Origin of the sequence: Pluralibacter sp., from assembly GCF_019237635.1 — a bacterium.
Taxonomy (GTDB): Bacteria; Pseudomonadota; Gammaproteobacteria; order Enterobacterales; family Enterobacteriaceae; genus Enterobacter_B.
The window spans coordinates 1-49,761 of the sequence record NZ_JAFAGS010000175.1 but is presented as its reverse complement, the minus strand read 5'-3'; the positions used below and the strand labels follow the sequence as shown (position 1 = coordinate 49,761).

General features: G+C 57.2%; 39 protein-coding genes, 1 tRNA gene and 1 other RNA gene. 13 read left to right on the top strand and 28 right to left on the bottom strand.

Translation table 11 applies throughout. The annotated features are described in order from the left end of the window. The coding region (locus tag JO226_RS20515) for an NAD(P)/FAD-dependent oxidoreductase (protein ID WP_296406856.1) at window positions 1-1,134 on the bottom strand (1,134 nt) is incomplete at its 3' end. A gap of 229 nt (window positions 1,135-1,363) precedes the next feature. Here JO226_RS20515 and pitA point away from each other — a divergent pair. Then, window positions 1,364-2,860, top strand: a complete 1,497-nt coding sequence (gene pitA / locus JO226_RS20510) for an inorganic phosphate transporter PitA (RefSeq protein ID WP_296406854.1) — start codon at window positions 1,364-1,366, stop codon at window positions 2,858-2,860. 50 nt (window positions 2,861-2,910) lie between these two features. On the opposite strand, the gene uspB is transcribed toward pitA, so the two are convergent. Continuing rightward, a complete protein-coding gene (gene uspB / locus JO226_RS20505; protein ID WP_013364296.1) occupies window positions 2,911-3,246 on the bottom strand; it encodes a universal stress protein UspB in 336 nt (111 codons plus the stop codon). Between the two features lie 298 nt (window positions 3,247-3,544). Between uspB and uspA the strand changes: the two genes are divergently transcribed. Together uspA and dtpB are read left to right on the top strand one after the other, a co-directional pair. Then, entirely contained in the window at window positions 3,545-3,982 is a 438-nt protein-coding gene (gene uspA / locus JO226_RS20500) for a universal stress protein UspA (protein ID WP_013364295.1), read from the top strand. 252 nt (window positions 3,983-4,234) lie between these two features. Beyond that, window positions 4,235-5,707 carry a dipeptide/tripeptide permease DtpB gene (gene dtpB / locus JO226_RS20495; protein WP_296406850.1) on the top strand — a complete coding sequence of 491 codons (1,473 nt, stop codon included), beginning with the start codon at window positions 4,235-4,237 and terminating at the stop codon, window positions 5,705-5,707. A 50-nt stretch (window positions 5,708-5,757) separates the two neighbouring features. On the opposite strand, the gene rsmJ is transcribed toward dtpB, so the two are convergent. From rsmJ to JO226_RS20480, 3 genes are all read right to left on the bottom strand, one after another. After that, the gene (rsmJ, locus tag JO226_RS20490) at window positions 5,758-6,510 is read right to left on the bottom strand and encodes a 16S rRNA (guanine(1516)-N(2))-methyltransferase RsmJ (RefSeq protein ID WP_296406848.1); all 753 of its coding nucleotides are present in this window, start codon (window positions 6,508-6,510) and stop codon (window positions 5,758-5,760) included. Between the two features lie 8 nt (window positions 6,511-6,518). Further along, window positions 6,519-8,561, bottom strand: a complete 2,043-nt coding sequence (prlC, locus tag JO226_RS20485; protein WP_296406846.1) for an oligopeptidase A — start codon at window positions 8,559-8,561, stop codon at window positions 6,519-6,521. 87 nt (window positions 8,562-8,648) lie between these two features. Beyond that, a complete protein-coding gene (locus tag JO226_RS20480; RefSeq protein WP_296406844.1) occupies window positions 8,649-9,920 on the bottom strand; it encodes a phosphatase PAP2 family protein in 1,272 nt (423 codons plus the stop codon). Window positions 9,921-10,108: 188 nt separating this feature from the next. Between JO226_RS20480 and JO226_RS20475 the strand changes: the two genes are divergently transcribed. The 3 genes from JO226_RS20475 to JO226_RS20465 all read left to right on the top strand — a co-directional run bounded on the left by JO226_RS20475 (window position 10,109) and on the right by JO226_RS20465 (window position 12,832). Next, complete coding sequence (locus JO226_RS20475) at window positions 10,109-10,951, top strand: 23S rRNA (adenine(2030)-N(6))-methyltransferase RlmJ (RefSeq protein WP_296406841.1); 843 nt, start codon at window positions 10,109-10,111, stop codon at window positions 10,949-10,951. 71 nt (window positions 10,952-11,022) lie between these two features. After that, window positions 11,023-12,375, top strand: coding sequence for a glutathione-disulfide reductase (gene gorA, locus JO226_RS20470; protein ID WP_296406839.1), 1,353 nt, complete (start codon window positions 11,023-11,025; stop codon window positions 12,373-12,375). A gap of 211 nt (window positions 12,376-12,586) precedes the next feature. After that, window positions 12,587-12,832, top strand: a complete 246-nt coding sequence (locus JO226_RS20465; RefSeq protein ID WP_296406837.1) for a hypothetical protein — start codon at window positions 12,587-12,589, stop codon at window positions 12,830-12,832. Between the two features lie 6 nt (window positions 12,833-12,838). Here the strand turns inward: JO226_RS20465 and JO226_RS20460 are convergent, their stop codons facing one another. The 3 genes from JO226_RS20460 to JO226_RS20450 all read right to left on the bottom strand — a co-directional run bounded on the left by JO226_RS20460 (window position 12,839) and on the right by JO226_RS20450 (window position 16,709). Next, window positions 12,839-13,930, bottom strand: coding sequence for a serine hydrolase (locus JO226_RS20460; RefSeq protein WP_296406858.1), 1,092 nt, complete (start codon window positions 13,928-13,930; stop codon window positions 12,839-12,841). Window positions 13,931-14,153: 223 nt separating this feature from the next. Then, window positions 14,154-15,740 carry an STY4199 family HEPN domain-containing protein gene (locus tag JO226_RS20455; RefSeq protein ID WP_296406835.1) on the bottom strand — a complete coding sequence of 529 codons (1,587 nt, stop codon included), beginning with the start codon at window positions 15,738-15,740 and terminating at the stop codon, window positions 14,154-14,156. Between the two features lie 210 nt (window positions 15,741-15,950). Then, window positions 15,951-16,709 (bottom strand): SDR family oxidoreductase, encoded by a 759-nt coding sequence (locus JO226_RS20450; protein ID WP_296406834.1) that lies wholly within the window; start codon window positions 16,707-16,709, stop codon window positions 15,951-15,953. A 118-nt stretch (window positions 16,710-16,827) separates the two neighbouring features. Between JO226_RS20450 and JO226_RS20445 the strand changes: the two genes are divergently transcribed. The 3 genes from JO226_RS20445 to JO226_RS20435 all read left to right on the top strand — a co-directional run bounded on the left by JO226_RS20445 (window position 16,828) and on the right by JO226_RS20435 (window position 20,332). Next, window positions 16,828-17,727 (top strand): LysR family transcriptional regulator, encoded by a 900-nt coding sequence (locus JO226_RS20445; protein ID WP_296406832.1) that lies wholly within the window; start codon window positions 16,828-16,830, stop codon window positions 17,725-17,727. Between the two features lie 84 nt (window positions 17,728-17,811). Beyond that, window positions 17,812-18,747, top strand: a complete 936-nt coding sequence (gene yhjD / locus JO226_RS20440; RefSeq protein ID WP_296406830.1) for an inner membrane protein YhjD — start codon at window positions 17,812-17,814, stop codon at window positions 18,745-18,747. Between the two features lie 262 nt (window positions 18,748-19,009). Further along, a complete protein-coding gene (locus tag JO226_RS20435) occupies window positions 19,010-20,332 on the top strand; it encodes an MFS transporter (RefSeq protein WP_296406828.1) in 1,323 nt (440 codons plus the stop codon). Between the two features lie 47 nt (window positions 20,333-20,379). Here the strand turns inward: JO226_RS20435 and pdeH are convergent, their stop codons facing one another. After that, window positions 20,380-21,153 carry a cyclic-guanylate-specific phosphodiesterase gene (gene pdeH / locus JO226_RS20430; RefSeq protein ID WP_296406826.1) on the bottom strand — a complete coding sequence of 258 codons (774 nt, stop codon included), beginning with the start codon at window positions 21,151-21,153 and terminating at the stop codon, window positions 20,380-20,382. Between the two features lie 236 nt (window positions 21,154-21,389). On the opposite strand from pdeH, the gene JO226_RS20425 reads away from it, so the two are divergent. After that, window positions 21,390-22,319, top strand: coding sequence for a sugar kinase (locus JO226_RS20425; RefSeq protein ID WP_296406824.1), 930 nt, complete (start codon window positions 21,390-21,392; stop codon window positions 22,317-22,319). 47 nt (window positions 22,320-22,366) lie between these two features. Here JO226_RS20425 and JO226_RS20420 read toward each other — a convergent pair whose 3' ends face one another. The 9 genes from JO226_RS20420 to bcsR all read right to left on the bottom strand — a co-directional run bounded on the left by JO226_RS20420 (window position 22,367) and on the right by bcsR (window position 38,129). After that, window positions 22,367-23,860 (bottom strand): pitrilysin family protein, encoded by a 1,494-nt coding sequence (locus JO226_RS20420; RefSeq protein ID WP_296406823.1) that lies wholly within the window; start codon window positions 23,858-23,860, stop codon window positions 22,367-22,369. Between the two features lie 186 nt (window positions 23,861-24,046). Then, entirely contained in the window at window positions 24,047-25,333 is a 1,287-nt protein-coding gene (locus JO226_RS20415) for a dicarboxylate/amino acid:cation symporter (protein ID WP_296406821.1), read from the bottom strand. Window positions 25,334-25,475: 142 nt separating this feature from the next. Further along, on the bottom strand, window positions 25,476-27,482 hold the full coding sequence (gene hmsP / locus JO226_RS20410; protein WP_296406818.1) for a biofilm formation regulator HmsP: 2,007 nt from the start codon (window positions 27,480-27,482) through the stop codon (window positions 25,476-25,478). Between the two features lie 169 nt (window positions 27,483-27,651). Beyond that, a complete protein-coding gene (bcsC, locus tag JO226_RS20405) occupies window positions 27,652-31,146 on the bottom strand; it encodes a cellulose synthase complex outer membrane protein BcsC (RefSeq protein ID WP_296406816.1) in 3,495 nt (1,164 codons plus the stop codon). Beyond that, entirely contained in the window at window positions 31,128-32,237 is a 1,110-nt protein-coding gene (gene bcsZ, locus JO226_RS20400) for a cellulose synthase complex periplasmic endoglucanase BcsZ (RefSeq protein ID WP_296406814.1), read from the bottom strand. Before bcsZ ends, bcsC begins: the two co-directional genes overlap by 19 nt. 3 nt (window positions 32,238-32,240) lie before the next feature. After that, a complete protein-coding gene (gene bcsB, locus JO226_RS20395; protein WP_296406812.1) occupies window positions 32,241-34,547 on the bottom strand; it encodes a cellulose biosynthesis cyclic di-GMP-binding regulatory protein BcsB in 2,307 nt (768 codons plus the stop codon). 10 nt (window positions 34,548-34,557) lie between these two features. Then, on the bottom strand, window positions 34,558-37,176 hold the full coding sequence (bcsA, locus tag JO226_RS20390; RefSeq protein WP_296406809.1) for a UDP-forming cellulose synthase catalytic subunit: 2,619 nt from the start codon (window positions 37,174-37,176) through the stop codon (window positions 34,558-34,560). Continuing rightward, window positions 37,173-37,931, bottom strand: a complete 759-nt coding sequence (bcsQ, locus tag JO226_RS20385) for a cellulose biosynthesis protein BcsQ (protein WP_296406807.1) — start codon at window positions 37,929-37,931, stop codon at window positions 37,173-37,175. Before bcsQ ends, bcsA begins: the two co-directional genes overlap by 4 nt. Further along, complete coding sequence (gene bcsR / locus JO226_RS20380) at window positions 37,932-38,129, bottom strand: cellulose biosynthesis protein BcsR (RefSeq protein WP_296406805.1); 198 nt, start codon at window positions 38,127-38,129, stop codon at window positions 37,932-37,934. Between the two features lie 215 nt (window positions 38,130-38,344). Here bcsR and bcsE point away from each other — a divergent pair, with 215 nt between their 5' ends. From bcsE to bcsG, 3 genes are read left to right on the top strand one after another with little or no spacing between them, the layout of a single operon-like run. Further along, window positions 38,345-39,904 carry a cellulose biosynthesis c-di-GMP-binding protein BcsE gene (gene bcsE / locus JO226_RS20375; RefSeq protein WP_296406804.1) on the top strand — a complete coding sequence of 520 codons (1,560 nt, stop codon included), beginning with the start codon at window positions 38,345-38,347 and terminating at the stop codon, window positions 39,902-39,904. Beyond that, window positions 39,901-40,098: a cellulose biosynthesis protein BcsF gene (gene bcsF, locus JO226_RS20370; protein ID WP_296406802.1), complete on the top strand. Its 198-nt coding sequence runs from the start codon at window positions 39,901-39,903 to the stop codon at window positions 40,096-40,098. Before bcsE ends, bcsF begins: the two co-directional genes overlap by 4 nt. Further along, window positions 40,091-41,752, top strand: coding sequence for a cellulose biosynthesis protein BcsG (gene bcsG, locus JO226_RS20365; RefSeq protein ID WP_296406800.1), 1,662 nt, complete (start codon window positions 40,091-40,093; stop codon window positions 41,750-41,752). Before bcsF ends, bcsG begins: the two co-directional genes overlap by 8 nt. Window positions 41,753-41,794: 42 nt before the next feature. Here bcsG and JO226_RS20360 read toward each other — a convergent pair whose 3' ends face one another. The 10 genes from JO226_RS20360 to JO226_RS20315 all read right to left on the bottom strand — a co-directional run. Next, on the bottom strand, window positions 41,795-42,190 hold the full coding sequence (locus JO226_RS20360) for a type II TA system antitoxin MqsA family protein (RefSeq protein WP_296406798.1): 396 nt from the start codon (window positions 42,188-42,190) through the stop codon (window positions 41,795-41,797). Between the two features lie 2 nt (window positions 42,191-42,192). Beyond that, entirely contained in the window at window positions 42,193-42,489 is a 297-nt protein-coding gene (locus JO226_RS20355) for a type II toxin-antitoxin system MqsR family toxin (RefSeq protein ID WP_296406795.1), read from the bottom strand. A 192-nt stretch (window positions 42,490-42,681) separates the two neighbouring features. Then, window positions 42,682-43,695 carry a dipeptide ABC transporter ATP-binding subunit DppF gene (dppF, locus tag JO226_RS20350; protein WP_296406793.1) on the bottom strand — a complete coding sequence of 338 codons (1,014 nt, stop codon included), beginning with the start codon at window positions 43,693-43,695 and terminating at the stop codon, window positions 42,682-42,684. Then, on the bottom strand, window positions 43,692-44,675 hold the full coding sequence (dppD, locus tag JO226_RS20345; RefSeq protein WP_296406791.1) for a dipeptide ABC transporter ATP-binding protein: 984 nt from the start codon (window positions 44,673-44,675) through the stop codon (window positions 43,692-43,694). Before dppD ends, dppF begins: the two co-directional genes overlap by 4 nt. A gap of 10 nt (window positions 44,676-44,685) precedes the next feature. Beyond that, complete coding sequence (gene dppC / locus JO226_RS20340) at window positions 44,686-45,585, bottom strand: dipeptide ABC transporter permease DppC (RefSeq protein ID WP_296406789.1); 900 nt, start codon at window positions 45,583-45,585, stop codon at window positions 44,686-44,688. Window positions 45,586-45,594: 9 nt separating this feature from the next. Further along, window positions 45,595-46,614, bottom strand: coding sequence for a dipeptide ABC transporter permease DppB (dppB, locus tag JO226_RS20335; protein ID WP_296406787.1), 1,020 nt, complete (start codon window positions 46,612-46,614; stop codon window positions 45,595-45,597). Window positions 46,615-46,802: 188 nt separating this feature from the next. After that, the gene (dppA, locus tag JO226_RS20330) at window positions 46,803-48,410 is read right to left on the bottom strand and encodes a dipeptide ABC transporter periplasmic-binding protein DppA (RefSeq protein ID WP_296406785.1); all 1,608 of its coding nucleotides are present in this window, start codon (window positions 48,408-48,410) and stop codon (window positions 46,803-46,805) included. A 550-nt stretch (window positions 48,411-48,960) separates the two neighbouring features. After that, window positions 48,961-49,094, bottom strand: a non-coding RNA gene (locus JO226_RS20325) — RtT sRNA. A gap of 34 nt (window positions 49,095-49,128) precedes the next feature. Continuing rightward, window positions 49,129-49,205: transfer RNA gene (locus tag JO226_RS20320), tRNA-Pro, on the bottom strand. 90 nt (window positions 49,206-49,295) lie between these two features. Further along, window positions 49,296-49,761 (bottom strand): sulfatase-like hydrolase/transferase (locus JO226_RS20315; protein ID WP_296406783.1); only part of this gene is annotated, 466 nt, incomplete at its 5' end.

Sequence of the window (49,761 nt, the reverse complement as noted above, 5' to 3'; positions counted from 1 at the left end):
GTAACCGCCGAGCCAGCCGGTCACGTCCATCACCTCGCCGATAAAGTACAGCCCCGGCGCCTTGCGGGCTTCCATGGTGCGCGACGACAGCTCATTCGTATCCACACCGCCGAGCGTCACTTCGGCGGTGCGATAGCCCTCGGTGCCATTCGGTTGTACACGCCAGCCGGTTAACGTCTCGCACAGTTGCTGCTGTTCTTTGCTGTTCAGCTGTTTGAGCTGCACGTCCGGGATCTGCCCTAGCTGCTGCAAGCACTCTACCAGCCGCTTCGGCAGCTGCATCGACAGGGTGTTTTTCAGACTCTGGTTTGGGTGCGCCGCGCGCTGTTCATCAAGGAAGCCGTCGAGGTCGCAGTCCGGCAGCAGGTTGATAGTGACGAACTCACCGGGCTGCCAGTAGCTGGAGATTTGCAATACCGCCGGGCCGGAAAGACCGCGGTGGGTAAAGAGCAGGTTTTCCCGAAATACGGTGTCATCATGAGCGGTAATGACCGACGGCACGGAGACGCCGGAGAGCACCTGGAGCTGCTCCAGCAGCGGTTTATGCAGGGTAAACGGCACCAGCCCCGCACGGGTCGGAAGCACCTTCAGCCCAAACTGCTCGGCGATTTTATAGCCAAACGGCGACGCGCCCAGCCCTGGCATCGACAGCCCGCCGCTGGCGATAACCAGCCGCGTTGCCGTCACGGTCTCGCCGTTCAGCTGTAGCGTATAGCCGTCGTCATCGCGCGCAACGCTGAGAATTTCGCTGCGCAGACGGGTAGTGACGTTGCCTTTTTCGCATTCGTCCACCAGCATCGACACGATTTGCTCGGCGGAATCATCGCAAAACAGCTGGCCGAGGGTTTTCTCATGCCAGGCGATACCATACTTACCCACCAGGTCAATAAAGTCCCATTGGGTGTAACGCGCCAGCGCCGACTTACAAAAATGCGGGTTCTGACTAAGATATGCGGCGGGTTCGACATAAAGGTTAGTGAAGTTACAACGACCGCCCCCGGACATCAGAATTTTACGCCCCGGTTTTTTGCCGTTATCCAGCAACAACACTCGCGCCCCGGCCTGCCCCGCCTGCGCTGCACAAAACATTCCCGCCGCGCCCGCGCCGACCACAATGGCATCAAACCTTTCCACACACCGTTCCTCTCGTCTTGAATGTCGGGAATTGTAAATTTTCCCAAACGGTACGACTACTGAGAATTTTCCTTTCTCAGGCATTTCATTGATAGATATAGGATAATTCTTGACGTACGTTTTCGGAGTCCGAACAAAAATCAATAAAAGTCTATATTTCTCTTTGCCCGCACCGCATTTGTCCTGGATAATGCGCCGCGTTCATGTCCCCCAAATGGCGTAACGTCCTATGCTACATTTATTTACTGGCCTGGATTTGCATACCGGGCTTTTGTTATTGCTTGCTCTGGGTTTTGTTCTGTTTTATGAGGCCATCAACGGCTTTCATGATACTGCAAACGCAGTCGCAACCGTCATCTACACCCGCGCGATGCGTTCGCAAGTGGCGGTGGTTATGGCGGCGCTGTTCAATTTCTTTGGCGTGCTGTTAGGTGGCCTGAGTGTAGCCTATGCCATCGTGCATATGCTACCAACAGACCTTCTACTGAACATGGGCTCTGCGCATGGTCTCGCCATGGTCTTTTCGATGCTGCTGGCAGCGATTATCTGGAACCTCGGAACCTGGTATTTCGGCCTTCCGGCATCAAGCTCACACACCCTGATCGGCGCTATCATCGGTATTGGTTTAACCAATGCGCTGATGACCGGCACCTCCGTGGTTGATGCGCTGAATATCCCGAAAGTTATCGGTATATTCGCGTCGCTCATCGTCTCTCCTATCGTCGGCCTGGTGGTTGCAGGCGGTCTGATTTTCCTTCTGCGTCGTTACTGGAACGGGACCAAAAAACGTGCCCGCATCCACCTGACGCCAGCAGAACGTGAAAAGCAGGACGGCAAGAGAAAACCGCCGTTCTGGACGCGTATCGCCCTGATCCTGTCCGCCATCGGCGTGGCATTCTCTCATGGCGCTAACGATGGTCAGAAAGGTATCGGCCTGGTCATGCTGGTGCTGATCGGCGTCGCGCCGGCAGGTTTCGTGGTCAATATGAACGCCACCGGTTACGAAATCACCCGTACCCGTGATGCCGTGAATAATGTCGAAACCTATTTCCAGCAGCGCCCGGACCTGCTCAAGCAAGCAACGGGCGTTGAACAGCTCCAACCGTCAGCCACACCAGGCGTTGCGACGCAGACCGAGTTCCACTGCCACCCGTCTAACACCATCAACGCGCTTGAGCGTGCGAAAGGGATGCTGGCGAACGTCGAGAGCTACGACAAGCTGTCCATCGAACAGCGCGGCCAGCTGCGTCGCATCATGCTGTGCATCTCCGATACCACCGACAAAGTGGCGAAGCTGCCTGGCGTAAGCGGCGACGATCAGCGTCTGCTGAAGAAACTTAAAACCGACATGCTGAGCACCATCGAGTATGCGCCGGTCTGGATTATCATGGCCGTAGCGCTGGCGCTGGGTATTGGTACGATGATCGGCTGGCGTCGCGTGGCGACCACCATCGGCGAGAAAATCGGTAAAAAAGGCATGACCTACGCGCAGGGGATGTCCGCACAGATGACCGCTGCGGTATCTATCGGCCTGGCAAGCTATACCGGTATGCCGGTGTCCACCACCCACGTTCTCTCTTCCTCCGTCGCGGGGACGATGCTCGTTGACGGTGGCGGCCTGCAAAGAAGAACCGTGACCAACATTCTGATGGCCTGGGTCTTCACCCTGCCCGCCGCGATTGTCCTTTCAGGCCTCCTGTACTGGTTAGCGCTGAAAGTCATCTAAGCGAGCAACGCGAAAAACGACGGGTCAGGAAACTGGCCCGTTTTTTTTGCTTAATGCCAAATCATTAAGCCTATCAGGCTGACAACGACCAGCCCGCACAGTGCACTCGTCAGGATGAACTGGCGGCGCACACGCTCACAGCGGCGAATAAACTCATCGTCATGATGATCGCGATAACGCTGCGCGTAGATGTACCACACCAGGCGCATCTGTTTACCGGGTTGACCATGGGAAGTAAAAAAACCTCCGCCATCTACGTACTGATAGAGCAAGGGATCGCAACCACGCAGCACGACTAACAGGGCACGCAATGATGAGAAGTAGCGCGCCATATTCACTACACACACGACACACAAAGCCCAAAACAGCGCGACAGTGCTTACCATACCTCCTCCCCGGCGACCCACCCACGGAGACTCCTCCGGGGCTACCGCTCCCCCGATAACCAACAGACAATTCAGTCAAAGAGTGAGAATCCGATCACAATAACGCTTTCGATCGGTTCATTAAATAGTGTAGGAGATCCGTTAATTTTTTTGCTACAAGGTTAACCGTTATCAATAGTCGAAACGGAAAATTTGTTTAACTAATTGGTGATCAAGGTACATTGACGTAGCTTGTAGGTCGTTTTAAGGTTGAATTGTCTACAATTGGTCATTAACCACTTAAGGAAGGAGTAACACTATGGCTTACAAACACATTCTTATCGCGGTAGACCTCTCACCAGAAAGTAAAGTACTGGTAGACAAAGCCGTTTCTATGGCTCGCCCCTATAACGCGAAAGTTTCCCTGATTCATGTCGATGTGAACTACTCCGATCTCTACACCGGTTTAATTGACGTAAATCTGGGCGATATGCAAAAACGCATCTCCGAAGAAACCCACCACGCGCTGACGGAATTGTCCACCAACGCGGGCTATCCAATCACCGAAACCCTGAGCGGTAGCGGCGACCTGGGTCAGGTGCTGGTTGATGCAATTAAAAAATATGACATGGACCTGGTCGTCTGCGGCCATCATCAGGATTTCTGGAGCAAGCTGATGTCCTCTGCCCGCCAGCTTATCAACACCGTTCACGTCGACATGTTGATCGTTCCGCTGCGCGACGAAGAGGAAGATTAATTCTTCTCCCTGTCGGTACAACTTAACGCCCGCTTTTGCGGGCGTTTTTCGTTTTTACAACCTGCTCACAAATACAATATTTTGATAGATTGAAAACAATTAGTGTGATCAGCCAGTTGTTTCACTATCATCCAATCTAATAATCTACACTGGCAATTTATAACAGCATTGTATTTCAACAATGGCATCTTCTTCGCACATTTCTACGCGAATGCGCATACTTTTTTGGGTTGGTAAATAAGGACGAAAAACATGAATACATCCCCCTCCGCGGGCTTACTGCAGCAGCCGCGGCCGTTCTTTATGATTTTCTTTGTCGAACTATGGGAACGGTTCGGCTATTACGGCGTTCAGGGCATCCTGGCCGTCTTTTTCGTCAAACAGCTGGGGTTCTCCCAGGAGCAGGCGTTTATCACCTTCGGCGCCTTTGCCGCGCTGGTCTATGGCCTGATCTCGCTCGGGGGGTTCGTCGGCGACCATCTGCTCGGCACCAAAAGAACGCTGGTGCTCGGCGCCATTGTGCTGGCTATCGGTTATTTCATGACCGGTCTTTCGCTGCTCAAGCCTGAGCTGATTTTCTTTGCGCTCGGCACCATTGCCGTCGGTAACGGGCTGTTTAAAGCCAACCCGGCGAGCCTGCTTTCTAAATGTTATCCGCCGAAGGACCCGCGTCTCGACGGCGCGTTTACCCTGTTTTATATGTCTATCAACATCGGTTCGCTGCTGTCGTTATCACTGGCCCCGGTGATTGCCGAGAAGTTTGGCTATGCGGTGACCTATAACCTGTGCGGCGCCGGGCTTATCGTCGCCCTGCTGGTCTATTTCGCCTGCCGCGGCATGGTAAAGGATATCGGTTCTGACCCGGATCACCGGCCGCTGAACGTCAAAAACCTGCTGATGGTGCTGGCTGGCACGGTCGTCGCGGTGTTTATCTGTGCCTGGCTGATGCATAACGTCAAAGTGGCCAACCTGGTGCTGATCGTCCTCTCCATCGTGGTGACGATTTTCTTCTTCCGTGAAGCGTTCCGTCTCGACAATACCGGCCGCAACAAAATGATCGTCGCGTTTATTCTGATGATTGAAGCGGTGTTGTTTTACATTCTGTACGCACAGATGCCCACCTCGCTGAACTTCTTCGCCATCAACAACGTGCATCATGACATTCTCGGCATCACCATTAACCCGGTCAGCTTCCAGGCGCTGAATCCGTTCTGGGTGGTGGTCGCAAGCCCGGCGCTGGCGGCTATCTACACGCGTCTTGGCAACCATGGTAAAGACCTGTCGATGCCGATGAAATTCACCCTCGGCATGTTTTTGTGCTCCCTCGGCTTCCTGACCGCCGCGGCCGCAGGGCTGTGGTTTGCCGACCCGCAGGGGCTGACGTCGCCGTGGTTTATCGTGCTGGTGTATCTGTTCCAGAGTCTGGGAGAGCTGCTGATTAGCGCCCTGGGGCTGGCAATGGTCGCCGCGCTGGTGCCGCAGCGTCTGATGGGCTTTATTCTCGGGATGTGGTTCCTGACTCAGGCCGCCGCGTTCCTGCTCGGCGGCTATGTCGCTACCTTCACGGCGGTACCGGAAAACGTTACCGACCCACAGCAGACGCTGCCGATTTATACCAACGTCTTCAGCAAAATCGGTCTTGTGACGCTTGCCGTCACTGTGGTGATGGCCATTCTGGTACCGTGGCTCAACCGGATGATTAATACGCCAGCCACCAATCAGTAACGTGGCGCTATCCGCCCCTCTCCTTCGCCAGAGAGGGGCGAAAAAGGGCTTTACTCCGCCGTCCCCGCATAAATATCAAACCGATGTCCTTTGGTCACCACCGCATTAACGGTCGCGACATCCGCCAGCGGCGGCGCATAGTCCGGCCGCTTCACCACCACGCGTTTGGTCGCCAGTCTGCGGGCAGGCTCCAGCAGGCCATCCGCGTCGAGGTCCGGCCCCACCAGCGACTGAAACACCCGCATCTCTTTTTTCACCAGCGCGCTTTTCTGTTTATGGGGAAACATCGGGTCGAGGTACACCACCTGCGGACGCGGGGTAATATCGGTGAGCGCCGTCAGGCTGGAAGCATGGATAAGCTGCAGACGCTCCTGCAGCCATGGACCGATCTCCGGGTCGGCATAGCCGCGACGCAATCCGTCGTCGAGCAGCGCCGCTACCACCGGATTTCGCTCCAGCATGCGCACATGACAGCCGACGGATGCCAGCACAAACGCATCTCGTCCGAGCCCGGCGGTCGCGTCCACCACATCGGGCAGATAACTACCCTTAATGCCGACCGCTTTCGCCACCGCCTCGCCGCGGCCGCCGCCGAATTTACGCCGGTGCGCCATCGCGCCGCCGACGAAATCGACAAAGATGCCGCCAAGTTTGGGTTCGTCGCGCTTACGCAGCTCAAGGTGCTCCGGCGTCATCACCAGCGCCATCAAATTGTCATCGTCCTGCTCTAACCCCCAGCGGGCGGCCAGAACAGAGAAGGCGCCGTCTCCGGCGCCTGTTTCATCTACTAAGCAAATCTTCACGCAGGATCTCAGCCTTTAATTCCGTAGTGCTCAAGCATTGCATCCAGGTGCGGCTCGCGCCCACGGAAGCGCTTGAACAGCGTCATCGGCTCTTCGGAACCGCCGCGGCTCAGAATGTTGTCGAGGAAAGACTGTCCGGTCGTGCGGTTGAAAATCCCTTCCTCTTCGAAACGGGAGAAGGCATCCGCCGCCAGCACGTCGGCCCACAGGTAGCTGTAATAACCCGCCGCATAGCCACCGGCAAAGATGTGGCTGAAGGCATGCGGGAAGCGGCCCCATGACGGCCCCGGCACCACAGCGACCTGCTTTTTAATCTCGGCCAGGGTATCAAGGATTTTCGCCCCCTGCGCCGGGTTGTACTGCGCATGCAGGCGGAAGTCGAACAGGCCGAACTCCAGCTGGCGCAGGATAAACATCGCCGCCTGATAGTTCTTCGCCGCCAGCATTTTATCCAGCAGCGCCTTCGGCAGCGGTTCGCCAGTTTCATAGTGACCGGAGATAAACGCCAGCGCGTCCGGCTCCCAGCACCAGTTTTCCATAAACTGGCTCGGCAGCTCGACGGCATCCCACGGAACCCCGCTGATACCGGAAACACCGGCGGTTTCCACGCGGGTCAGCATGTGGTGCAGACCGTGGCCAAACTCGTGGAACAGGGTGATCACTTCATCATGGGTAAACAGTGCCGGTTTGCCGTTGACCGGGCGGTTAAAGTTACAGGTCAGGTAGGCGACCGGCTTTTGCAGCGTGCCGTTGGCTTTACGCATCTGGCCGACGCAGTCGTCCATCCATGCGCCGCCGCGTTTGTGTTCGCGGGCATACAGGTCGAGATAGAAGCTGCCGCGCAGTTCATTATTTTCGTCGTATAGCTCGAAGAAGCGGACTTCCGGGTGCCAGACGTCAACATCGGTGCGCTCTTTCGCGGTAATTCCATAAATGCGCTTAACGACTTCGAACAGGCCGTTAACGGCTTTGTTCTCCGGGAAATAAGGGCGCAGCTGTTCGTCGCTGATGCTGTACAGATGCTGCTTCTGCTGCTCGCTGTAGTACGCGATGTCCCACGGCTGCAGCTCATCAACGCCAAACCCGGCTTTCGCATACGCGCGCAGTTGAGCCAGCTCTTTTTCGCCCTGCGGACGCGCGCGTTTGGCCAGATCGGTCAGGAAGTCCAGCACCTGCTGGGGGTTCTCCGCCATTTTGGTCGCCAGCGACTTAAAGGCGTAGCTTTCAAAGCCCAGCAGTTGCGCCAGTTCGTGGCGCAGCGCGAGGATCTCTTCCATCACCGGGCTGTTGTCCCATTTCCCGGCGTTCGGCCCTTGGTCGGAAGCGCGGGTGGTGTAGGCGCGGTACATCTCTTCGCGCAGCCGCCCGTTTTCGCAGTAGGTCATGACCGGCAGGTAGCTTGGAATATCGAGCGTCAGCAGCCAGCCTTCCTGCTCTTTCGCTTCGGCCTGCGCTTTGGCGGCCGCCAGCGCGCTTTCCGGTATACCGGCCAGCTCGGATTCGTCGGTAATCAGCTTCGTCCAGCCCATGGTGGCATCGAGGACGTTATTGCTGTACTGGTTGCCCAACTCGGACAAGCGCGCGGCGATTTCGCCATAACGCTTCTGCTTCTCTTTCGGCAGACCAATACCGGACAGTTCAAAATCGCGCAGCGCGTTATCCACGGCTTTCTTCTGCGCCAGGTTCAGCGCGGCGTAGTTGTCCCCGTCGCGCAGATCGCGGTATGCGTTGTACAGCCCTTCGTGCTGCCCCACCCAGGTGCTGTATTCGGACAGCAGCGGTAGCGTCTGCTCATAGGCTTCGCGCAGCTCAGGGCTGTTTTTTACCGAGTTTAGATGGCTGACCGGGGAGAACATTCGACCCAGGACATCGTCAACTTCCGCCAGCGGCTGGCAGAGCGTCTCCCAGCTGTACGGCGCGCCCTGTGCCACGACCTGCTCCACCGCAGTACGGCAGTCATCCAGCGCTTTGGTGACGGCGGGGACGACATGTTCCGGCTTGATGGCGGAGAAAGGCGGCAACTCAAAAGGCGTCAGTAATGGATTGGTCATAAGCGCTGTCCTGTTGAAAAGAGTGAATCAGGCGCGTATTCCGGCGCCTGTCGATGAAATGTAGCATGGGGGTAAGTGTAGAGGATTTCAATGGGCATGCGTCGCCGTAGACCAGGCGGCAGAGAGATCCAGACGCTGCCAGAACTGCTGTTCCGGCGTCGAGCCGGAAAGCGGGTACCCCGCCGGAATCGCGGTTTTCACCATCAGCGCGCGACGCTGGGCGGCGGAAAGCTGCGGCAAGGCGCTCTCCAGCAGCACCTCGGCGCCCTCTGGCGCCACAAGCGCCTCCTTCTCCCCTTGCTGTTGCGGCAACGCGTAGGTCATGGTGAAGCGGTAGAACGTCTGCATCGCCGGGTCACGGTACGGATCGTTTTTGCCGTCAGTTTTTGCACACTGGGTCAGCGGCATGCCGCACTCTTTTTCCAGCGCGCTGCGTAGCTGATCGCGGGCTTCGTTAAACAGCGCGCGGTATTTCGTATCATTCAGATAGTGCGCCACATTGCTTTGCGCCACCATGCGCGACCCTATCACGTCCAGCGGATAGTGTACGCCGAGCACAATACGCGAGTAGCCGTAGCGCGCCCCGCGCGTCACCAGCGCCTCGTAGCGTTCCGGCAGCATCTGCGCCATCAGCAGCGCGTCGGTGTACCCGGTGTTGCTGTGGCCGCTCGGGAACGAACCGCCGTCGGCGGTGTACGGCGCATTGTCTTTCACCACCGTGTCGTCAGGCACCAGGTGAATGGTATTGCCGTTGACGAGGAACGGACGAGGGTTATTGAAATGCTTCTTCGCCGCCCCTGTACTGACTTCGCTGGCTTTAATCAGCGCTGCCGCTTTGCCGATTTCCCCTTTGTCATAGGCGGTGATAAACGCCTTGCCCAGGCGCGGCCCCAATGCATCACTGAGGAAATAGAGGTAGCTTATCCCTTCGGCATCCGCCAGCGCCTGCTGGCGCGTGGCCGCTATCGCGTCACGGTTGATGGCGGTGACGGTCGCCAGGTTTGCCGCCAGCACCGGCGACGGCAGCGTGGTGAACGTCGAAAGGAGGTCAATCCCCGCCTGCTGTCGGGCTTTGGTCTGGAAATCATACCCTCGGGCCTTCAGCCACGCGGTATCCGCAAGCGTCGTGGACTGCGTCGAATGCGCCACCTGGTCGCGGCGCAACGCTGGCGAGTCGCCTTTCAGCGCATTGCGCAGCGCCGCCAGTGACTGACTTTCCAGCGCATTGTATGACGCGCCGGGGGACGCGGGCGTCACGCTATTGGCAATGGCCGCCGCCGCGTTCAGCGGGACTTCTTTTGCCAGCGACGGGAGCGCGAAAAACAGCGACGCCGCCAGCAGCGTAAGACGTATTTTCATTTTTTATTCCTTTTATTCAACCAATTACCTTGCCATTCCTCGACGCTAGCGCCGGTAATTGACCGTTTTATGACACGGTTATGTTTAGACACGCTTTTCTCACGTCGTGGACAGACGCCGCGCATCAGCGGTAATCCATCGCAATCTGCGGTAAACTGTCGGCATCGTTTTTAATTTCGGAACTCCTGATGCTCAGTTATCGCCACAGCTTTCACGCCGGCAACCATGCCGACGTCCTCAAACACACCGTCCAGAGCCTGATCATTGAAGCGCTGAAAGAGAAAGATAAACCGTTTCTCTATCTCGACACCCACGCGGGCGCCGGGCGCTATCAGCTGAGCGGTGAGCACGCGGAGCGTACCGGCGAATATCTGGAAGGCATCGCCCGCGTCTGGCAGCAGGACGACCTGCCTGCCGAGCTTGAGCCTTACATCAGCGTAGTCCAGCATTTCAACCGCAGCGGTCAGTTGCGCTACTACCCGGGTTCGCCGCTGATTGCCCGCCAGTTGCTGCGCGAGCAGGACAGCCTGCAGCTGACCGAGCTGCACCCGAGCGATTTCCCGCTGTTGAAATCCGAATTCCAGAAGGATGAGCGCGCCCGTGTGGAAAAAGCGGACGGCTACCTGCAACTGAAAGCCAAACTGCCGCCGGTCTCGCGTCGCGGACTGATCCTTATCGATCCGCCGTACGAGATAAAGACCGACTACCAGGCCGTCGTCTCCGGCATCAGCGAAGGCTATAAGCGCTTTGCGACCGGCACCTATGCGCTCTGGTACCCGGTAGTGCTGCGCGCGCAGATCAAGCGCATGATCAAGGACCTCGAAGCGACCGGAATTCGTAAAATCCTGCAGATTGAGCTGGCGGTGCGCCCGGACAGCGACCAGCGCGGCATGACCGCATCCGGCATGATTGTCATTAACCCGCCCTGGAAGCTGGAAGCACAGATGAACAACGTGTTGCCGTGGCTGCATAAAACGCTGGTCCCGTCCGGCACAGGCCACACTTCCGTTAGCTGGATCGCACCTGAGTAATCGCAGCCATCGGTGGAACCTTTTAATACCCGGTATACAATCGCGGCAATCAACGATTAAGGATAGAAGCTATGACTAAGCATTATGACTACATCGCAATCGGCGGCGGCAGCGGCGGCATCGCCTCCATCAACCGCGCGGCTATGTACGGCCAGAAGTGTGCGCTGATTGAAGCGAAGGAACTGGGCGGCACCTGCGTCAACGTCGGTTGCGTACCGAAGAAAGTGATGTGGCATGCGGCGCAAATCCGCGAAGCGATTCATCTGTACGGCCCGGACTATGGCTTTGACACCACCATCAATCACTTTGACTGGGATCGCCTGATCGCCAGCCGTAGCGCCTACATTGATCGTATCCATACCTCGTACGACAACGTGCTGGGTAAAAATAAGGTGGATGTGATCCACGGCTTCGCCCGTTTTGTCGATGCGAAAACCGTCGAGGTGAACGGTGAAATGATTACCGCCGACCACATCCTGATCGCCACTGGCGGCCGTCCGAGCCATCCGAATATTCCGGGCGCGGAATACGGTATTGATTCCGATGGCTTCTTCGCGCTGCCAGCGCTGCCAAAGCGCGTGGCAATCGTCGGCGCTGGCTATATCGCGGTTGAGCTGGCAGGCGTCATTAACGGCCTGGGCGCGCAAGCGCATCTGTTCGTGCGTAAACACGCGCCGCTGCGCAGCTTTGACCCGCTCATCATCGAAACGCTGGTTGAAGTGATGAATGCCGAAGGCCCGCAGTTGCACACGCACTCCGTGCCGAAAGCGGTGGTGAAGAACGCCGACGGCAGCCTGACGCTTGAGCTGGAAGATGGCCGCAGCCAGACCGTTGACTGTCTGATCTGGGCCATTGGCCGCGAACCGGCCAACGACAACGTCAACCTGGCGGTAACCGGCGTTAAAACCAACGAAAAAGGCTATATCGTCGTCGATAAGTTCCAGAACACCAACGTTTCGGGGATTTACGCCGTAGGCGATAACACCGGCGCCGTTGAGCTGACCCCGGTTGCCGTGGCGGCAGGTCGTCGCCTGTCCGAGCGCCTGTTTAACAACAAGCCGGAAGAGCATCTGGATTACAGCAATATCCCGACCGTGGTCTTTAGCCACCCGCCTATCGGCACCGTCGGTTTAACCGAGCCGCAGGCGCGCGAACAGTACGGCGACGAGGAGGTGAAAGTCTACAAATCCGCGTTTACCGCCATGTACACCGCCGTAACCTCTCACCGCCAGCCGTGCCGCATGAAGCTGGTCTGCGTGGGCCCGGAAGAGAAAATCGTCGGCATCCACGGCATCGGTTTCGGTATGGATGAAATGCTGCAGGGCTTTGCGGTCGCACTGAAGATGGGCGCCACCAAGAAGGACTTCGACAACACCGTGGCGATTCATCCGACGGCCGCGGAAGAGTTCGTGACCATGCGTTAAGGCCTTCGCCTGTATCTCATCAAGCCCTGTGCCTGCACGGGGCTTTTTTTATTGCTCCCGCCACAGCGGCTTCCGCTATATTTAAAAGTAAACAAAATAACCGGATTTTACACACCAATTGCACCGACGCGTCTTCCTGCGACACGTAACAATACCGTTGGAATCTGACAGGTTCTTACGTTATTTCTTTATCTCTATCAGGTTGTTTATTATGAACAAAATCATTCTTTCTCTGGTCACCGCCGCGCTGTTGATGCCAGCCCTTTCCGCCCATGCGACCTATCAGGGCGAGCAGCGTCAGGACGCGCGTAATGTCCGTCAGGAAACCCGCACGCAGGGACGTGAAGAAAAGCGTGATTGCGTAGCCAGCAACAACAAAAGCAATGCGCAGTGCCGCCACGATAAACGTCAAAATCGCCAGACCGGTCGGCAGAATGCCCGCGATGTGAAGTGGTAGAAGAGGTTATTCGGACGCCTGATGCTGCAAAATCGCATGCCCGATGTAGTTGCTCCAGTTAAAGCTGTTTTGCAGCACCACCACGGCGTTCTGCTGCGCCCTATCAAAGCCGATATAGCTTGAGTAACCGCCGATATATCCCACCTGATACGTAATTTTCTGCGGGCCGTAGGTATCGGTAATCCAGGCGATATTCGCCGCCTCTTTCTGACGGGGATAATAGATCGCGTCAACGTCGGTAAACGCCTTGTCCAGCGCAGCGTTGCCCGTTGACGAGAAGTGCGCACGGGCGTACTCAATCAGATCCCGGGCGTCGCCGTACAGGTTAGCGGCGCCCACCATGTTATTGGTGAAGTGCCAGTCCGGGGTCAGCGCGCCGCGAGGTTTAAATTTCGGCTGATCGCCGGCATGCCCCAGCGCGCGCCGGGGAAATGCGCGCAGCGTCTGCGGTTCAAAGCTGGTATTTTTCATCGCCAGGGGCTGGAAAATCAGGCGCGACGCCAGCGTCTCAACGGACTCGTCGGTCTGGTATTTCAGGATATAACCGAGAATGGCGTAGCCGATGTTGGAGTACTGCGGCTCGCGCGTGACTGGCGCGTTGAAGGTGCTGAGATAGCGCAGCACGCTGTCGTCATCAAGGTCGTGATAGAAGTTTTCGCCATCGCTCAGATAGAACAACAAATGTTCCAGCGACAGCATGTTCATCGGCTGACGCGGCAGGCCCGACGTGTGCGTCACCAGCTGCAACAGCGTTATCCTTTTCGCGTCATCGCTAAGCGGCGTCCCCGGCGGCAACAGCGTTTGCAGGGTGTCATCCCAGCGCAGCTGTCCTTCATTGACCAGCAGCGTGAACACCTCCGCGGTTACGCCTTTGCTTAACGACCCCAGCGCAAACAACGTATCCGGCGTGATGGGATAGCGGTTTTTCGCATCGGTCACGCCGTAGCAGTGAAATTCTGCCGGGCCGTTGTGGCGAATCACCGCCACCACCATGCCGCTGACCTGCTGGCTTTGCATATAGCGGGTGACGAAAGCCTCCACCGGGAGCCGTTTGCCGCTCTGCGCGACCTGGCTTGTCTCACTGGAAGGCGCGCTCATTTGCGAAAGCGTGCCGGCGCATCCGGTAACCAGCGTCGACGCTATCAGGACGGGGAATAACGGCCTGTTCACACTACACCTTCCTGCTGCACGCGACCGAAAATGACGCGATAAAAAAGAGCTAAATCATAGCGATATTCACACGTCGTTGCAAAGTGAAAGCGCCGGGCAAACGAGGCGGAATGTCGCTGCCTGCCTGGCCGGTATGGCGGGCCCTGACCCGTTAGCGGATCACGTCATAAATCGCGGACTGCACTGACAGCGTTTTTTTGTTCTGCGCGTCAGGTTGCGCCTCGAGGCGTTGTTTCGCCTGTGCGACGCTGATGCGCTGGCGCTCAACGACCGCAGGCGTGGTGCAGAACGCTTTCAGGTACGATTTACGCACCGCCGTCATCGTTTCGCCGTTAGTCATGGCGTGGCTCAGGGTGTTGATAAAACGGCGGCACGGTTTCGGTTCATCCATTTGCAACGTGTAGCGCAGCAGCAACTCCAGCACCTCGTCATATTTTGCCGACTGCGCCTGCTCGGTCCAGGCGAGCTGCCAGGTCATACCGCCCTGCATAAACAGCGACGTGACGTTGGTATCGTTGCGATCGATAGCGACGCGCAGACTATTGACGTCCCAGCCAATGCCGAGGTTCGCCAGCTTTTCGCGCGGCGACGGCAGTTCGCGTTCCGGCGCGTCGGACGACTCGCGAAACCCGATGTTTGCGGAATGACCCGCCGGCGGATCGCTAAACAGCCAGATCCCGCCGAACGCCATCGCCAGCACAAACACACCGACGACACCCCATAGCACGCCGGAAATCAGCTGGTCCCGGTCTTCCGGGCTGCGTTTTTCCCGTCGCTGCGGTGGTTCAATGCCTTCGCGCACCGGCAGGTTGTCACCGCCAAGCGCGCTATCTTTTGCCCGCGCCGTCTCCCAGAAGTGGCTGAGTTCGCGGCTGTCGACCGCCATAAACGATGCCGGATTGACCTGGGTACGCCCCTGTTCGAACGCCCGCTGGACGGGCCCGGTTATCTGCTGCTGATAGTCATCCAACAGCGCCATTTCCACGGTGGTCAGCGGACGCCCGGCAATCATGGCGTTACGCATCGCCCGGCAGTCATCAAGGAAAGCATGCAGCGTCACGCGCTGTTCGGCCAGAAACGTCAGCGACGCGGCGGAGTTAAATAACGGCGAGTAGTGGCGGGCAAAGGCCTTTTTATCCACCACCAGTAGCGCCAGGTCGCTAAAACGCATGCCGGATAACACGTCTCCCGCCTCGCTGTTGGCAAGCCAGCGGCGTACGCTGCTGGCGCCGAACTGCAGCTTAAGATCGTTGTGCAGGCGGGTCGTGTCCGGCTCCGCCTGGCTAATCAGGGCCTTTAACGTCAGCGCGATAGCGCGCATCTGCCGCTGAGCCTGCTCCTGGCGGGCATCGCCCTCTTCGCCGAGGATAGAGGGATATTTCAGCAGCGGCTGCCGGTGGCGGACAGACTCCAGCGCGACCACAAAACGCAGGACGGCAATCCGTTGATTGTCGCTTATCGGCTGACCGCGATCGTAAACCGGCACTACCTGCTGGAGGTGACGCAACTGGAGAGTGAAATCGCTGAGTTCGGCGTCATTGAGGTTCAGGCGCCGGGCGACACTCCCCCAGCCGCCCAGATTCAGGCGCGCCTGCTCAAGCTGCTCGAGAAACCAGCGCGGATCTTTTGCCTCTGCGCTATGGATGTTCAGCAGCAGCAAAATCTCCACCGCCGCCTGACGAATAATGCCAAGACAGTGTTCAAACTGTTCAATGGGTTGATGCGACGCAGCATGCATCCCGGGGTTCCTTTCACCAGATAAACCCGCTCACCGGGCAAATTTATGTTTTTTTTCTTTTTTTTAGAGGAGTACCCCCTGAGCTTACCGTAGGGGCAACATGGGTCATCGGAATAAAAGAGAGAGAAAAGCGGGGGATAACAGACGATAGCGATCGTGCGCCCTCACCCGCTGTGCGAAAGCACAGAGCAAGGGCGCCGCACCGTTTTTTTACAGGAACATTCCGCCTGACACTTCAATGCGCTGAGCGTTCATCCAGCCCAGCTCGTCGCTGAGCAGCGCGACGATCGCCCCGCCAATATCGTCCGGCAGCCCGGCGCGCCCCAGCGCGGTTTGCGAGGCGACATAGCGGTTCAGCTCCTCGTTATCACGCAGACGTCCACCGCCAAAATCCGTTTCGATAGCGCCAGGCGCGATGATATTCACCGAAATTCCGCGCGCGCCAAGCTCCTTCGCCTGGTAGCGGGTCAGCACCTCCATCGCCCCTTTCATCGCGGCATAAGCCGCATAGCCCGGTAACGCGAAACGCGCCAGCCCGCTGGAAACGTTGAGGATACGACCGCCATTTTTCATCAGCGGCAGCAGGCGCTGAGTCAGAAAGAACGGGCCTTTGAAGTGGATGTTCAGCAGCTCATCGAACACCGCCTCGCTGGTGTCGGCAAACGCGCCGTACAGCCCCACACCGGCATTGTTTACTAAATAATCAAAGGTATCGCGCTGCCAGAGATCGTGAAGCTGTCGCTGCACCTGAAGTGCAAAGGCTTCAAAGTGGGAAATGTCGGCAATATTCAGCTGTAATGCCGTCGATTTCACGCCAAGTTGCTCAATTTCGCGCACCACGTTTAGCGCATCCTGCTGGTTGCTGTTATAGGTCAGTACACTATGAATTCCCTTTGCCGCCAGCTTCAGCGCCGCATTTTTTCCTAATCCACGGCTACCGCCGGTAATCAAAGCAATACGTTGGGTCATAACTCACCTCATCTCGGGGATGTGAACGTTGAGAAAGAGCTTATTAGGTGATAAATAATCAATAAAGATGGTCAATTACGCTTCACTGTTTCAGCCTGAACAACAAAACGAGCAATCTATGGATAAAATTCACGCAATGCAGTTGTTCATTCGCGTGGCGGAACTGGAAAGTTTTTCACGCGCCGCGGACACACTGGGACTTCCTAAAGGTAGCGTATCGCGCCAGATTCAGGCGCTGGAAAACCACCTTGGCATCCGTCTGCTCCACCGCACCACGCGCCGTGTCCACCTCACCCAGGACGGCATGGTGTACTACGAGCGGGCAAAAGATCTGCTCAGCAACCTCGACGAGCTGGACAGTATGTTTCAGCACGATCCGTCCAGCATCAGCGGTCGGCTGCGGGTGGATATGCCGGTTGGGGTGGCGAAAAATCTGGTTATCCCAAAGCTGCCGTCCTTTTTGCAGCAGTACCCAGGTATTGAGCTGGAGCTGAGCAGCAGCGACCGGCTGGTCGACGTGATCCGCGAGGGGTTTGACTGCGTGGTGCGGATCGGCACGCTTAAGGATTCGGGGCTAATCGCCCGGCAGTTGGGCAAACTGACCATCATTAACTGCGCCAGCCCGGACTATCTGGCGCGTTTTGGCTATCCCGAACACCCGAACGATCTTGCCGGGCACGCGCTGATCCACTATTCGGCCAACATCGGCGTGCGCCCGCAGGGGTTTGAGATGGTGGTGGATAACGCGGCCCGATGGGTCAAAACCGGCGGCGTGCTGACGGTCAACAGCACCGAAACCTATCAGGCCGCCTGCCTGGCGGGGCTGGGGATTATTCAGGCGCCGCGCATCGGCGTACGCGACGCGTTACGCAGCGGTCGGCTGGTTGAAATCCTGCCGCAGTACCGCGCCGAACCGATGCCGGTCTCGCTTATCTATCCGCACCGGCGCAACCTGTCGCGTCGCGTACACCTGTTTATGGAGTGGCTCACCGGGATGTTAAAAGGCTACGTCGACTAAAACATCGCGAGTTTTCGCCGATTATCGACACCTTTAGGCTATAATTTGCAGACATCTCGCTGTAAAAGAAGGAAATCGTCGCTGATGACGCCGAAAGTCAATAATGCGCTAAAGAAAGCCACCGGAACGGCGCAGAAGGTACAGCGCCAGCCCATCATCGCCCACCTGCTACGCGCAACGGAGCGTTTTAACGATCGTCTGGGGAATCAGTTTGGCGCCGCCATTACCTATTTCTCGTTTCTGTCCATGATCCCCATCCTGATGGTCTCCTTCGCCGCCGCCGGTTTTGTGCTGGCGTCGCACCCGACCCTGTTGCAGGACATCTTCGATAAAATCCTGATGAACGTCAGCGATCCGACTCTCGCCGCCACGCTCAAAAGCACCATTAATACCGCAGTGCAGCAGCGTACAACGGTCGGGATCGTGGGGTTGCTTATCGCGCTCTACTCCGGAATCAACTGGATGGGCAACCTGCGGGAAGCCATTCGCGCCCAGTCCCGCGACGTCTGGGAACGTACGCCGCAGGATAAAGAGAAAATCTGGGTCCGCTATTTTCGCGATTTTGTCTCACTTATCGGCCTGCTGATTGCGCTGATCGTCACGCTGTCGATAACGTCCATCTCCGGCGCCGCCCAGCAGACGATTATCTCCGCCCTCTATCTCGACAACATCGAATGGCTGAAACCCGCCTGGCGGTTGATTGGTCTGGCGATTTCGATTTTCGCCAACTATCTGCTGTTTTTCTGGATCTTCTGGCGGCTGCCGCGTCAGCGTCCGCGCAAGAAAGCGCTGATCCGCGGTACTTTTATTGCCGCGATAGGGTTTGAAGCGATCAAAATGATCATGACCTGGACGCTGCCGACGCTGGTAAAATCCCCGTCCGGCGCGGCATTCGGCTCGGTACTGGGGCTAATGGCGTTCTTCTATTTCTTTGCCCGGCTGACGCTGTTTTGCGCCGCGTGGATAGCGACTGCCGACTATAAAGACGACCCGCAAATGCCGGGGGAGTCTCGCCCCTGACCGGACTATCGGGCTGAAATATCAGCCCACGCCATCTATTTAGCAGATAAATCCAGTACGTAACTTTTGTTTAACCAAAAACTGGTTTTATCTGCTATTTATAAATTTATGTGAAGCATTTCATAGAAGCGAAATCGTCAGTCTGAAAATTATCCGCTATTTGGCTGTTATTCACCCATCTCGCCCGCTTGTTACACATTGAAATATCACTTTTGCTGTGCGTAATATGGCCCTTCGTTCGCCTGAAAAATAAGAAAATAATATGCAAGCAACCACTACAACACTCGACAACGAAAGCGCCATCGCCCCGGTCAACTCGCGTAATAAGGTGGTCGTCGCCTCGCTTATCGGCACCGCTATTGAGTTCTTCGATTTCTATATTTACGCCACCGCGGCGGTCATCGTCTTTCCGCATATCTTCTTCCCGCAGGGCGATCCGGCGGCGGCGACGCTACAGTCGCTGGCAACCTTTGCTATCGCCTTCGTCGCGCGCCCGATAGGCTCGGCGCTGTTCGGCCACTTCGGCGATCGCGTGGGGCGCAAGGTGACGCTGGTCGCCTCGCTGCTGACGATGGGGATTTCAACGGTACTTATCGGCCTGTTGCCCGGGTATGAGACCATCGGTATTCTGGCGCCAATGCTGCTGGCGCTGGCGCGCTTTGGTCAGGGTCTGGGCCTTGGCGGCGAATGGGGAGGCGCCGCGCTGCTGGCCACCGAAAATGCGCCCGCGAAGAAGCGCGCGCTGTACGGCTCGTTCCCGCAGTTGGGCGCGCCTATCGGCTTCTTCTTCGCCAACGGCACCTTCCTGCTGCTCTCCTGGCTACTGACCGATGAACAGTTTATGAGCTGGGGCTGGCGCGTGCCGTTTATATTCTCGGCTGTACTGGTGCTTATCGGGCTCTATGTGCGCGTCTCCTTGCACGAAACGCCGGTTTTCGCCAAAGTGGCGGCGGCGAAAAAGCAGGTCAAAATCCCGCTGGGCACCCTGCTGAGCAAACACCTGCGCGTCACCGTCCTCGGCACCTTCATCATGCTGGCGACCTACACGCTGTTTTATATCATGACCGTCTACTCCATGACCTACAGCACCGCGGCGGCGCCGCACGGCCTGGGGCTGCCGCGTAATGAAGTGCTGTGGATGCTGATGATGGCGGTGATTGGTTTTGGCGTGATGGTGCCGATTGCCGGTCTGCTGGCCGACCGTTTCGGCCGTCGCAAGAGCATGATAACGATCACCACGCTCATCATTCTGTTCGGGTTGTTTATTTTCCAGCCGCTGCTGGGCTCCGGTAATCCGGGGCTGATTATGGCGTATCTGCTGATCGGCCTGAGCCTGATGGGACTGACCTTTGGCCCGATGGGCGCGCTGCTGCCGGAGCTGTTTCCGACGGAGGTGCGCTATACCGGCGCGTCATTCTCGTACAACGTCTCGTCGATTCTGGGCGCGTCGGTCGCGCCCTATATTGCGGCATGGCTGCAAGGAAACTGGGGCCTGGCGTATGTCGGCTACTATCTGGCAAGTATGGCGGTGCTGACGCTGATTGCGCTGGTGCTGACCCACGAAACGCGGCATCAGTCGCTGTAAAACACCTGAGCCCCTCACTCTGGCACGGCCGCGCGGCGTGAGGGGGCTCAGACCAGATTCAGCATCGCGTTTTCGAGCGTCGCAAGAGGAACCGGGCGGGACAGGAAATACCCCTGCGCCGCATAAGCCGGAGACTGCTGAACATCGCGCCACTCTTCAAGCGTCTCAATACCCTCCACAATCACGCCCTGACAATAACGGTTCATCAGTTGCAGCAGCAGGATAAAGAGATTGCGCCCTTCCGGGGTTTTCCGCAGCATAATGAACAGATCGCGCGCGACTTTGATGTAGTCGTAATGCACCTCGCTCAGAGCGGAAAAGTTCGCCATGCCGGTACCGAAGTCATCCAGCCACAGCGGGCCAAATTCGCAGATAGAGGCGATGGTGGAGTCCTGCGGCAGGCGGACATGCTCGACCAGCTCAAAGCGCAGCCAGGGCGTCGTCCTGATTTGCGCCAGCAGTTGCGGCTCCTGACGCATCGCCATCAGCGTCGGGCCGTCCACATTCACCGAGGCCAGCACGTCATTGTCTTTGAAGAACCCCTGCTTTTCGTTCAGCGCCGCCATCTGCTCCTTTAACACTTCGATACGCTGGCGAACCGCAACCGCCGAGAAGTAGCGGTCAGGGGCGATCCGCTGGCCTGGGTGATCAGGATGGGTGACCACCGTCAGCACCTCGATGGCCATCAGGCGACCATCGGTTCTGTAGATAGGCTGGTAAGTATAAGCACGCTCACACTCCAGCCAGTAGCGCCGCTCCTGCAGGCTTTCGAGACCTGGGTCGGGAATGCTTATCTGCTGGATAACCTGCTCTAACTTCATCTCAGCTGTCCTGTTGAAAGGGATAAATCCGTCGAAACTCGTCATTGGGTTATCGGCGGTGGCATTGAGAACTTTATGTTCAACGCCGCCATTTTCCGTATCTGTATCAGGAGAAAATAGAAGGAATACGCGCTAGCTCAAAAAAAATAATGGAACACTGTTTTAATATGATTGACCATAAAATTCTCACAGCGCAAACTAGCGCTACTTTTTGCATCAGAACCGGGTTGAAGACTATGTCCAGGAAAATTGCCGTGATCGGCGAATGCATGATTGAGCTGTCTGAAAAAGGGTCAGCGGTAAACCGTGGGTTCGGCGGAGATACACTCAACACCTCCGTGTACATCGCCCGCCAGGTCGACCCTGCTGCGCTGCACGTAGATTACGTGACCGCACTGGGCACCGACAGTTTCAGCCAGCAGATGCTTGAGGCATGGCAGGGCGAGCGTGTCGGCACCGACCTGATTCAGCGTATGGAAAACCGGCTGCCGGGGCTCTACTACATCGAAACTGACGATACCGGCGAGCGAACCTTCTATTACTGGCGCAATGAAGCGGCAGCGAAATTCTGGCTGGAGAGCGAACATTCCGCCGCCATTTGCGAAACGCTGGCGACTTTTGATTACCTGTATCTCAGCGGAATAAGCCTCGCTATCCTTAGCCCAGCCAGCCGCGACAAACTGCTGTCCTTGCTGCGCGAATGCCGCGCCAACGGCGGCAAAGTAATTTTCGATAACAACTATCGCCCGCGCCTGTGGGCCAGCCGAGAAGAGACGCAGCAGGTATACCAGCAGATGCTACAGTGCACCGACATCGCCTTCCTGACGCTGGATGACGAAGATGCCTTGTGGGGAGAAAAACCGGTCGATGACGTCATTGCTCGTACCCAGGCGGCTGGCGTGACGGAAGTGGTGATTAAGCGCGGCGCCGATTCCTGCCTGGTAGCGATTGCCGGCGAAGCGGTCATTGAGGTTCCAGCGGTGAAACTGCCGAAAGAGAAAGTGGTGGATACCACGGCGGCAGGCGACTCCTTCAGCGCGGGTTATCTGGCGGTGCGTCTGACCGGCGGCGATGCCGGGGCAGCTGCCGCGCGCGGCCACCTGACCGCGAGCACGGTCATCCAGTATCGCGGCGCGATTATCCCGCGCGAGGCGATGCCGGTTTAAGCCACGAGGCCCTCTTCCGCTCGGGAGAGGGCCTGAAGCAGTGGGAGTTACTGCGCTGGCGGAATATCTGTGACGTTCTGGCGCGCATCATCACTGACGGCAGGCGTCGCTGACGTGGTGGATTGCACCATCAGCTTGTCCCAAAGCGCCTGGAGATCCTTCATGTTATATTCCGGCTCCCCTTTCGGCTGCTGCAACACCAGCGCCATCTCCTGCGACAGCTGCTGGCGCAGATCCTGGTTGAGCTGCTCAAGGGTCAACGAACTGAGGAACTCCTGGCGCAGTTTCTGGTACTGTTCCGGCGCAATATCCACCACCTGATTTTGCAGCGAACGCATACGCTGGTTGATCAGGATATCGGTATTGGTGCGCGCATAGGTGGCAAACAGCTTCTTTAGCTCCAGATTCTTCTGCGCGATCAGCGCGTTAAACTCTTCTTCCGGCAGGCCCGTATCGCGAACCTTCGCCAGTTCGCGCGTCACCAGTCCCAGGTTGCTTTGGAGTTTCTCGGTCGGAGAGTCGACATTGATGGCGCACTGAGCGCGCAGGTACAGCACGCGGCAGTCAAAGCCGATGCCGATATCCTTCACGTTGTTTTTGCTCAGGTTCTGCTGCACGTGCCAGAACAACGCTTCACGCGCGAGGTCTGCTCGCCAGTAGCGCTGCAGCGCGGCGGAATCACGGATTGGCGTCCACGGGCCATCCCACATAATAGAAAGACGGTCCTGGCGCACGGCATCGGTCATAATACTGACAGCTTGCGGCGGCAGCGGCGCCAGCGCAGGCACTGCGGCAGGTGTTTCACGCTTGCCCTTCAGCTCGCCGAAGATTTTGTTGATTTGCTCAGACACGTTGCGGCTGTCGACGTTACCCACGACGATAAGCGTCATGGCGTCCGGGGTATACCATTTGTGGTAGAACGCTTTCAGTTGTTCCACATCGACCGGCTGCTTCAGCGGTTCCGCCGGGTCGTGCCCCAGCATGGTCGATCCTTTCAGGCGATAGCGCCACCAGCCCTCTTTCGGGTCCAGAGGCCAGGTCGCCACCATATCTTCGCCGCCCAGCGCATGGTTAACCGCTTCCTGGGTGACGTCCAGTTTGCCGTTGGCGTCGGCAAGCCAGGTCAGCGCCTCTTTCAGCAGGTCATTGCGGTTGTTCGGCAGGCTGAGGTTAAACTGGGTGAAATCATAGGAGACAACGGCGGGCGGCATCGGGCGCTGGGGGTCGATCCCCTGCTGCCACAGCGAGCGCGCCTGCATGGTCGGTAAACTGCCGCTCTGCGTTAACGCAAGGCGGGGAATAAAATGGCTGTAGCCGCTCTGGCGCGCGCTTTCACTCAGGGCGCCGATGTTGATTTGAAGGCGGATCTCAACACGATCGCTGGGACGCTGAGGCGTTGACAACACCTGCCACTGGAGACCATTTGCCAGTGTTCCCTGTTGCCATGCCGGGTCTGGCTGGAGCGCTTCTGCCTGCGCGTAGCCAGCCGTTGCCATCATCAGCAAACCGCCAGCAACGAGTCGAATTTTTGTGCCCTGCATGTGAACCCCTGATCAACAATCCTGGTTATAAAAACAACTCATTATCAAAATGATGAGTTAAATACGTCGGTTAGACCGTACAAACGACAAAAAGTCACACGTTTGCCGAAAAATAACGTCAATTATGCGCAGGAGCCCGCAGTCCATCAAGGGACTGCGGGCATATTACAGAGGTAACTAGCGGTATTAAGAGGATAATCCGTGCGGTTTTTCACTCGGTGTACGATTATTCAGCACATCGTCCAGCTTTTTGCTGTCCAGCTCTTTCACCCATTTTGCAACCACCACGGTCGCGACGCCGTTACCCACCAGGTTGGTCAGCGCGCGCGCTTCGGACATAAAGCGGTCGATACCGAGGATCAGCGCAAGGCCAGCCACTGGTAAATGCCCAACAGCGGAAATGGTGGCCGCCAGCACGATGAAGCCGCTACCGGTCACGCCCGCCGCCCCTTTCGAGGAGAGCAGCAGCACCACCAGCAGGGTTATCTGATGGAAAATATCCATATGGCTGTTGGTTGCCTGGGCGATAAACACCGCCGCCATGGTCAGGTATATCGACGTGCCGTCAAGGTTAAACGAGTAGCCGGTCGGAATAACCAGACCGACCACCGACTTACGGCAGCCCAGCTTTTCCATCTTATCGAGCATACGCGGCAGCGCAGACTCGGAAGAGGAAGTCCCCAGCACGATCAGCAGTTCTTCTCTGATGTAGCGGATAAACTTGAAAATGCTGAAACCAGTTACACGGGCGATAGAACCCAGCACCACCACCACAAACAGAATACAGGTGATGTAGAAGCAGATAATCAACTGCCCCAGTTGTACCAGCGTACCCACGCCGTATTTGCCGATGGTGAAGGCCATCGCGCCGAAGGCGCCGATCGGCGCCAGACGCATGATCATGTTGATGATGCCGAAAATCACCTGCGAGAAGCTTTCGATCACGTTGAAAATCAGCTGTCCTTTGTTGCCCAGACGGTGCAGAGCAAAACCGAACAACACAGCAAACATCAGCACCTGCAGAATGTTGCCGCTGGCAAACGCGCCGATCACGCTTGAAGGGATAATATCCAACATGAACGCCACCACGCCCTGGTCTTTCGCCTGCTCGGCATAGACCGCGACGGCATGGGCATCAAGGGTCGCCGGATCAACGTTCATCCCGGCGCCTGGTTGCACCAGGTTGACGATGATAAGACCGATAATCAGCGCCAGCGTACTGACCACTTCGAAATACAACAGCGCAACCGCTCCGGTACGCCCCACGGCCTTCATGCTTTCCATACCCGCGATGCCGGTGACGACGGTACAGAAAATGACCGGTGCAATAATCATTTTAATGAGCTTAACGAAAGCATCGCCAAGCGGTTTCATTTGCGCGCCCAGTTCCGGGTAGAAGTGGCCGAGCAGGATACCGACAGCGATAGCGGTTAAGACCTGGAAATAGAGGCTTTTAAACAGAGAGGTTTTCATAGGATGTCCTTAAGGTAAAACCACAGGCTTTATAGGGTTTATCCGCCTGCGGCTTTAAAATAACATCCGAGAAACACTACAGAAACATTTCTTGACAAAAATGTTAAGAAATTTGAGCTGACTCGCACAAGCGCGTAACGAATTACACGTTTTCATCCCCATCCGACAGGTTGAGGTACTTTTGCTCAAAGGTCTCCAGCGGCACCGCGCGGGTAAACAGGAACCCCTGAACGCAGTCGACGCCCGCCGTTTTCAGCCAGTCATATTGCGATTGCGTCTCCACACCTTCCGCGACGATATTGAGATTGAGGCTACGCGCCAGCTGGATTATCGCGGCCACCATGCTGGCGTCCTCCGGCAGGGATTCAACGAAGACCCGGTCAATCTTCAGGATATCCACCGGCAGCGATTTCATATGCTGCAACTGACGTAATCCTGCATACCCCATACCGAAGTCGTCCAGCGCAATCTGCACTCCGGCGTTACGCAGCGGACGCAAGATGGCAACCGCCGCTTTCGGGTCGTCGATACGGCGGCTCTCGGTCACCTCCAGCACCAGCGTTCCCCGGGCGATACGGTAGCGGTCCATCAGCTCCAGCATGTCCGACACCATATCCTGGTGCAGCAGTTGCAGAGCCGACAGATTAACCGACAGCGGCAGCATAATGCCGCGGCTCTGCCACGCCGCCAGTAAACGGCAGGCTTCTTCCAGCACCCAGTAGCCGACCGTGACCATCAGGCCGCAGCTTTCAATCCGGTCGATAAGGTCGCAGGGCAGCGCCCAGCTTCCGTCCGGCTGCCGCTGGCGCAACAGCACTTCGGCGCCGCACACCTCGCCAGTGGCGATACTGACCTGCGGCTGCAGCCACAGCGCGAACTGGTGGTTATCCAGCGCCAGCAGGATGTCATTCTCCTCCGTCAGTCGACGCTGCGCTTTTTCCATCTCTTCCGGGTCAAAAAACTCTATCTGATTCTTGCCTTTGCGCCGGGCGGTGAATGCCGCTGAAAAAGCCCGGCGATACAGCTGTTCGGCGCTGAGATCACCGTGGAACATGGCGATACCGACGCTGGCGCTGGGGCGAAGCTGAATGCCCTGGAGCGGCAGACGTTCATTAACGATAGTGAGCACTTGCTTACCTAACGTAATCGCCTGCCAGGATTCGCTGACGCCTTTGGCCAGAATCGCGAAATCGTAGCCGCTGACCTGTGCCAGCATCATGTGAGGAGAAATCACCCCGCGCAGCTTCTCCACCAGCGTCAGCAGCAGCATCTCCCGCTGCGTCTCTTTCAGCACGCCCGCCGTGTCCTGCAGCGTCTCGCAGGCGATAACCATCAGCGCCGTCGACTCCTGACGGGCGACAACCTGGTCCAGCATCGCCAGCAGGAAGGCCTTGTTCGGCAGTTCAGACACCGGATAACGGGCAGCATGGCTGCTGATGTCTTCGTGCTGGCGCAAAAGGAACTGCTGATTTCGGTTGTAGCTGCGCACCAGCATGCCAATCTCATCATCATGGTGCAGGCGCGGCAGCGCCAGCTGATGCCCGACGCGATCCAGCGGCGAGACGTCATTAATCTCGTGGGCAATGGTACGTAGCGGGCGCACCATCAGCCGGTTGATGCACCAGGTGAGCGCCACCGTGAGCATCAGCACCAAAAGTAAGTAAGCAGTTACTAACGTTGCGAGCGCGCTCATCACAAACTGATACATGCGATACGAGTCGGACTGCAACAGCAGGTAGGCGATGGGCTGCGGGTTGGCCGGACGCTCCAGCGAATAGATCGGCAGTGAAATCTGCACTGGCAGCTCAAAAATACGGGTCACCATCACCGGAACGGACCGCTCCGGAATGAAGCGAATACGCAGGGCCTGAAACTGGTTCGGCAGCACCACGTCGGCACGGCTCGCCACCCCGGCAGGCTGAATACGACCCAAAATCGCCTCAGCTTCCGGAATATCGCCTTTAAGGATCGCCGCAGACAGCGGCTCGCGCACCGAACGGGCGATGCTTTCCAGTTGCGTCGCCGTGGTAAAGCGGCTCTGCTGCACGAAGTGAAAGAGCAGAATGAAGCAAAAAATAAAGGCAAAGACCATGGTGACGCCTGCCACCATAGCCATCTGTTTAATTGTAAGTGAGCGGCTTACGCGCAATGTAACTCTCCCCAGAGTAAAACCTCGCCCTGTGGCACATCACTGAACGAGCCCAGGTCGCTTTACGCCGCAGTAGCATAGTCCACCACGGCGTAAAGTGATAAGCGACACATTATACGTCAAGAGTTCACATACGGAGACAGGAGATCGCGTATTTAGGGCTATTCTGTTACCAGTCTGCGTAAGGGATGAGCGGACGCGGCGGCATATCCAGATCGCCCTGCCAGCCCGCGGCGGAATAACGGACATAGAGCAGCGCATGGCTCGGGGTGTAATCCTTCGCCTGCTGAATGTCGATAGCCGTTCCGATAAACCAGTTGGAGGTCAGACGGCGCTCTATCACCGCCCGGGCGGTATAGCCAAACCCGCTGCTGCTGCTGGCATCCTCAAACGCGTTACTGGCCTCATCGCGATATTGCGGCGGTACGAGATTGAGCAGCGGATAGGTCGCCTGCTTGCTGGTATGCGACTGCGACCACGAGACCGAACCGCCAAGCTCCCACGACCAGTTTTCCGTACGCTGCCGCCAGTAAACCGGCACGGCGAACGACAGATACTGTTGCGGGCTGTAATAACCGCCCTGGCCAAGGGTGTAGCCGCTCAGGTCCTTATCGTAGTGCCAGATCATATTGTTAAGGCCGATGGTGACGCGGCGGTTATTTTCGTTGATGAGCTTGTAGTAATAACCGGCCATCCAGCGCACGCGCCAGTTGTCCTCAACATTTTGCCCGGTCAGCGAGTCCCCGCTCAGAGACGCCCAGACGCCGTTGGCATACCCTTTGTCATAGCTCAGGCTGATACCGCCGCCGTCGGCCCGCACACCGCCCCAGGTGGTGCCGGAGTGGCCGTTGTTGTCGTTATCCGTCTGCCCGCCAAACGCCAGCAGCGAACTGGAGATGGGCCGACGATGCCCTTCGACGGTGTAACCTAACGAGCCGAGGCTGTCGCTGTAGCTCAGGCCCCCCACCACATCCACCACGTTAAAGCCGATCGGCGTGGTGCCGATATCCATATTCCAGTTATTGTTATACCAACCCACCGCCACGCTCGCGCCGTTATCGCTCTGGTTTTTACTACCGCCAAAGCAGGTCGCCAGATCGCAGGTGCCCCATTTCGGCGAATAGCCGCCATTGCTTTTGGTGGAGAAGCTGCCCGCGTTCATGTTCACGTAGTCGGTACGGAAGAACATCCGCCCGTCCGAGAGCGGTGCGTCCACCTGCAACATGGTGGTACGCGCTTTCAGGTCAGAGTAACCGCCCGTGCCGCTGGAACCCCAATAGTCATGTTCGAGGGTGACGTTGACGTCCTGCTGGCGATACAGGTCAGCAGCATCGCTGCGTACGCCGCGCTTGAGCCAGTCGTCGTTTTCGTCGTTGCGGGTAAGGCGCGTAAAGGTGTCATTATCCTGTGGCCGCGTCGGGGTTATTCCGGTCGCCACCATCGTGTCTTTATAGCTGTCCAGCGCCTGCTGCGGGTTGCCGTTTTTCGCCTGCAGACGGGCATTGTCACGCAGCACCAGCGCACTTTCCATTGATGGCGGCTGCGCTTTGGCCTGCGGCACAATAGCGTTGAAAATCTGCTGCGCCTGCGCGGTATCGCCAAGCGCCGCATACACCAGCGCGATACGCCGCTGCATGTTGATAGAACGCGGCTGGTCAGCCGTCGGCGCTTTCAGCTTCGCCAACTGTTCCCGTGCGGCGGTCTGATTGCCGTCTTCGCTGTAAATCTCCGCAAGCCCAAGATGGGCATCGTCGTTACCCGCGTCTTTCGCCAGCACCGCGTTGTATTCGCTGATGGCGGTTTGCGTATCGCCGCGCTGCTGCGCCCAGTCGGCGAGCGTCAGATCGTAGCGCGTGGACGGCGGCTGCTGTTTGAGCAGCGCGATAGCCTGCGCCTCGTGCCCGCTGTCGTGCAGCAGGTTCGCCTGCTGCATCACCTGGCCTGCCTGCAGACGATCGGCCAGCTCCTGGATATTGCTGTTCCACTGGCTACGCGGCAGCGTGTTGAGGTGCGACAGCGCCGCCAGATCCTGATTATTGCCCGACAGGTAAAGCCCGTACGCGTAGACCTGATCCGGATCGCCGGATTTTTTGCGCGCCAGATTCATCATCAGGTTATCCGCTTGCGTCCGCTGACCCGCGCCCACCAGGTCTTTCGCCAGCCGGTAGGTGACCCACACGCTGTCCGGATCAAGCGCCAGACGACGGCGCTGAACTTCCGCCGCCTGCGCCCAGCGCCCCTGTTCCTCCAGCGCTTGCGCCTGCTGGGACAGGCGTTCGTTGGTCAGACTGCGCTCGATATCATCAATACTGCGCCGCTGACTGGCCGACAGACTGTTGATAAACGCCGTGGCTTTCTCCGGCGACTGCGCCCGGTAGACATTCGCCAGCCCGCGTACCGCGTTGTTGTTGCCGCGATCCATGCGCAGCGCCTGGCTGTAGTAGCGTTCGGCGGCAGCGTAATCTTTGCGCGCGGCGGCCACGTCGCCAAACCCCAGTACGGCATAACTGTCGGTATTGTCCACCCGCTGCGCCTGGCTGTAGTAACGCAGCGCCTGCTCTGGGTTGTTGGCCTTCAGGGCATTGTCGCCCTGCTTGATCAACAGCCAGTAGCGGTTGGTTTTCAGCAGGCTATCCCATTTACTGCGATTGGGGCTTTGGGGGTCCATGGCGATGGCTTTTTCAAACTGCGCGACAGCGCTGGCGCGGTCGCCGCGTTGTGAGTAAGCCTGCCCCAGCGCGCCAACGGCCTCGCTGTCGTTATGGTTGCTGTTGACCGCCTGCTGGAGTTCCGAAACGGCTTTTCCGCCCTGCCCGGCGTTAACGGCGGCCAACCCCTCCGCCTTCGCCCGAAAGGCCGGGTCCGCCAGCTGTTTTTGCTGGCTTGCCAACAGGGTACGGGCATCATTGACCTTCTCACCCTCGGTGAAAACCGTCAAAAAGCGCTGTAACGCTTGCACGCTGTCACGGCTTACCGGCTGGTTTTTTATTTGATCGTACCAGATGTCCGCCGCCGTATTGTGTCCGCTGCTGGAGCGCGACATCTGCTCAAGTAGCGCGAACCCTTCGTCACGTCGGTTATCGGCAAACAACATTCTTGCTAGCGTCGCCTGCAACTGAGTGTTGCCCGGCGTCCGCACGTTAATTTTCATCAGTTGGCTGATAGCCTCATTGCGGCGTGCGGGCAGGCGGGCGACCGCCCTCCAGTACTCGACCGCGAGATCGCCGTCCGGCGGCTGACCGGCAAAAATCTTGTCATACAGCGCAACCCCTTCCGGCACATGCCCCGACGCCACCTGCAAGCGCGCCTGCTGTAACGCCTGACGACCGCTTTCCGTCGTCAGCTGCATTTCGCTTTGCGAGACGCGATAAGCATCGGAATCCGGCGCTATCTGTTTTAAGCGATCCAGTTGCTTTTGCGCCCCGGCGTTGTCGCCCTGGCGCAGCAAATAGCGCAGACGCGCGGCCATCACCTGCGGATCGTTCGGCGCAATAAGCTCCAGACGATACAGCGACTGGCGCACCAGATCGTCGCGCTTGCTGGCTTCGCCGAGCCGAACCTGGTCCAGCAACTGCTGTTGTGCGGAAGGCGTCTCGGCCCAGGCGACTGGCAACATCGCCAGACCGAGCGAGAGGCTGAGTAGACTTACTGTGAACTTGCGCATTCCTGGCCCCAGTCAGGTAGTAATTCACCGTGAACGGTGAAACGAAAACGGTGCTGATCCCATCCTTGCCCGAAAAGGGTCAGAACATAGGTGTAATAGGCGTCCGCGCCGGGGAAGTTATCCACAACCCGCTGTCGCTGAGCAGCCTGTGCATCGCGATCCTGCAAAAAAGGCAGCAGCGAGGCGGAAAATCCCACAGGCCCATCGCCGGTCACTTTTCCGGTCGCGATATCCACTTTTTCCGGCGGCAGCCCCGCGCGTGCCGTCTGCGTGGCCATCGCGTTGAATTTTGCCAGCAGACGGGCCTTTTGCGGGTCGTCGTTATGCAGCATGCCAACCCACAGGTAGACGCGGATAGCGTCGTAGCTGCCCACCAGCCCTTTATCCTGCTTCAGTTGCCAGCCGCCCTTTTTGTCATAGCGAACCCAGTTCGGTGAGAACCCTTTTGGCGCGGTGTCCAGCAACAGGCGTAAATTGGTTTTCTGTATCGCCTGCCACGGCGCGCCGGTACGGGCGAAGTAGCGGGCGAGCTGCGGCGGTAAATAGCTGGGGTTCAAACGCCAGCCTTCATCATCGGCAAAGCCCACTTTTCCCGGCAGCAACATCGCGCCAAGCCCGGGGATCGTGGCAACCTCTTCTTCAGCGATGCGCGCCAGCAGCGCTTTACCCGTATCGCTGTACTGCGGCATCTTCCAGAGCCGTCCGGCCTCCATCAGCGACCAGGCAATCCACAAATCCGCATCGGACGCGGAGTTGCTGTCGATAACCATCCAGCGGTCGGCCTCTTTTTTCCCCCATAGCCATGCGGGGATATGCGCGCGCAAATCGCCTTCGGCGAGGTTATTTTGCGTCCAGTCAAACAGGGTGGCGAACGCGGCGCGGTCATTCGCCACCAGGGCGAAGAACAGCGCATAGCTCTGCCCTTCGGAGGTGGTGATTTTCCGGGCGTCGCTCGGGTCGATAACCCGGCCGCCGTCGCTGATGTAGGTGGTTTTAAACCGTTCCCATGCGGGCCAGTCGCAGGCGGCATTTACCTGCAACGTGACCAGCATCAGTAGCGCCAGACCAGCATGGCGTACAACGTTCATCATGGTTTACTCGTCATCAGGATCCAGACGACGGCGGCTGATGATGCGCAGCAGACGCCACAGAACCCACGCCAGCAGGACCACGCTGATTGCCGCCAGAACCGCAAGCAGGATCGGGTGATTGGAAAGCGTAAACCAGACGCGTTCGAACCAGGGCAAATGGCCCACGTAATACACATCGCCGACACGCAGGCTGTTTACGCCAGACTCACGAATAACCGATACGGAACCGAACATTGCCGCGCGCTTGCCGCTGTCGTTGAGCGCATCATTCAGCAGCTCAGAGCCCCGCTGGCTGTCAGCCATCAGCGCAATAACGCTGCGCTGATCGTTATACGGCGACTGAAAGCCAATCACCGCCGCCATTGGACCGGACGACGAAACGCTGGCTTTGGTGGCGGGCTCACGATCGTTCTCATCGACGTTCACCGTCGGCAGATCGTTGTGGCGCGCCGGGGTTTTCACCCAGCTTTTCGCAGCATCGACCAGCATATCTATCTTTTTGTCGTCCTTCAGCGCAGGCGGGATGGTGCCGATCATCATGATATCGACATCCTTATTCGCCACCTGACCGATGTCGTTAACCAGAGTCATATTCACCGCCGGGAAGCCGGTCTGGCCGCTGATGGTGCCAACCGTCTCCAGCAGCGTTCCCATCTGGTCTTTGGTCGGGGCGTCCGGCATCACGATGGCGGAGTCCGAGAGATCGGCCATCCGGCTGAACGGGAAGCCCGCGTTGGCAAATGCGCGCAGATCCGGCATCGCCAGGAAGTGGTAATAGTTAGAGAAGTCGATCGTCGAATCGTCGCCAATCACCACGTGGTTCTGTATCGGCTGGAAGGTGATACAGTTTTCGATGGTGCCGCCCGGCATTGGGTTCGTGTATAGGAAGTCAAAGCGCAGCTGGTTTGCCGCCCCCAGACGCAGCGCCGGAATCGTAACATCGGTTTTCCCGTCCAGCAGCCCCTGAACCACCGGCAGACGCAGCAGCAGGCTGCTGATCTCCTGGGTGCTGCTGAGGTTGTACGACTGCAGGAACTGGTTGTTGAGGTTGATATCCATGCGCGAGCTGTCCTTCACCGACGGCATGGTGTAACGGTACTTCAGATTCATATCAATGCCGTTGCTGCGCAACAAATACAGATCCGGCGGCAGGTTGATAGTCAAGTTAATCGGGTACGGCTCAAGACCGCTGGACTGCAGTTGCTGCTCATAGGTTTTCAGTTCGCCGAAGGTCACCGGCCTGTCGGTACTCACCCAGTTCGGCGCATCGTAAGGTTTACGCGCCAGCAGAGGTTTAACCTCATCGACGGTCACGCTGCTGCCGCGGAACAGGATGCTACCCTGAGCGATACCCTTCGCCGCCTGCTGCAAATCGTCGTCATTACGACCCAGGACCACCAGCAACTTCACATACGGCTTATCCGGATGATTCATCATGGTGATGGTCGGCGCGTTCACCTGCGGGTAATCACGCAGGAAGTCCGGGCGCTTATCGTTGGTCGCGAAGACGACAGCATTGCGGTCCGGCAGCCCGTTATACAGTACCGGGAAAGACTGGCCGCGCCAGCCCGCGCGGGAGCCGAACCAGGAGGCCACAATCGCCGCCGCCTTCTGCTGTTCAAGATCCGGTGTCCCGGCAAACACCATCGGCAGCGTCAGCGGACGGTTGTCGCGGGAATCAAAAAACGGCACCGGAAAGTAAGACAGATCGTTTTGTACGTCGAGCGTCTGCAATGTCATCGAGAGTGAACTGTCGCGCCCGACGTCCATCCACAGGGTATTACTGGCCGGGTTTTCGCACACATCGCGATAGTGACCGACAAACTCCAGCCGCACGTTGTTCAGATCGCTGATGTACAGCGGGTCAATCGGCATCTGCGCCGCGACCTTTTTCCCCAGTTGCTCTTTGGTGACCGGCAGCACGCCCATCAGTTCATCGTTGAGATAAACCTTCAGCTGCGACTGAACCGGGATAAGCGATGGTGATGGGGTGTACACCAGGTTCAGCACCGCTTTCGACGCCACTTCATCGCTGCGCATGCCGAACTGCGCCACGCCCGTCGGGCTCACCCCACGCAGCGCCATACTGCCCGGCGCTGGCGCAATCTGGGCGAAGCTCAGTTTTACGTCACGCGACGGGGTATTTTCCACGACGGCAGGCATCTTTGTTGCCGTATCGCCGCTTGCCGTATCGGCAACGACGGGCATCGCTGGCGCCGAATCAGACGTGGGTTCGGCATAGGTGCCCAGTGGGAGTAAACATCCCATTCCTACTGCCGCTGCGCAAATCCAGGAAAGTTTTCTTTTCATCGTGTAATCATCATTGTTGAGCGATAGCCGGTTCCGAAAGCATCTCTTTCACCGTCCGTTCCGGGCGGCGGGGAATAAACGACACCACCCAGCTAATCAGCGCGATAAGCGACCGGAAAATGTATTTCACTGAAGGAGGAGCAAACTCGGCAAGGTGACGATATCCCCGGAACCCCAGTTTCAGAATGTCCAGCAAGCTTTCCAGCGGTTTGTCTTCCGGGAAGCTGTCCTGCCACAGCGCCCAGGTATCGGCGCGGGCGAACGTACACTGTACAAAATCGATATGCTGGCGGGGGGAGAGCGGCAGCAGTTGCAGACCTATCTCACTGCCAGACACCCGCACGACCTGCGTCGGGAACGCATACTCCTGCTGCCCGCGTTTGAGCAACAGCTGTACTTTTTGCCCCTCAAGCACCTGCGCCTGACCGTTAATTTTGACGCCCACGCCGCCATCGGAGAAGTCATGCAGCGTACAGGAGAACAGATGGCCGTCCTCACGCGCGATCGCCGCTGGCATCGATATTTCAACACGGTGGGAGCGGCGCACCTGCTTGCTCTCTACCGACACCGCCACGGCCCCGCCGAGAATAATCAGGTTATAGAAGACCCACAGCAGGCTGACCCACACCGTAAGAACCTCATTCTCCGGGCCGTAGAAGTGACGCCAGATACCAACCGCCACTCCCAGCAGATTCAGCAGCACCAGGTAGAGATAGGGCTTAGAGATAACCCAATCCACATACTCTTCTTTGACCAACCCGCCCTTCGCCGTAACGTTAAACTTGCCGATTTTTGGGTTGATCAGCGCCACCATGGTCGGCGGCGCGATATACCAGGCCAGCACGGTTTCGTAGATTTCACTCCAGAAGGAGTGACGGTATTTCCCCTGAATCCTCGAGTTGGTGAGGCTTGCGTGGATCATGTGCGGCAGTACGAACAACGCAATCATCAGCGCCGGCGCGTAGATGATGTACGCGTGCAGCAGCAGGAACGCCAGCGGCGCGGTCAGGAAGATCAGTCGCGGAATCCCGGATAAGAAATGCAGCATGGCATTCGCGTAGCAGAGCCGTTGCGGGAATTTTAACCCTTTACCAAACAGTGGGTTATCGGTACGAAAAATTTGCACCATCCCGCGCGCCCAGCGGATGCGCTGCCCGATGTGCGCCGACAGGCTTTCTGTCGCCAGCCCTGCCGCCTGCGGGATGCGCATATAGGCTGAGGTGTAGCCCAGACGATGCAGGCGTAATGACGTATGGGCGTCTTCAGTGACCGTCTCCACGGCGATCCCGCCAATCTGGTCCAACGGCGCGCGGCGGATAACCGCGCAGGAACCGCAGAAGAAGGTCGCATCCCACATGTCGTTCCCGTCCTGGACCAGACCGTAGAACAGCGTGCCTTCGTTCGGCGTTTTACGAAAACGCCCCAGGTTGCGCTCAAACGGGTCCGGCGAGAAGAAGTGGTGCGGCGTCTGCATCACCGCCAGCTTCTCGTCCTTAAGGAACCAGCCCATGGTCATTTGCAGGAAAGAGCGCGTCGGCACGTGGTCGCAGTCAAAGATGGCGACAAACTCGCCCTTCGCCATCTTCAGCGCGTTGTTGATGTTGCCCGCCTTCGCATGCTCGTGAGAGGTGCGGGCGATATATTCCACCCCGACGTCTTTAGCAAACTGCCGGAACTCTTCACGGCCGCCGTCATCGAGGATCCAGATGGTGAGTTTGTCCTTCGGCCAGTCGATGCCCAGCGAGGCGTAAATGGTGTTTTTCACCACGCTCAAATCTTCGTTATAGGTTGGGACGAAGATATCGACGGTCGGCCAGTCGGACATTTTCTCCGGCAGCGGCACCGGCTGACGGTTCAGCGGCCAGATAATCTGGAAATAACCGAGCACCAGCACAATCCAGGCGTAGGTTTCGGCAAACAGCAGAATCAGGCCAAAAGTAAGGCTCAGCGGATCGTTCCAGTCAAGGGTTGAGGTATAACGCCACCAGATATATCGGCACGAGACCGTCAGCGAGAGCACGATAAGCATCAACGACGGGAAACGTCCCGGGATACGGCGCACCATCAGCGCAACCCCCCAGAGCAGCAGCAGGAAAACGAACTGCGACAGCGGGTTAAACGGTTGAGTAATGCAGACCAGCGCCAGAATCAGCGAAAAGAACACCACGACGCCGAGAACAAGTTTGCGCAGCTTCGGGCTCAGATGCGCCAGCTCTTTTTTGTGGTCGAGATGGCCGGTTTTATGCGTGAACCTGTCCGGCAGCGTTTCCATCCACTGATGGTACCGGCCACGCAGGCCGTCCAACGCCACCAGGGCGCGCCAGTTTGTTTTTTGCTTCTCCACCGGCGGACGGGTCGCCACCAGCCACACACTCTGCAGCAGATAGCGAATCGGGTCGAAGGGACGCGGACGGTGGGGATTGATATGCGGATAATACGTCGCATGGTGGTCGCGAATACGCTGCCAGCGCGGGTTCTCAAGAGGAAGGAAGATCCACGCCAGCGCCGCCCACAGGCAGCCCAGCGCCGCACCGAGACGGGTCGCGCGGTGACGGCGATAATCCTGATAGCGCCAACGCAGGCTGGCTCCGGCCTCCGGGGCCAGCAGCAGGGCGCTAAGGCGAATCATGATGCCATCCCTTCGGACGAACGCGCCTGCGCGTAATTCAGCAGGCACCAGTTCGCCAGAGTGACCATTTCCTCTGCGGACAACGCATCACTGCGGTACTCGCCGACCGGCTGCTTCGCCGCCAGGCACTCCGCCATCGCCTCATCCCGATGAATCACCACCGGCAGAATCTGCGGCTGGCTTTCCAGCCAGACGCGACACAGGTCGTCCTGCACCTGGCTGCCGATGCGCAGGTCGTTTATCAGCACGTGTCCGTTCGCAGGCATCACCTGCTGATGCAGGCGGATATGGCAGTTCGCGTCAGGCTTGACCACCGTCAGCACGTGATGGCAGGCCTCAATCAGCGATTGCGTCCACGGCGAAAACCCGTGCGGAATATCGAGCAGGATCCATTGATAGTGGTTCAGATGCTGCAGGGTCGTCACTATCCCGGTGAGTTTATGCAGTACTGGCGCCATCGCATCAGAATGTAAATGCAAACGCTCGGCGGGCGTCAGTTGACCAAAGGGCAAAAAATCAATCTGTGAGGTATAGCGCATCCCGGCGCTGCGCCAGTCGCCGCCATCGATAAGCGCGCGCGCCCAGCCGCCGCGATGGCGTAAGGCATTATTAAAATAGAGACGCAGCAAATTATCCGGGCACGCGTCAACGATGATGACCGACTCGCCGAGCGTTTGTAACGCCCAGCCGAGCGCTGCGGCTACCGATGTCGCACCCACTCCCCCACGCAGTCCCTGTAGTCCAAGAATGGTCATTCAAGCTCCCTGCTGTTGTTCTGCGAATTCAGCCAGTAAGGGCCAGCGTTTTAACGCTGCGGCCAACTGCTCACGTTGGGAAATATCGGTGTAATCTATTTCAGGCAACGAAAATGCCCGGCTTAACGCCAAAAAATCATTCTGGAAGGTATAGCCCAGCGCGGAATCTGACGATGTCCGGGGTTCATTCTCAGACATTTTAATTACCCTTCATCGGATATATTTAGAAAACGCATCATGGAGACGTGTTTCGCGGACAAAAAAAGTATAACCCTGCTTTTCCGCTACACTGTCTTCAACACATAGATTAGTTTACATGCTAAATCTGTTAATCTTTAATTTCAATGTTAGGTTTAATTTGACACTTTTGCTAGTAAACTGACCGATAGTCAAATTAGCGCACGAGGGACACAGTGAACCCTGTATTCTCAATTGGAATCCAGTCCTTATGGGACGAGGTGAGCCATATGCCCACGGGCGGCGTATGGTGGATGAACGTTGAACGGCGGGAAGATGCGGAGAGTCTATTAAACCAGACGATCGCCGCACAGCCCGCCGATGCTAAAGTCGCGGCGATCGTCATGGGAGAAAAACCAAACAAAATCATAAAACTACACGAATCCCGCGGCCCTGAAAAAATACGCCTCTTCAGCATGCCAAAAAGCGAAGATGGTCTATACTCGCTGTATCGCGATTTGCTCTGTTCTATTGATCCGAGTAATTATTTATTTATCCTGATGTGTGCCGACAACGCCTGGAAAAATATTCCAGGGGATCGTTTGCGCAGATGGCTGAATAACGCCAGCCACTGGACAAATTACTATCACTGTTCGCTTCTTATCCTCACCCCGGGAAACAATACAGATGCCCAACTGTCGCTGTTACTCGGCGAACACCGCTCGCTCTCAGGTTTAGCGAGTTTGCGCTACCTGGGTGATAATCATCTTTTTGATATCGCCTTCTGGGGCAATGAAAAAGGCCTTAGCGCCCGTCAACAGCTGCAGGTTAACTATACCGACGGCGTCTGGCAGTTGGCTGAAAAAGAAGAAACCGATATTCAGCCGCGCAGCGATGAAAAAGTCGTGCTGAGCAATAAAAACGTGCTGGAGGGCGCGCCTGCGCTCTCTGAATATTGGTCGTTGTACGACAGCAACGACGCGGTCTTTAAGGCTTCGCGCACCGCACAAGCCGCGACGGTGATTTTCGCCGTGGAGCAAACCAGCCAGATTGAACAGTTGGCTCGCTATATTCACACCCTGCGCCGTCAGCGTGGTACTGCGCTGAAGATTGTGGTACGCGAAATGGCGGCCAGCCTGCGCGCGACTGACGAGCGCCTGCTGCTCGGCTGCGGCGCAAACCTGGTGGTGCCCTGGAACGCCCCGCTCTCCCGCTGCCTGACGCTGGTGGAAAGCGTGCAAAAGCAGCAGTTCCACCGCCACGTACCCGATGAGGTCAACACCCTTCTGGCGCTGACCCAGCCGCTCAAGCTTCGCGGCTACCAGAAATGGGATGTGTTCTGCGCCGCCGTGCACGATATTATGAGCAATCCTCTGTTGCCCGCTGACAACAAAGGGGTGATGGTCGCGCTGCGTCCGGTACCCGGGCTGCGGGTTGAGCAGGCGCTGACGCTGTGTCGCCCCAATCGCTCCGGCGATATTATGACGATCGGCAACAACCGGCTGGTGCTGTTTTTGACCTTCTGTCGCGTCAATGACCTTGATACCGCGCTCAACCATATTTTCCCGTTGCCGACCGGCGATATATTCTCCAATCGAATGGTTTGGTTCGAAGATAAACAGATTACGGCGGAAATCGTCGAAATGCAGGCCGTCACGCCTGACCGTTGGACCGCGCCGCTGCCGTTCACCCTCGGCAGAAGCGAGGTCATGAACGCGACCCATGACGGTCGAAGCTGGCGCCGGGTCCCCGAGCCGCATCGTCTTGTTGATACGAAAGGAGGGGCGAAAGCATGATGTCGATAAGCGATATTATTCAGTTGGTTGTGCTGTGCGCCCTGATCTTTTTTCCATTGGGCTTTATGGCGCGCCACTACAGGCGCCGTATTAAGACCACGATCAGACTGATGTTTTTCAAGCCCCGTTATACCAGGCCGGTGGGTACCCTGCGTCGGCCAGCTATCGTCAAGGCAAAGCAAAAAGATGACTAACCCTTCTAAAACCACTGCCCTGCCGCTGTCGGGCTGGCAATACTGGCGCGGCCTTTCCGGATGGAACTTCTACTTTCTGGTGAAGTTCGGCCTGCTGTGGGCGGGATACCTGAATTTCCACGCCATGCTGAACCTGGTCTTTATGGCGTTCCTGCTGCTGCCGTTGCCGAACCGCAAAATCCATCTGTGGCGTCACTGGATTGCCATTCCCATTGGTTTTGCGCTGTTCTGGCACGATACCTGGCTACCTGGCCCGGACAGCATTATGAGCCAGGGTTCGCAGCTGGCGGGCTTCAGTTTTGATTACGTGATGGACCTTGTCACCCGTTTCATCAACTGGCAGATGCTCGGCGCTTTCTTTGTGCTGCTGGTCGCGTGGCTGTTCCTGTCGCAGTGGATTCGGGTGACGGTATTCGTGGTCGGCGTGATGGTCTGGTTGAACGCCATCATGCTGGTCGGCCCCGACTTCTCTCTCATTCCCGGCGGGCAGGCCACTGACACCGTGACCACCAGTGACGCTGCGAGCGCGGATGCAAAATCGGTGGCTGGCGATATGACGGCGCAGACCGCGCCTCCGACCTCGGCCAACCTTAGCGCCTGGCTTTCCAGTTTCTATGCCGCCGAAGACCAACGAAAGACCACCTTCCCGAGCGCGTTGCCTGAAGATGCCCAGCCGTTCGAGCTGCTGGTGATCAACATCTGTTCGCTGTCATGGGACGACCTTGAAACGTCAGATTTGATGCAACATCCGCTGTTCCAACACTTTGATATCGTCTTTAAAAATTTCAACTCGGCAACCTCGTACAGCGGCCCGGCAGCCATCCGTCTGCTGCGCGCGAGCTGCGGCCAGACGTCGCACACCAACCTCTACTCGCCAGCCGGAAAAGATTGTTACCTGTTCGACAATTTAGCGAACCTGGGCTTTAAGTCCCAACTGATGCTCGGCCACAACGGGCAGTTCGGCGATTTTCTCAAAGAGCTGCGCAACTACGGCGATATGCAAAGCCCGCTGATGGAACAGAAGGGTATTCCGGTCACTCTGCTCGGCTTCGACGGGTCGCCGGTGTATGACGATCTGGCGATGCTGAACCGCTGGCTGGGCAACGAGAATAAAGAACAGGGCGCCCGTACCGCCACGTTCTACAATACGTTGCCGCTGCATGACGGCAACCATTTTCCGGGGCAGAGCAAGACTGCAGATTATAAAGCGCGGGCGCAAAAGCTGTTCGACGAACTGGATCAGTTCTTCACCGGACTGGAAAAATCGGGACGCAAGGTGATGGTCGTTATCGTACCGGAACACGGCGGCGCGATTCACGGCGATAAGATGCAGGTGTCTGGCCTGCGCGATATCCCGAGCCCGTCGATTACCCACGTACCTGCTGCGATTAAGTTCTTCGGTATGAAGACGCCGCATCAGGGCGCGGCTATCGAAATCACTCAACCGAGCAGCTATCTCGCCATTTCTGAACTGGTCGCCCGCGCGGTCGACGGCAAGATGTTTACCGAAGACAGCGTCAACTGGCAGCAGTACACCAGCGACCTGCCGAAAACGGTTGCAGTATCAGAGAACTCCAATGCGATAGTCATTCAGTACCAGGGTAAACCGTATGTCCGGCTGAACGGCGGCGAATGGGTGCCCTATCCGCAGTAATACTGCCACCACAGACCCGCTCCGGCGGGTCTGTTCTTTCCGCTAGCAGATCTCCTGTAAAAGCTCCGGATGTTTGTCTAAAACACGCAACAGCTTAACCGTAGAAAGGTGGGGTTGCGCTTTCCCGGTTTCATAGCGTGAGAAGGCATTGACGCCGCCGCCAAAAATGACGCTCGCTTCTTTCTGGGTCAGCGATAACTTCTTCCTGACTTTTTCAATAAATTCGGGTGCTACAGTTTGTGCAATAACCGTGGAGCGGAACGCGTTTACTTGCGCCATAAACGCCTCTGACGCCGCCTTATCAAGAACAGATTCACCGCACCTTGGGCAGTGAAGACCATCCACATTCCTGATAAGCGTCCGCTGTCCCTTATAGCTATAAGCAACATCCCGTACTTCAGAAAGCAGTTCAGCCTGACCGCAGGTGGGGCATTTCATCACTATTTCTCCTTAAACGAGACGATAAGAGCATCTTCTTCCACAGTGACCTTAAGGTAGATCTGTCCGCAGTGAAGGTAGGGTCGGTATACGTCCTGCCACAGACTATGGTCAGCGTACGTCGTCATACTTTTGTAGAAGTCTTTCTCACTGAGCGCTAAAACCACCTCGCACATCCCGGTGAAGTCGAAACCAAGCGCATCCGCGGCCAAAATGGCGCTATGTGTTGCTCTGATCTTGCCGCTATTCACCAGCGATTTGATTGCCCTTAGCCGGACATGAGGCGTTCGCTTTTCCATAAGCCCTCTCCAATTCTAACCTAAAAGGTTAATTGTGCAATCCAGTATCATCCTGAGGAGTCATACTGCATGGCAGAAGGCGAGGGAATATCAGCGCAACATTTCCGGATAACGCCTCGCAAAAAAGGGCGCTATGGATACGGGCAGGAGTAAAAAAACCGGAGCTGCATGAACTGAGCTCCGGTTTTGCTATCAGGAGAGCGGTTTCTCGCCGTTCTCATCCTGGTCTACGGCGAAACACGCCACCAGCTGGCCGCGGTAGTCTTTTAGCTGCGGCTGTAGCTGCGTGCAGGGACCGAAACGGCGGCGGCAGCGGGCGTTGAAGGCGCAGCCCGGCGGCGGGTTGAGCGGGCTTGGCAGCTCGCCGGTCAGCTTGATGCGCTCGCGGCGGTCGTCCGGGTGCAGACGCGGCGTTGCCGACAGCAGCGCCTGGGTGTAAGGATGACGCGGGTTATTGAAGATCTGATCCTTCGTCCCCTTCTCTACGCAGCGTCCCAGATACATCACCATCACCTCATCAGCAATGTGCTCTACCACCGACAGGTCGTGGGAGATGAAGACATACGACAGGCCCATGTCCTGCTGTAAATCCATCATCAGGTTCAGCACCTGCGCGCGTACGGAAACATCCAGCGCGGAAACAGGTTCATCGGCGATGACCACGTCCGGATCAAGCATCAGGCCGCGGGCAATCGCGATACGTTGGCGCTGGCCGCCGGAGAACATATGCGGATAGCGATCGTAATGCTCAGGTTTAAGACCGACTTTCGCCATCATTTCCAGCACTTTTTCCCGACGCTCGGCTTTGCTCAACGTGGTGTTGATTTGCAGCGGCTCTTCAAGGATCTGGCTCACTTTTTTGCGCGGGTTCAACGAACCGTAGGGGTTCTGGAACACAATCTGGATTTTCTGGCGCCGCAATTTCTGCGAGAGCGGATCATGCTTAAGCAGATCCTGCCCGTGATAATAAAGCTCGCCCCCGGTCGGGGTTTCAATCATCGTCAGCAGGCGTCCCAGCGTGGATTTCCCACAGCCGGACTCGCCCACCACCGCCAGCGTTTTACCCCGCTCGAGCGTAAAGGAAACGCCATCCAGCGCTTTCACCAGGCGCTCCGGGGAGAAAATCCCCTTTTTCACCGGGTAGTGTTTTTTCAGGTCGATAGCCTGCAGCAGCGGCTGCGACGAGGTGGCCTCGTGCGTACTCATAGGGTCGGCCTCCCGGCATCATCAAGGGGGTAATGGCATTTGGACTGACGGCCGCCATCGACGGCGTTCAGGCCCGGTTCTTCACTGCGGCATTTGTCCGTCGCATACGGACAGCGCGGGTTCAGCAGACAGCCGTTCGGGCGGTCATATTTACCCGGCACCACGCCCGGCAGCGAGGCCAGACGCGCTTTAGCCTTCGCAAACTCCGGCAGCGCGCGCAGCAGCGCCTGGGTGTAGGGGTGGCGCGGCGCGCGGAAGATATCCTTCGCATCGCCGGTCTCCACCACCTGACCTGCATACATCACGATGATTTTGTGCGCCGCTTCCGCCACCAGCGCCAGATCGTGGGTAATCAGCACCAGCGCCATATTTTCTTTCTGCTGAAGCTCCAGCAGCAGCTCAATGATCTGCGCCTGAATGGTCACGTCCAGCGCCGTCGTCGGTTCGTCCGCAATCAGCAGTTTCGGACGGCAGGCGATCGCCATGGCGATCATCACGCGCTGGCTCATCCCGCCGGAGAGCTGGTGCGGATACACGTCCAGACGCGACGCCGGGTCGGGAATACCCACCTGATTGAGCAGGTCAATCGCGCGCTGACGACGGGTTTTCCTGTTGCCGCCCTGATGTACCTTGATCGCTTCCATAATCTGGAAACCGACGGTATAGCAGGGGTTCAGGCTGGTCATCGGGTCCTGGAAAATCATCGCCACTTCCGCACCCACCAGTTGGCGACGCTCTTTTTCGGAGATGCGCTTCAGATCCCGGCCGTTGAATTCCAGTTTTTCCGCCATCACGCGGCCCGGATAGTCAATCAGCCCCATGATCGCCAGTGAGCTGACGGATTTACCGGAACCGGACTCACCGACAATACCCACGACTTCGCCCTGCTTTACGCTGTAGCTGATGCGGTCCACGGCGCGAAACGGCGTGCCTTCGTCGCCGAAGTGCACCGATAATTTATCTACATTTAATAACGCCATCTCGTGCCTCTTACTGCTTCAGTTTGGGATCCAGCGCGTCACGCAGACCGTCGCCCATCAGGTTAAATGCCAGCACCGTCAGCAGGATCGCCAGACCCGGGAAGGTCACGACCCACCAGGCGCTCTGCGCGAACTGCAACACGTCGGAGAGCATGGTGCCCCACTCCGGTGTCGGCGGCTGCGCACCCATGCCAAGGAAGCCAAGAGCGGCCATATCGAGAATGGCGTTAGAGAAACCCAGCGACGCCTGAACAATCAGCGGCGCCAGGCAGTTCGGGAAAATATTGACGAACATCTGGCGCATCGCGCCCGCACCCGCCACGCGAGACGCGGTGACGTAATCGCGGTTGACCTCCACCAGCACCGCCGCGCGCGTCAGACGCACATAGTGAGGGAGCGCCACGAAGGTCAGCGCAAGGGCGGCGTTACCGATCGACGGGCCGAAAATCGCCACCAGCACCAGCGCCAGCAGCAGGCTCGGCAGGGCCAGCATAATGTCGACGATACGCATGATGATGTTGTCAACCATGCCGCCGAAGTAGCCCGCCACCAGACCGAGGACAACCCCCAGCACCAGCGACAGCACCACCACCAGGCAGCCGACCAGCAGCGACAGGCGCGCGCCGTACATCAGGCGCGACAGGACATCGCGGCCCACATCGTCGGTTCCCAGCAGATGCGCCAGACTACCGCCCTGTTGCCAGAATGGCGGAACCAACAGGGAATCGCGGAACTGATCCGCTGGGTTATACGGCGCCAGCCAGTTAGCGAAGATGGCGATAAACATCACCACCACCACATACACCAGGCCGATAACCGCCCCTTTGTTACGTTTAAAGTAGTGCCAGAACTCCTGCAACGGGGTCATTGGCACCGGTGCAGCAACTTTAGTTTCAGTGACTTGTGACATGATGGCCCCTTACTTCTTATGACGAATACGCGGGTTCACCACGCCGTACAGCAGGTCGACCAGCAGGTTAACGAGAATAATCATCGTCGCGACCAGCAGCACCCCGCCCTGCACCACCGGATAATCGCGGCGTTGCAGCGCATCAATCAGCCAGCGCCCAAGACCCGGCCAGGAGAAGATGGTTTCGGTCAGAATCGCGCCTGCCAGCAGCGTGCCCACCTGCAAACCGATGACGGTCACGACAGGCAGCATCGCATTACGCAGCGCGTGGATGATGATGACGCGCATACGGGTCAGGCCTTTCGCGCGGGCAGTACGAATGTAATCTTCACCCAGCACTTCCAGCATCGCCGAACGGGTCATACGCACGATCACCGCCAGCGGAATCGTACCCAGCACCACGGCGGGCAGCACCATGTGCGCAACCGCATCGATAAAATCACCCGGCTGACCCCAAATGGCGGTATCAATCAGCATAAAACCGGTTAACGGCAGGGTATCGTCGAGGAACACCGAGTCGCTAATACGTCCGGACACCGGCGCAAGGTTGAGCTGCACTGACACCAGCATGATGAGCATCATGCCCCACCAGAAGATAGGCATGGAGTACCCCGTCAGGGCCAGACCTACCGCGGTATGATCAAAGACAGAGCCGCGTTTTACCGCGGCCAGCACGCCGACGGGAATACCCACCGCCACGGCGAACATCATGGCGCAGACGCCGAGCTCCAGCGTGGCTTTAAAACGCGGGACGAACTCTTCCCACACCGGCAGGCGGCTTTTAAGCGAAATCCCTAAGTCGCCATGAAGCACACCCCAGATATAGTGAAGGTACTGCTGCCACAGCGGCTTATCCAGACCTAAGGCGGCCAGGAGCTGCGCGTGGCGCTCAGGGGAAATACCACGCTCACCCGCCATGATCATCACCGGATCGCCGGGGATCATATGAACAAAGGCAAAGGTGAGTAGGGTGATACCGATAAAGGTCGGGATAACTAACCCCAAACGTCGGAGGATGAACTGCAACATAACACGTACTCTCTCTCATGACGCGCAGCCTGGATCAGCGCATCTGTATTGCTCACAATCTCATTCCTGTACCAGGAATAAAGAACTGCTGCCGGGTGGCGCTACGCTTACCCGGCCTACGATAAAGTAGGTCCGTGCAAGCAAAGCGCCGCCGGGCATGGGGCGCATAGCGCCCCTTACGTTTTTAATTATTCGACAGAGACGTTTTCGAAGTGGTGCTTGCCTAACGGGTCAACCACATAGCCTTTGACCTCTTTACGCACCGGCTCGTAGACGGTGGAGTGAGCGATGATCAGCGCCGGAGCCTGGTCATGCATCACCACCTGAGCCTGTTTGTACAGTTCAATACGCTTGTTGTGATCGTCAGTCGCACGCGCCGGCTGAATCTGATCTTCAAACGGCTTGTAGCACCAGCGAGAGTAGTTAGAACCGTCTTTCGCCGCAGCGCAGCTGAACAGGGTCGCGAAGAAGTTATCCGGATCCCCGTTATCGCCGGTCCAGCCCATCATCACACTCTGGTGCTCGCCCGCTTTCGCACGCTTGAGGTACTCGCCCCACTCGTAAGTCACGATATTGGCTTTCACACCCACTTTCGCCCAGTCGGCCTGAATCATCTCAGCCATACGGCGAGCGTTCGGGTTGTAAGGACGCTGTACCGGCATCGCCCACAGGTCGATGGTAAAGCCATCGGCATGGCCCGCTTCTTTCAGCAGCGCTTTGGCTTTTTCCGGATCGTAGGTGTAGTCCTTAACATCGTCGTTATAACCCCACATGGTTGGCGGGATCAGGTTTTTCGCGGCCACGCCAGCGCCCTGATAAACGGCTTTGATAATCGCTTCTTTGTTCACCGCGTAAGTCAGCGCCTGGCGAACTTTGACGTCATCCAGCGGCTTTTTCTCGGTGTTGAAAGAGAGATAACCGACGTTCAGACCTGCCTGAGACATCAGGTTGATGTTTTTATCTTCCTTCATACGCGCAATGTCAGCCGGGTTCGGGTACGGCATGACCTGGCATTCGTTTTTCTGCAGCTTGGCATAGCGTACAGACGCATCCGGCGTAATAGAGAACACCAGACGGTCGATCTGCGGCTTGGTGCCCCAGTAGCCCGGGAACGCTTTGTACAGAATGCGGGAATCTTTCTGGTACTGCATCAGCTGGAACGGACCGGTACCGATTGGGTTCAGGTCAACTTTCTCCGGCGTACCGGCTTTCAGCATGTTGTCAGCATATTCTTTGGACAGAATGGACGCGAAGTCCATCGCCAGATCCGCGAGGAACGGAGACTCCGGACGCGTCAGCACGAACTGAACGGTGTTGTCGTCTACTTTTTTCACTTCGCTGATCAGATCCGGCAGGCCCATGCCCTCAAAGTATTCATAGCTGCCGCCAGACACTTTGTGGTACGGGTTTTTGTCGTTTTTCTGACGATCGAAGGAGAACACGATGTCGTCCGCGTTCATGTCGCGAGTCGGTTTGAAATCTTTATTGTCCTGCCACTTCACGCCCTTGCGCAGGTGGAAGGTATAGGTTTTACCGTCCGGGCTAACGTCCCACTTCTCAGCCAGGCCAGGGACGATTTCAGTGGTGCCGGTTTTAAATTCAACCAGACGGTTGTAGATTGGCACCGAGCTGGCGTCGTAGGTAGTACCAGAGGTAAAGAGCTGTGGGTTAAAGCCTTCCGGCGAGCCTTCAGAACAGTAAACCAGGGTTTTTGCCTGTACGCTTGCAGCGACAGTCATAGCCACCAGGCTAAGACCAAGCTTCAGCATCCCTGACTTTTTCAAGGAAATACTCATTATTCTGCTCCAAATGTGATGTTTGTATGTTGTGTTTTGCCGCCAGCCTTTATTTATTTTTTACCCGGTCTGGTCGGTAGCGCCCGAAGGCAATGTGGGGGCAGGATATTCCTTTCACTGAAGTGACTGAGTTGCAGTGCGGATTCATCCTGAATTGCCCCTCACGCACTACAATCTGTCAACAGAATGTGCAAACGTCAATACAGGTAACCGTGATTTCCATCAACGGTGAGAATTGGTAAACAAAGATTAAAAAAACTTCAGGCCGCTATTTTCAGCAGGGAAAATTGTGCTACGCACTTAACAGCAGCACAATCATCTCAATACCTTGGCTCAACCAGTGATTAACAATTGTGCTAAATGACAAAAATTTCTTACGAAATGGTGAGAATCTGAGCGGTTAATAGCGTGAACGTTAAAACGCTCAGGGGAAAATGCTGAGCTTATCTGTAAGCAACGCAAAAAAAGGGCTAACCAAATATAAAAAAATACAATGGAATATGTCACAAAACGGTTAACTGATGGTGGGAAGTCGGGCGACGAGGGATTTTTGTCAGTGATAGAGGATTACTCGCCACTGCGTGGCTCGCCCTACGGGCCGTTGCTGACGCAACGTTCTCTCGCGATGCTCGAGTCGAACCTCTTACCCCCGGAGGTTCTCATCCTCGTCAGGCCCTGAATGCAAAAAACCCGCTCAGTTGAGCGGGTTTTTCTAATTTGGTCGGTGATAGAGGATTCGAACCTCCGACCCCTTCGTCCCGAACGAAGTGCGCTACCAGGCTGCGCCAATCACCGAATGCGGGGCGCATCTTACTGCTGAGACACTGCCCCGTCAATCCCTTTTCTCAAAAAGGGATTTGAATGGCGAGAAACTCGCCGTTCGCCCTACTTTTTCTGCTCCGGCACATGGCACCAGTTGTTGTTCTCGTTGATACCGCCGTCAGGAGAGGTGTACCCCAGGCAGCCCATAATCGTATCGTAGAGTTCAACGTGGCGTTTCGGCTGCTTCATCGCCGCCTGCTGCTTAAGCCAGGCAAAAGACTGCGCGTGCGCCGGGTCCTGCAGATATTTATCCGACATCCATACCAGCATCGGCACGCGGAACTGTTCCGGCGGCGCCATGTTGCGCGGCGTACCGTGCAGGTGCTGACGTTCGTTGATAGACTCGCCGTGATCGGACGCGTAGAAGACGATAGCTTTCTTGTCCCGCACCAGATCCAGCACATTAGAGATAAAGTCATCGATATAGGTGATGGAGTTATCAAAGGAGTTGATCATCTCCGCCTTTGTGCATTTATCATCCACCCCGGTACACTCCGGCTTCCACTGAGCAAAGCGGCGCGGATAGCGC

Coding starts and splice junctions, on each gene's coding strand:
- pitA (WP_296406854.1), top strand. CDS start 1,364: ATGCTACATTTATTTACTGGCCTGGATTTGCATACCGGGCTTTTGTTA.
- uspB (WP_013364296.1), bottom strand. CDS start 3,246: ATGGTAAGCACTGTCGCGCTGTTTTGGGCTTTGTGTGTCGTGTGTGTA.
- uspA (WP_013364295.1), top strand. CDS start 3,545: ATGGCTTACAAACACATTCTTATCGCGGTAGACCTCTCACCAGAAAGT.
- dtpB (WP_296406850.1), top strand. CDS start 4,235: ATGAATACATCCCCCTCCGCGGGCTTACTGCAGCAGCCGCGGCCGTTC.
- prlC (WP_296406846.1), bottom strand. CDS start 8,561: ATGACCAATCCATTACTGACGCCTTTTGAGTTGCCGCCTTTCTCCGCC.
- JO226_RS20480 (WP_296406844.1), bottom strand. CDS start 9,920: ATGAAAATACGTCTTACGCTGCTGGCGGCGTCGCTGTTTTTCGCGCTC.
- JO226_RS20475 (WP_296406841.1), top strand. CDS start 10,109: ATGCTCAGTTATCGCCACAGCTTTCACGCCGGCAACCATGCCGACGTC.
- gorA (WP_296406839.1), top strand. CDS start 11,023: ATGACTAAGCATTATGACTACATCGCAATCGGCGGCGGCAGCGGCGGC.
- JO226_RS20465 (WP_296406837.1), top strand. CDS start 12,587: ATGAACAAAATCATTCTTTCTCTGGTCACCGCCGCGCTGTTGATGCCA.
- JO226_RS20460 (WP_296406858.1), bottom strand. CDS start 13,930: ATGAGCGCGCCTTCCAGTGAGACAAGCCAGGTCGCGCAGAGCGGCAAA.
- JO226_RS20455 (WP_296406835.1), bottom strand. CDS start 15,740: ATGCATGCTGCGTCGCATCAACCCATTGAACAGTTTGAACACTGTCTT.
- JO226_RS20450 (WP_296406834.1), bottom strand. CDS start 16,709: ATGACCCAACGTATTGCTTTGATTACCGGCGGTAGCCGTGGATTAGGA.
- JO226_RS20445 (WP_296406832.1), top strand. CDS start 16,828: ATGGATAAAATTCACGCAATGCAGTTGTTCATTCGCGTGGCGGAACTG.
- yhjD (WP_296406830.1), top strand. CDS start 17,812: ATGACGCCGAAAGTCAATAATGCGCTAAAGAAAGCCACCGGAACGGCG.
- JO226_RS20435 (WP_296406828.1), top strand. CDS start 19,010: ATGCAAGCAACCACTACAACACTCGACAACGAAAGCGCCATCGCCCCG.
- pdeH (WP_296406826.1), bottom strand. CDS start 21,153: ATGAAGTTAGAGCAGGTTATCCAGCAGATAAGCATTCCCGACCCAGGT.
- JO226_RS20425 (WP_296406824.1), top strand. CDS start 21,390: ATGTCCAGGAAAATTGCCGTGATCGGCGAATGCATGATTGAGCTGTCT.
- JO226_RS20420 (WP_296406823.1), bottom strand. CDS start 23,860: ATGCAGGGCACAAAAATTCGACTCGTTGCTGGCGGTTTGCTGATGATG.
- JO226_RS20415 (WP_296406821.1), bottom strand. CDS start 25,333: ATGAAAACCTCTCTGTTTAAAAGCCTCTATTTCCAGGTCTTAACCGCT.
- bcsC (WP_296406816.1), bottom strand. CDS start 31,146: ATGCGCAAGTTCACAGTAAGTCTACTCAGCCTCTCGCTCGGTCTGGCG.
- bcsZ (WP_296406814.1), bottom strand. CDS start 32,237: ATGATGAACGTTGTACGCCATGCTGGTCTGGCGCTACTGATGCTGGTC.
- bcsB (WP_296406812.1), bottom strand. CDS start 34,547: ATGAAAAGAAAACTTTCCTGGATTTGCGCAGCGGCAGTAGGAATGGGA.
- bcsA (WP_296406809.1), bottom strand. CDS start 37,176: ATGATTCGCCTTAGCGCCCTGCTGCTGGCCCCGGAGGCCGGAGCCAGC.
- bcsQ (WP_296406807.1), bottom strand. CDS start 37,931: ATGACCATTCTTGGACTACAGGGACTGCGTGGGGGAGTGGGTGCGACA.
- bcsR (WP_296406805.1), bottom strand. CDS start 38,129: ATGTCTGAGAATGAACCCCGGACATCGTCAGATTCCGCGCTGGGCTAT.
- bcsF (WP_296406802.1), top strand. CDS start 39,901: ATGATGTCGATAAGCGATATTATTCAGTTGGTTGTGCTGTGCGCCCTG.
- bcsG (WP_296406800.1), top strand. CDS start 40,091: ATGACTAACCCTTCTAAAACCACTGCCCTGCCGCTGTCGGGCTGGCAA.
- JO226_RS20360 (WP_296406798.1), bottom strand. CDS start 42,190: ATGAAATGCCCCACCTGCGGTCAGGCTGAACTGCTTTCTGAAGTACGG.
- JO226_RS20355 (WP_296406795.1), bottom strand. CDS start 42,489: ATGGAAAAGCGAACGCCTCATGTCCGGCTAAGGGCAATCAAATCGCTG.
- dppF (WP_296406793.1), bottom strand. CDS start 43,695: ATGAGTACGCACGAGGCCACCTCGTCGCAGCCGCTGCTGCAGGCTATC.
- dppD (WP_296406791.1), bottom strand. CDS start 44,675: ATGGCGTTATTAAATGTAGATAAATTATCGGTGCACTTCGGCGACGAA.
- dppC (WP_296406789.1), bottom strand. CDS start 45,585: ATGTCACAAGTCACTGAAACTAAAGTTGCTGCACCGGTGCCAATGACC.
- dppB (WP_296406787.1), bottom strand. CDS start 46,614: ATGTTGCAGTTCATCCTCCGACGTTTGGGGTTAGTTATCCCGACCTTT.
- dppA (WP_296406785.1), bottom strand. CDS start 48,410: ATGAGTATTTCCTTGAAAAAGTCAGGGATGCTGAAGCTTGGTCTTAGC.